Annotated in this window: 61 protein-coding genes, 2 riboswitches and 1 other annotated feature (1 of these 64 running past the window's edge); of the genes, 16 read left to right on the forward strand and 45 right to left on the reverse strand. The window is 44.0% G+C overall.

Features of this window, described 5'->3' with window-relative positions; translation table 11 throughout:
• Window positions 1-341: the 5' portion of a SprT family protein gene (locus ACSQ2E_RS21455; protein ID WP_435993980.1), read on the reverse strand. The gene continues 130 nt to the left of window position 1, outside the view; the window shows 341 of its 471 coding nt (coding positions 1-341); its start codon is at window positions 339-341; its stop codon lies beyond the left edge, outside the window.
• A gap of 142 nt (window positions 342-483) precedes the next feature.
• On the opposite strand from ACSQ2E_RS21455, the gene cmpA reads away from it, so the two are divergent.
• A complete protein-coding gene (cmpA, locus tag ACSQ2E_RS21460) occupies window positions 484-597 on the forward strand; it encodes a cortex morphogenetic protein CmpA (protein ID WP_094075192.1) in 114 nt (37 codons plus the stop codon).
• A 93-nt stretch (window positions 598-690) separates the two neighbouring features.
• Here cmpA and ACSQ2E_RS21465 read toward each other — a convergent pair whose 3' ends face one another.
• The 14 genes from ACSQ2E_RS21465 to acpS all read right to left on the reverse strand — a co-directional run bounded on the left by ACSQ2E_RS21465 (window position 691) and on the right by acpS (window position 12,006).
• A complete protein-coding gene (locus ACSQ2E_RS21465) occupies window positions 691-2,859 on the reverse strand; it encodes a Tex family protein (RefSeq protein ID WP_435993982.1) in 2,169 nt (722 codons plus the stop codon).
• Between the two features lie 99 nt (window positions 2,860-2,958).
• The gene (locus ACSQ2E_RS21470) at window positions 2,959-3,555 is read right to left on the reverse strand and encodes a PP2C family serine/threonine-protein phosphatase (RefSeq protein ID WP_435993984.1); all 597 of its coding nucleotides are present in this window, start codon (window positions 3,553-3,555) and stop codon (window positions 2,959-2,961) included.
• Window positions 3,555-4,352: an RNA polymerase sigma factor SigB gene (gene sigB, locus ACSQ2E_RS21475; protein WP_435993986.1), complete on the reverse strand. Its 798-nt coding sequence runs from the start codon at window positions 4,350-4,352 to the stop codon at window positions 3,555-3,557. Before sigB ends, ACSQ2E_RS21470 begins: the two co-directional genes overlap by 1 nt.
• The gene (gene rsbW / locus ACSQ2E_RS21480; RefSeq protein WP_435994683.1) at window positions 4,330-4,797 is read right to left on the reverse strand and encodes an anti-sigma B factor RsbW; all 468 of its coding nucleotides are present in this window, start codon (window positions 4,795-4,797) and stop codon (window positions 4,330-4,332) included. The genes sigB and rsbW overlap by 23 nt, the downstream gene beginning before the upstream one ends.
• Complete coding sequence (locus ACSQ2E_RS21485) at window positions 4,797-5,129, reverse strand: anti-sigma factor antagonist (protein WP_435993988.1); 333 nt, start codon at window positions 5,127-5,129, stop codon at window positions 4,797-4,799. Before ACSQ2E_RS21485 ends, rsbW begins: the two co-directional genes overlap by 1 nt.
• Window positions 5,130-5,203: 74 nt before the next feature.
• Window positions 5,204-6,214: a PP2C family protein-serine/threonine phosphatase gene (locus tag ACSQ2E_RS21490; RefSeq protein ID WP_435993990.1), complete on the reverse strand. Its 1,011-nt coding sequence runs from the start codon at window positions 6,212-6,214 to the stop codon at window positions 5,204-5,206.
• A gap of 10 nt (window positions 6,215-6,224) precedes the next feature.
• Window positions 6,225-6,626: an anti-sigma regulatory factor gene (locus ACSQ2E_RS21495; RefSeq protein ID WP_435993992.1), complete on the reverse strand. Its 402-nt coding sequence runs from the start codon at window positions 6,624-6,626 to the stop codon at window positions 6,225-6,227.
• Between the two features lie 2 nt (window positions 6,627-6,628).
• Window positions 6,629-6,985, reverse strand: coding sequence for an STAS domain-containing protein (locus ACSQ2E_RS21500; protein WP_034763058.1), 357 nt, complete (start codon window positions 6,983-6,985; stop codon window positions 6,629-6,631).
• Entirely contained in the window at window positions 6,982-7,812 is an 831-nt protein-coding gene (locus ACSQ2E_RS21505) for an RsbT co-antagonist protein RsbRA (RefSeq protein ID WP_435993995.1), read from the reverse strand. Before ACSQ2E_RS21505 ends, ACSQ2E_RS21500 begins: the two co-directional genes overlap by 4 nt.
• Window positions 7,813-8,218: 406 nt before the next feature.
• Window positions 8,219-8,569 carry a type II toxin-antitoxin system endoribonuclease NdoA gene (ndoA, locus tag ACSQ2E_RS21510; protein WP_034763063.1) on the reverse strand — a complete coding sequence of 117 codons (351 nt, stop codon included), beginning with the start codon at window positions 8,567-8,569 and terminating at the stop codon, window positions 8,219-8,221.
• 4 nt (window positions 8,570-8,573) lie between these two features.
• Window positions 8,574-8,855 carry a CopG family ribbon-helix-helix protein gene (locus ACSQ2E_RS21515; RefSeq protein ID WP_032085355.1) on the reverse strand — a complete coding sequence of 94 codons (282 nt, stop codon included), beginning with the start codon at window positions 8,853-8,855 and terminating at the stop codon, window positions 8,574-8,576.
• 126 nt (window positions 8,856-8,981) lie between these two features.
• Window positions 8,982-10,187, reverse strand: coding sequence for an alanine racemase (gene alr / locus ACSQ2E_RS21520; RefSeq protein WP_435993997.1), 1,206 nt, complete (start codon window positions 10,185-10,187; stop codon window positions 8,982-8,984).
• Between the two features lie 246 nt (window positions 10,188-10,433).
• Window positions 10,434-11,447 (reverse strand): LolA family protein, encoded by a 1,014-nt coding sequence (locus ACSQ2E_RS21525; RefSeq protein ID WP_435993999.1) that lies wholly within the window; start codon window positions 11,445-11,447, stop codon window positions 10,434-10,436.
• A gap of 208 nt (window positions 11,448-11,655) precedes the next feature.
• A complete protein-coding gene (gene acpS / locus ACSQ2E_RS21530) occupies window positions 11,656-12,006 on the reverse strand; it encodes a holo-ACP synthase (RefSeq protein WP_435994001.1) in 351 nt (116 codons plus the stop codon).
• Between the two features lie 134 nt (window positions 12,007-12,140).
• Between acpS and ACSQ2E_RS21535 the strand changes: the two genes are divergently transcribed.
• On the forward strand, window positions 12,141-12,725 hold the full coding sequence (locus ACSQ2E_RS21535; protein WP_435994003.1) for a rhomboid family intramembrane serine protease: 585 nt from the start codon (window positions 12,141-12,143) through the stop codon (window positions 12,723-12,725).
• A gap of 44 nt (window positions 12,726-12,769) precedes the next feature.
• Here ACSQ2E_RS21535 and ACSQ2E_RS21540 read toward each other — a convergent pair whose 3' ends face one another.
• The 8 genes from ACSQ2E_RS21540 to ACSQ2E_RS21575 form a co-directional block, all read right to left on the reverse strand.
• Window positions 12,770-14,227, reverse strand: a complete 1,458-nt coding sequence (locus ACSQ2E_RS21540; RefSeq protein ID WP_435994005.1) for a PH domain-containing protein — start codon at window positions 14,225-14,227, stop codon at window positions 12,770-12,772.
• Entirely contained in the window at window positions 14,217-14,696 is a 480-nt protein-coding gene (locus ACSQ2E_RS21545; protein WP_435994007.1) for a PH domain-containing protein, read from the reverse strand. The genes ACSQ2E_RS21540 and ACSQ2E_RS21545 overlap by 11 nt, the downstream gene beginning before the upstream one ends.
• Before the next feature lie 97 nt (window positions 14,697-14,793).
• The gene (gene uvsE, locus ACSQ2E_RS21550; RefSeq protein ID WP_435994009.1) at window positions 14,794-15,756 is read right to left on the reverse strand and encodes a UV DNA damage repair endonuclease UvsE; all 963 of its coding nucleotides are present in this window, start codon (window positions 15,754-15,756) and stop codon (window positions 14,794-14,796) included.
• A 47-nt stretch (window positions 15,757-15,803) separates the two neighbouring features.
• Window positions 15,804-16,223, reverse strand: coding sequence for a nuclease-related domain-containing protein (locus ACSQ2E_RS21555; RefSeq protein ID WP_435994011.1), 420 nt, complete (start codon window positions 16,221-16,223; stop codon window positions 15,804-15,806).
• Between the two features lie 302 nt (window positions 16,224-16,525).
• Window positions 16,526-18,040 (reverse strand): DEAD/DEAH box helicase, encoded by a 1,515-nt coding sequence (locus ACSQ2E_RS21560; RefSeq protein ID WP_435994013.1) that lies wholly within the window; start codon window positions 18,038-18,040, stop codon window positions 16,526-16,528.
• A 262-nt stretch (window positions 18,041-18,302) separates the two neighbouring features.
• Window positions 18,303-18,992: an alpha/beta hydrolase gene (locus ACSQ2E_RS21565; RefSeq protein WP_435994015.1), complete on the reverse strand. Its 690-nt coding sequence runs from the start codon at window positions 18,990-18,992 to the stop codon at window positions 18,303-18,305.
• A gap of 91 nt (window positions 18,993-19,083) precedes the next feature.
• Window positions 19,084-20,460, reverse strand: coding sequence for a UDP-N-acetylmuramoyl-tripeptide--D-alanyl-D-alanine ligase (locus ACSQ2E_RS21570; protein ID WP_435994017.1), 1,377 nt, complete (start codon window positions 20,458-20,460; stop codon window positions 19,084-19,086).
• A gap of 75 nt (window positions 20,461-20,535) precedes the next feature.
• Window positions 20,536-21,606, reverse strand: coding sequence for a D-alanine--D-alanine ligase (locus ACSQ2E_RS21575; RefSeq protein ID WP_435994019.1), 1,071 nt, complete (start codon window positions 21,604-21,606; stop codon window positions 20,536-20,538).
• A 300-nt stretch (window positions 21,607-21,906) separates the two neighbouring features.
• Here ACSQ2E_RS21575 and ACSQ2E_RS21580 point away from each other — a divergent pair, with 300 nt between their 5' ends.
• From ACSQ2E_RS21580 to ACSQ2E_RS21590, 3 genes are all read left to right on the forward strand, one after another.
• Window positions 21,907-23,094, forward strand: coding sequence for a dicarboxylate/amino acid:cation symporter (locus ACSQ2E_RS21580; protein ID WP_435994021.1), 1,188 nt, complete (start codon window positions 21,907-21,909; stop codon window positions 23,092-23,094).
• A 124-nt stretch (window positions 23,095-23,218) separates the two neighbouring features.
• A complete protein-coding gene (locus tag ACSQ2E_RS21585; protein WP_435994023.1) occupies window positions 23,219-23,770 on the forward strand; it encodes a GNAT family N-acetyltransferase in 552 nt (183 codons plus the stop codon).
• A gap of 14 nt (window positions 23,771-23,784) precedes the next feature.
• On the forward strand, window positions 23,785-24,870 hold the full coding sequence (locus tag ACSQ2E_RS21590; RefSeq protein WP_435994025.1) for an FAD-dependent oxidoreductase: 1,086 nt from the start codon (window positions 23,785-23,787) through the stop codon (window positions 24,868-24,870).
• 62 nt (window positions 24,871-24,932) lie between these two features.
• Here the strand turns inward: ACSQ2E_RS21590 and ACSQ2E_RS21595 are convergent, their stop codons facing one another.
• From ACSQ2E_RS21595 to ACSQ2E_RS21625, 7 genes are read right to left on the reverse strand one after another with little or no spacing between them, the layout of a single operon-like run.
• Window positions 24,933-26,357: a dihydrolipoyl dehydrogenase family protein gene (locus ACSQ2E_RS21595; protein ID WP_435994027.1), complete on the reverse strand. Its 1,425-nt coding sequence runs from the start codon at window positions 26,355-26,357 to the stop codon at window positions 24,933-24,935.
• A gap of 12 nt (window positions 26,358-26,369) precedes the next feature.
• Window positions 26,370-26,951, reverse strand: coding sequence for a CDP-alcohol phosphatidyltransferase family protein (locus ACSQ2E_RS21600; RefSeq protein WP_435994029.1), 582 nt, complete (start codon window positions 26,949-26,951; stop codon window positions 26,370-26,372).
• Window positions 26,952-26,965: 14 nt separating this feature from the next.
• Entirely contained in the window at window positions 26,966-27,625 is a 660-nt protein-coding gene (locus ACSQ2E_RS21605) for a TVP38/TMEM64 family protein (RefSeq protein WP_435994031.1), read from the reverse strand.
• Between the two features lie 12 nt (window positions 27,626-27,637).
• Entirely contained in the window at window positions 27,638-28,606 is a 969-nt protein-coding gene (locus tag ACSQ2E_RS21610) for an ABC transporter ATP-binding protein (RefSeq protein ID WP_435994033.1), read from the reverse strand.
• Entirely contained in the window at window positions 28,603-29,403 is an 801-nt protein-coding gene (locus ACSQ2E_RS21615) for an ABC transporter permease (protein ID WP_435994035.1), read from the reverse strand. Before ACSQ2E_RS21615 ends, ACSQ2E_RS21610 begins: the two co-directional genes overlap by 4 nt.
• Window positions 29,404-29,410: 7 nt before the next feature.
• Complete coding sequence (locus tag ACSQ2E_RS21620) at window positions 29,411-30,271, reverse strand: ABC transporter permease (protein WP_435994037.1); 861 nt, start codon at window positions 30,269-30,271, stop codon at window positions 29,411-29,413.
• Window positions 30,252-31,481, reverse strand: a complete 1,230-nt coding sequence (locus tag ACSQ2E_RS21625; protein ID WP_435994039.1) for an ABC transporter substrate-binding protein — start codon at window positions 31,479-31,481, stop codon at window positions 30,252-30,254. Before ACSQ2E_RS21625 ends, ACSQ2E_RS21620 begins: the two co-directional genes overlap by 20 nt.
• 212 nt (window positions 31,482-31,693) lie before the next feature.
• Here ACSQ2E_RS21625 and ACSQ2E_RS21630 point away from each other — a divergent pair, with 212 nt between their 5' ends.
• Window positions 31,694-32,179, forward strand: coding sequence for a BsuPI-related putative proteinase inhibitor (locus tag ACSQ2E_RS21630; protein ID WP_435994041.1), 486 nt, complete (start codon window positions 31,694-31,696; stop codon window positions 32,177-32,179).
• A gap of 42 nt (window positions 32,180-32,221) precedes the next feature.
• On the opposite strand, the gene sfsA is transcribed toward ACSQ2E_RS21630, so the two are convergent.
• Both sfsA and ACSQ2E_RS21640 read right to left on the reverse strand, forming a co-directional pair.
• Window positions 32,222-32,965: a DNA/RNA nuclease SfsA gene (sfsA, locus tag ACSQ2E_RS21635; protein ID WP_435994043.1), complete on the reverse strand. Its 744-nt coding sequence runs from the start codon at window positions 32,963-32,965 to the stop codon at window positions 32,222-32,224.
• Window positions 32,962-33,735 carry a hypothetical protein gene (locus ACSQ2E_RS21640; protein WP_435994045.1) on the reverse strand — a complete coding sequence of 258 codons (774 nt, stop codon included), beginning with the start codon at window positions 33,733-33,735 and terminating at the stop codon, window positions 32,962-32,964. The genes sfsA and ACSQ2E_RS21640 overlap by 4 nt, the downstream gene beginning before the upstream one ends.
• Before the next feature lie 439 nt (window positions 33,736-34,174).
• Between ACSQ2E_RS21640 and ACSQ2E_RS21645 the strand changes: the two genes are divergently transcribed.
• The 3 genes from ACSQ2E_RS21645 (at window position 34,175) to ACSQ2E_RS21655 (ending at window position 38,107) form a co-directional block, all read left to right on the forward strand.
• Window positions 34,175-35,350: an FtsW/RodA/SpoVE family cell cycle protein gene (locus ACSQ2E_RS21645; RefSeq protein ID WP_435994047.1), complete on the forward strand. Its 1,176-nt coding sequence runs from the start codon at window positions 34,175-34,177 to the stop codon at window positions 35,348-35,350.
• A gap of 52 nt (window positions 35,351-35,402) precedes the next feature.
• Window positions 35,403-35,608, forward strand: a binding site (T-box leader).
• 47 nt (window positions 35,609-35,655) lie between these two features.
• Window positions 35,656-37,344, forward strand: coding sequence for an arginine--tRNA ligase (gene argS, locus ACSQ2E_RS21650; RefSeq protein ID WP_435994049.1), 1,689 nt, complete (start codon window positions 35,656-35,658; stop codon window positions 37,342-37,344).
• A 181-nt stretch (window positions 37,345-37,525) separates the two neighbouring features.
• Window positions 37,526-38,107, forward strand: coding sequence for a YqaA family protein (locus tag ACSQ2E_RS21655; protein WP_435994051.1), 582 nt, complete (start codon window positions 37,526-37,528; stop codon window positions 38,105-38,107).
• A 46-nt stretch (window positions 38,108-38,153) separates the two neighbouring features.
• Here the strand turns inward: ACSQ2E_RS21655 and ACSQ2E_RS21660 are convergent, their stop codons facing one another.
• The 3 genes from ACSQ2E_RS21660 to ACSQ2E_RS21670 form a co-directional block, all read right to left on the reverse strand.
• Window positions 38,154-39,053, reverse strand: a complete 900-nt coding sequence (locus ACSQ2E_RS21660) for a diacylglycerol/lipid kinase family protein (RefSeq protein WP_435994053.1) — start codon at window positions 39,051-39,053, stop codon at window positions 38,154-38,156.
• Between the two features lie 171 nt (window positions 39,054-39,224).
• Entirely contained in the window at window positions 39,225-39,509 is a 285-nt protein-coding gene (locus tag ACSQ2E_RS21665) for a hypothetical protein (protein WP_435994055.1), read from the reverse strand.
• An 85-nt stretch (window positions 39,510-39,594) separates the two neighbouring features.
• Window positions 39,595-39,744, reverse strand: coding sequence for an Lmo0850 family protein (locus ACSQ2E_RS21670; protein ID WP_098351100.1), 150 nt, complete (start codon window positions 39,742-39,744; stop codon window positions 39,595-39,597).
• Between the two features lie 138 nt (window positions 39,745-39,882).
• Here ACSQ2E_RS21670 and safA point away from each other — a divergent pair, with 138 nt between their 5' ends.
• The 5 genes from safA (at window position 39,883) to ACSQ2E_RS21695 (ending at window position 43,680) form a co-directional block, all read left to right on the forward strand.
• Window positions 39,883-40,530, forward strand: coding sequence for a SafA/ExsA family spore coat assembly protein (safA, locus tag ACSQ2E_RS21675; RefSeq protein ID WP_435994057.1), 648 nt, complete (start codon window positions 39,883-39,885; stop codon window positions 40,528-40,530).
• Between the two features lie 130 nt (window positions 40,531-40,660).
• Entirely contained in the window at window positions 40,661-41,074 is a 414-nt protein-coding gene (locus ACSQ2E_RS21680; RefSeq protein ID WP_034763135.1) for a CBS domain-containing protein, read from the forward strand.
• 210 nt (window positions 41,075-41,284) lie between these two features.
• A complete protein-coding gene (locus ACSQ2E_RS21685) occupies window positions 41,285-41,452 on the forward strand; it encodes a hypothetical protein (RefSeq protein ID WP_435994060.1) in 168 nt (55 codons plus the stop codon).
• A 328-nt stretch (window positions 41,453-41,780) separates the two neighbouring features.
• Entirely contained in the window at window positions 41,781-43,214 is a 1,434-nt protein-coding gene (locus ACSQ2E_RS21690) for an alanine/glycine:cation symporter family protein (RefSeq protein ID WP_435994062.1), read from the forward strand.
• A 142-nt stretch (window positions 43,215-43,356) separates the two neighbouring features.
• The gene (locus ACSQ2E_RS21695; RefSeq protein ID WP_435994064.1) at window positions 43,357-43,680 is read left to right on the forward strand and encodes a YpbS family protein; all 324 of its coding nucleotides are present in this window, start codon (window positions 43,357-43,359) and stop codon (window positions 43,678-43,680) included.
• Between the two features lie 86 nt (window positions 43,681-43,766).
• Here the strand turns inward: ACSQ2E_RS21695 and ACSQ2E_RS21700 are convergent, their stop codons facing one another.
• Window positions 43,767-44,039, reverse strand: a complete 273-nt coding sequence (locus tag ACSQ2E_RS21700) for a DUF2187 family protein (protein WP_435994066.1) — start codon at window positions 44,037-44,039, stop codon at window positions 43,767-43,769.
• Window positions 44,040-44,330: 291 nt separating this feature from the next.
• Complete coding sequence (locus ACSQ2E_RS21705) at window positions 44,331-45,503, reverse strand: MFS transporter (protein ID WP_261749051.1); 1,173 nt, start codon at window positions 45,501-45,503, stop codon at window positions 44,331-44,333.
• A gap of 260 nt (window positions 45,504-45,763) precedes the next feature.
• Window positions 45,764-45,868, forward strand: a riboswitch (SAM riboswitch).
• Between the two features lie 82 nt (window positions 45,869-45,950).
• On the opposite strand from ACSQ2E_RS21705, the gene ACSQ2E_RS21710 reads away from it, so the two are divergent.
• Window positions 45,951-47,270: a Na+/H+ antiporter NhaC family protein gene (locus ACSQ2E_RS21710; protein WP_435994068.1), complete on the forward strand. Its 1,320-nt coding sequence runs from the start codon at window positions 45,951-45,953 to the stop codon at window positions 47,268-47,270.
• Between the two features lie 107 nt (window positions 47,271-47,377).
• Here ACSQ2E_RS21710 and ACSQ2E_RS21715 read toward each other — a convergent pair whose 3' ends face one another.
• The 6 genes from ACSQ2E_RS21715 to ACSQ2E_RS21740 form a co-directional block, all read right to left on the reverse strand.
• Window positions 47,378-48,133 (reverse strand): (S)-benzoin forming benzil reductase, encoded by a 756-nt coding sequence (locus tag ACSQ2E_RS21715; RefSeq protein ID WP_435994070.1) that lies wholly within the window; start codon window positions 48,131-48,133, stop codon window positions 47,378-47,380.
• A gap of 125 nt (window positions 48,134-48,258) precedes the next feature.
• Entirely contained in the window at window positions 48,259-49,044 is a 786-nt protein-coding gene (locus ACSQ2E_RS21720; RefSeq protein WP_435994072.1) for a divergent polysaccharide deacetylase family protein, read from the reverse strand.
• 138 nt (window positions 49,045-49,182) lie between these two features.
• A complete protein-coding gene (locus ACSQ2E_RS21725; protein WP_435994074.1) occupies window positions 49,183-49,644 on the reverse strand; it encodes a helix-hairpin-helix domain-containing protein in 462 nt (153 codons plus the stop codon).
• Between the two features lie 13 nt (window positions 49,645-49,657).
• Window positions 49,658-51,637, reverse strand: a complete 1,980-nt coding sequence (locus tag ACSQ2E_RS21730; protein WP_435994076.1) for an ABC transporter permease subunit — start codon at window positions 51,635-51,637, stop codon at window positions 49,658-49,660.
• A gap of 129 nt (window positions 51,638-51,766) precedes the next feature.
• Window positions 51,767-52,477 (reverse strand): EAL domain-containing protein, encoded by a 711-nt coding sequence (locus tag ACSQ2E_RS21735; RefSeq protein WP_435994078.1) that lies wholly within the window; start codon window positions 52,475-52,477, stop codon window positions 51,767-51,769.
• 71 nt (window positions 52,478-52,548) lie between these two features.
• Window positions 52,549-52,629, reverse strand: a riboswitch (cyclic di-GMP riboswitch).
• A gap of 105 nt (window positions 52,630-52,734) precedes the next feature.
• Window positions 52,735-53,319, reverse strand: a complete 585-nt coding sequence (locus ACSQ2E_RS21740; RefSeq protein WP_435994080.1) for a DNA-3-methyladenine glycosylase — start codon at window positions 53,317-53,319, stop codon at window positions 52,735-52,737.
• A 244-nt stretch (window positions 53,320-53,563) separates the two neighbouring features.
• Here ACSQ2E_RS21740 and ACSQ2E_RS21745 point away from each other — a divergent pair, with 244 nt between their 5' ends.
• Window positions 53,564-54,427, forward strand: a complete 864-nt coding sequence (locus ACSQ2E_RS21745) for a DUF4097 family beta strand repeat-containing protein (RefSeq protein ID WP_435994082.1) — start codon at window positions 53,564-53,566, stop codon at window positions 54,425-54,427.
• A gap of 34 nt (window positions 54,428-54,461) precedes the next feature.
• Here the strand turns inward: ACSQ2E_RS21745 and ACSQ2E_RS21750 are convergent, their stop codons facing one another.
• Window positions 54,462-55,157 carry a YqcI/YcgG family protein gene (locus ACSQ2E_RS21750; RefSeq protein WP_435994685.1) on the reverse strand — a complete coding sequence of 232 codons (696 nt, stop codon included), beginning with the start codon at window positions 55,155-55,157 and terminating at the stop codon, window positions 54,462-54,464.
• 156 nt (window positions 55,158-55,313) lie between these two features.
• Window positions 55,314-57,497, reverse strand: a complete 2,184-nt coding sequence (locus ACSQ2E_RS21755) for an FUSC family protein (RefSeq protein WP_435994084.1) — start codon at window positions 57,495-57,497, stop codon at window positions 55,314-55,316.
• Between the last annotated feature and the right edge of the window lie 174 nt (window positions 57,498-57,671).

The following is a 57,671-nucleotide window of genomic DNA, read 5'->3' on the forward strand; positions in this document are numbered from 1 at the left end:
AACACCCGGCTCCTCCTGTTCACACTTGGCAACGAAGAACAATGCCTTGGTCCCCCGACATGCTTGAGCAGGCTCTTGAAGTCCTGATCCCCATGTTTGTATCCTTTACCTTCAATATGCAAGTGGTAATGACATAGCTCATGCTTTATAATTCCGATCAATTCTTCCATTCCGTGCTCATCCAGATATCTTCGATTAATATCGATATCATGGCTGCCTAACATATATCTTCCGCCCGTGGTTCGTAATCTTGGGTTGAAATACGCCTTATGTTGGAATGGCTTGTTGAATGATTGAATTGAAATTCTTTCAACTAATTGCTGCAGCTCAGCGTTCGTCATACAAATCCTTCTTTCTTAATTAGAACATGACAACCCATTATAGCATACACTAGGTATCACCTTATTGTTTTAAACTGACAATCTACTCGGAGAAAGACCATATTCTAAATCGGCACTTTCAAAGGGATAAGGAGGTTCAACCATGCCAAATTGGCTTGTCAATCAATTGAGGAAAGCTTATCTTGAGAAAGATCGATACCAGATCAAACTCCTTAATCAATGTTGGAATTTTTACAGAAAGAAAAACTGCTCTTAATGATGACTTTCTATTTTAAAGTTATTTCATCGTATATAAAAAGGAGCTGACCTCCAGATAGTTCCCTATCATCAGTCAGCTCCTATCCATTTCTTAAGGAACCATCGTCAGTGCGACCCTGCCCTTTTGGACATCTACACTATCAACCCAAACGGTCACCACATCCCCGACTGACACCACATCTAATGGATGCTTTACGAAACCATTTTTCAGCTTCGAGATATGGACAAGTCCATCTTGTTTCACACCAATGTCAATAAAGGCACCAAAATCTACTACATTTCGCACGGTTCCTTGTAACTCCATTCCTTCAGATAGATCCTCAAGCTTCAGAACATCTTTCTTCAGTAACGGTTTAGGAAACTCATCTCTCGGATCTCGACCAGGTCTAATGAGTGAATCGATAATATCCTTCAGAGTCAATTTCCCTATTTCCAACTCTTCACAGACTTCATCTATATTCAATTGTTCCAAAGACTGCTTGAGTTTTTCTGAACCGACGTCATTTACACTCATCCCCACTTTAGAAAGGAGCTTCTTTACATCGTTATAGTTCTCCGGGTGAATAGACGTCCTATCAAGCACCTCTTTCCCATCCATTATCCTCAGGAAGCCGATACATTGTTCGAACGTTTTTGCGCCAAGTCTTGGGATTTTTTTCAATTGTGCCCTAGAATGAAACTTCCCTTCTTCCTCCCGCTTTTTCACGATATTGTTGGCCACTGTTTTAGAAAGTCCTGCTACATATTGCAATAAGGAGGATGATGCAGTATTTACATTCACACCCACTTGGTTTACAGCCGTTTCCACTACAAAAGTTAGCGACTCGTTCAGCTTCTTTTGGGAAACATCGTGTTGATATTGCCCGACCCCTACTGATTTAGGATCGATTTTCACTAATTCAGCTAATGGATCCTGCAATCTCCGGGCAATGGAGACAGCACTTCTTTCTTCAACTTGAAGGTCCGGGAACTCTTCTCTCGCCACATCTGATGCGGAATATACGCTTGCCCCCGCTTCGTTGACTATTAAATATGAAATATTCCCGACTGCTTCTTTTAATATATCTACAACAAATTGTTCGGTTTCTCTCGATGCGGTTCCATTTCCAATAGCAACAACCTCAATCGAATATTTTGTCAAAATCGTTTTAAAAGCGTCCTCTGCCTTATTTCGTTGAGATTGAGATGTATGTGGATAGATCACATTGATATCGAGGGTTTTCCCAGTTTCATCAATGACGGCAAGCTTACAGCCAGTCCGAAATGCAGGATCGACACCCAATACCATCTTCCCTTTCATCGGAGGCTGGAGCAATAATTTACGCAAGTTTTCAGAGAAGATATGAATGGCTTGATCTTCAGCTTTGTCAGTTAACTCATTGCGGATTTCTCTTTCTACTGATGGCTGTATGAGCCTTTTATAACTATCCTCCACTGCTTCTTTCACAAGGGGCACGGAAATAGAGTGGATATTCTTAATGACCTGTTTTTCCAAATAGTTTTGAATACCCTCTGTATCTGGCTGGATGTTCACTTTGAGAATGTCTTCCTTTTCCCCTCTATTCATTGCCAGGACACGATGGGGGACAACTTTGTGAATAGGTTCCTGATAGGAGTAATACATTTCAAACACTTTTTTCTCGTCTAACTCTTCTTTTTTTACCTTTGATTCAATTAACCCTTTACGGAATGTATATTTTCTTATGTAGTCCCGGTAAGAAGCTTCATCGGATATATATTCAGCAATGATGTCCCGGGCTCCACCCAGGGCTTCTTCAACTGTTGTCACTTCATTCTCTTCAGAGATATAGTTTGAAGCTTCTCTTGTAAGGTCTCCTTTTAATGGAAAGGTTAGAATCCATTCGGCCAAGGGCTCCAAGCCTTTTTCTTTTGCTACGGTTGCTTTGGTACGCCTTTTTTGTTTATATGGACGATATAAATCTTCCACCATTTGCAGCTTATCCGCTTTTTGAATGGACCGGGCTAATTCTTCCGTTAACTTCCCCTGTTCTTCTATCAAACGGATGACTTCTTCTTTTCGCTGCTCTAGATTCTGTAGATAATTCCATTTGTCCATGATATTACGAATCTGGACTTCATCAAGTGCGCCTGTCTGTTCTTTTCGATAACGTGCGATGAAAGGAACGGTATTCCCTTCCTCCAGAAGTGAAATGACGTTTTTTACATTCTTTATTGATAAATTCAATTCTTTTGATACTTGATGAAGTAATGGTTCTTGATTTGTTAATGTTGCTGCCAATTGTATTACCTCCATTGATAGGATTCTTATTTATTTTACCATATCTGTCTTTTGGGATTGAAATAGGGCCTATAAACAAAAAAACTTACCCTAAGCCTGTTAGAGTAAGTTTCCAATGATATATGTTGTATCATCTGCTGTGCCGTCTACTAATGATTGAATATCACCCAGCGCCCCATGAAGGGTCGGATATCTTTGAAGGATATTCTTTACGCCGGAAATGCTCAATCCATCTGAATGAATGAGAAATCTTGAGTTGGTATCATAATGAAAACGTTGAGTTTTATACGTTTGAGGCCGTCCGGAGAGATAGCCTGTGACCGGTAAAGGATAGGTCATCTTACCTTCTGGTGCATACATATAAAAACGGATATTACCTACACAGCTATACACAAATTCTTTGGAATGATAATATGCTTTAATAATCGCCACGGCAGCTCGACGTTTGTTCTGCAGGACATCATTACATAGACTCATGAGAGTCTCGACATCTTCATGGTGATTTCTTTCTACAATCTCCACGACAGCATGTGATGATTCATATGCATACTTACCACTGCCTAAACCATCGGCAAGGACACAGATAAAGTAATCGTTTGTGGAAGTATAGAAATAACTATCACCACAAAAGGGATTCCCATTTTTCGATACTTGTTCTGCATAAAGCTCTACTTCATTTTGTTGAAGATAAGCCATTAATAATGACTCTCCGAATCGTCCATCTCTTCTTGAATGGCTTCCCGAAGCTTTTTGATCGCTCTTCTTTGCAAACGGGAAACATGCATTTGTGAAATACCGAGCTTTTCCCCAGCTTCTTTTTGGCTTAGGTTTTCTAAATAAGTGTGTTGTATAATAGCTTTTTCCCTGTCGGAAAGGACATGAAGGACTTTCTCCAGAACAAGTCGCTGGTTCACCTTTTCATAACCTTCATCCTGATCTCCTACGATATCCAGTATCGTAACCGTACTTCCTTCTGAGTCAGCCTCAATTGAGTGATCCACAGATAAAGCCTGATAACTTCTACCCATTTCCATCGCTTCCAGTACCTCTTCTTCACTTACTTCCAGGTACTCAGCAATCTCATGAACCTGTGGAGAGCGTTCCAATTGATTTGTTAACTCTTCAACCGTCGATTTAATTTTAGGGCCCAGTTCCTTAATTCTCCGGGGAACATGTACACTCCACGTTTTATCCCTGAGGAACCTTTTGATCTCTCCGATAATAGTTGGAATCGCGAAGGCTTCAAATGATCTGCCAAACGATTCATCGTACCTTCTGATCGCACCAAGCAGGCCAATCATCCCTACCTGGATTATATCCTCATGGAAAGACCTGCCCTTTGAATATTTCCTCGCAATGGACTCAACGAGATTCTGATAATGTAAAATGAGCTGGCTCTGTGCATCATCATCCTGGGTTTCCTGATAATCCTTGATCCACTTGAGTACTTTTTCTTTTTGTGCCTGCTGGTTAGGTTGAGATAGTTTTTTCATCCCTCTCCACCTGCTCTCCTGATAGGAGTTTAGTCATAAAGACTGTCACTCCCTCCTTGTGATGCACTTTTACATCATCCATAAGACTCTCAATAAGGTAAAGACCTAACCCACCTTCTCTTAAGAACTCAACGGAATGATCGGCATGATAAGGACCAACAGCACTGCGGATTTCTTTGAAATCAAAACTTTCACCGTGATCAGCCACCATCACTTCAAGGCGATCCTCGTATAGCGCGAATCCGACCACGACTTCTCCATCATTGTCTTTATACGCATGCTGAACCGCATTAGTGATCGCTTCACTTGTGGCAATCTTCAAATCCTCAATTGCATCATAGTCAAATCCCATACGACTAGCAATTCCCGAAAGCGTCAATCGAATGACCCCGACATATTCCGGCTTTGCGGGGATCTTCATCTCGATGTAATCAAAAGTTCGCATCATTCCACTCCACCTTCTACTTTGGAATTGATATTCATAATATCCCCTAAACCTGTAATATCAAACAATCTTTGCAAACGGTCAGATAGTCCGATTAGATTAAGCTGTCCACCACGGGCCTTAACTGTTTTAAACAGACCGACGAACACGCCTAGTCCCGTACTATCCATGTATGATACTTCTGAAAGATCGACTGTTATATCTTTATTATCAGATTCAGCAGATGGCTGAAGAGCTTCTTTAAGCTTTGGAGCTGTATATGCATCAATTTCACCGGCTACTTTAACTAGCAGCTCGTTTTCTTTTTCTTTCATATCTATTGATAAGTTCATAAAAAGACCACCTTTTTGGCAACATTATAATACGTCTCTATTTATTTACCCTATATTTGAAAAAATAAACTACATTACGAATTTCTTTTTATGATGATTAAGGTGAAATCGTCCCTAAGCTCAAAGTGCTGCAGCTTCTCTAGTTGCTTATACACATTATTGATGATCTCCTGAGTGGGAAGATGTGTATACCGGCTGATCAACTTCACCAGATCCTCCCTCTCGAGGAAACCTTCTTCTGTGCGGCATTCTGTTACTCCATCGGAAAGGAGAATAATCATATCCCCCACTTCCACACGTCTTTCATATTGTCTGTACTTCGCTTTTTTATCGACCCCTAATAGAAGGCCCTTGGCATCAAGGTCCTCATATTCATTGGTTGACGCTCTATAAAAAAAGCCGGGTTCATGCCCAGCTGATGAGTATGAAAACAGATGTTTCTCAGAATTATACACTCCGTAGAACATGGTAATGAACATACTGGCGTCCACGTTTTGTTCGACTACCCTGTTCAAGCTTTCCAATACAGCATTCGGTTCATTGCGATACTCTGGTAAACTGTCCATTGCATACTTGATCATGGACATACAAAGTGCCGCTGGTATACCCTTCCCGATTACGTCCGCAATGGCCACACTTACGCTGTCATTTTCATCCTGTACAAAGTGATAGTAATCACCGTTCATCTTCTTTGCCGGGACACTCACCGCTCCAATATCCAATCCTTCGACTGAAGGAATAACTGTGCCAAGGAGAGTTTGCTGCATATTGGATGCTACATCTATTTCATTATTCAATTCCTGTTGTTTCGTTCTCAAGCTTTGATGTTCACGATAGGCAAAACCATAACCTATCATGACTTCCAAAAGAATATCGAAAGAATGCAGCACCTGGTGCGGTATGTCTGGTTCCATCTCCAGGATGACATTCTTATGGAGACTGATGATTTCTTCCGGTGATACGTGGTGCTCAATTGATTTGCGACTGAATTTCTGTCCCAAATAAAGAGCTTTCTCATCTTGGTCGTTTAAATAGTGCTCAATAATCTCTCTATATTTTGAATCCATCAATTCTCTGAAATTCATATAACTCCCCCTAGCGGAGCCACTTGGTCGCCCTTATATCTGTTCCTTCACCTGGTACAGATTCGACGTTAAATTCGTCCATTAAACGCTTAACTCCAGGCAAACCTGCTCCTAATCCGCCTGATGTGGAATATCCATCTTCCATTACTTTTCTGATATCGGCAATACCAGGGCCTTCATCCAAGGCGATGATGCCCACGCCCTTTTTTCCGGCGTCAAATAATTTTTCAATGCAAATTTGACCATAGCCGGCATATAAATAGATGTTCCTTGCTAATTCGCTGATAGCCGTAGTGATACGAGCTTGGTCAACTGTGCCGAATCCGAGCTCTTTCGCTACATTCCTCCCTAACTGGCGGGCAGCAACGATGTCCCATTCATTCGTGATCTTCACGCAGGATTGGCTATCCATACCTAGTCCCCCAGTTCCAATTGTAATTTCTCCAGACCTTTTTCCAGATCCAAAGCGGTTAGGACGTCTTCTAACCTGATTCCAAGCTCGATCAACGTGATTGCTACAGCAGGCTGAATGCCTGTGATGACAACTTTTGCTCCCATCAGCCTGGACATATTGATCACATCTCCAAGTACTTTAGCGATGAATGAGTCAATAAAATCGATAGAAGTAATATCGATTACTACTCCCCTCGCACTAGTTTCATGAATCTTCTGAAGAAGATCCTCTTGAAATTGAAGGGCTGTCTGATCATCAAGCTCCCACTGAATGGAAATCAACAAACAATCATGCAGCTTTAAAATTGGTATTCTCACTCTAATCCCTCCGCCGAAACTATTTTTCGATTTGTCATTTCAAGAGCTTTTTCTATTCCTTTTCGTAACGTACTGTTTGTGCTGAACTGATTAAGATCAATACCCAAATTAACGATCGTCTGGGCAATCTCCGGTCTGATTCCCACCAGCATGCACTTCGCCCCGACTAAACGTACGGCTTCAGCAGCCTGGATGATATGATGGGCGACCATCGTATCCACCACCGGAACACCGGTAATATCAATCAGAACGACTTCGGCCCTGTGCTTCACCACACCATTTAACAGGTTTTCCATAATCAAACGGGCACGTTCAGTATCAATGGTGCCGACAAGCGGCATAATGGAAATCTTTTCAAATACCGGAATAAGTGGTGCAGATAATTCCTGTAATGCTATTTTTTGAAGAGAAACCGTTCTTTCCCATGATTCTGTGTAAGCTTTTACGACTCTGTTATACATCGGTGTCAGCCATTTATCAAACTTCTCAACCTGCGAAGCGTGATTTTCATCTGTGATCAGCTGATCCTCCATCATGCCTTCGTATACCACTTTACCAAATGTCCCTAAAGCGGTAGTTACAAATGTTAATGGCCACCCTAATCTAACAACCTTTTCAGCGAAGTCTTCAAGGCGGCTGTTGAATTCTTTCATATCTCTCAAATTAGCGGCAATCATTTCAACAAATTCATGGCTTGTCTTGGTGAACACCTGATCTGAAACGACTTGGAGAAACTTCTCATCCGCTTCATTTCGCATACGATCCATCCAAGTACTAGTGATTTCTGATTTATTGTCCTGAATATAAGCCGTGACTTCACTAAACATTTTGTTCTCTCCATTCTATCATATGAAATTTAACCCCAGTATTTAGGCCGATTGATGTAACCCAATCTTAAAGTAGTTTACAACAAAGAACGAAAATGACTTAATTACTTTAATAGTAACAAATAAATATGGAAAAGAAAAAGCCTATGCCTTTTCGGGTATTTATATTACTTTCTTTTCCCATTATAAATGGTTTACCTGGTTTTGTCATAAAATTGTCTATATTTCCATTATCCTGATTCTACTTTCAAGGCAGAATCAGGCTTCAATGGGTATTAAAATAAAAAAAAACAAAACAAAAAGGCTTAATGATCAAACATTTGTTGATCAGCAAGCCTTCTGGTTTGCAGTTATAATGTCTCTATTGTATACGTGATAATGGATTCACACGAAGGACGGATATGAGTTAAAACTGGATCAAACCCACACTGATCTGCAGGGCGTCGTCCACTTTCTCCATCATCTCATCATCCAGATGTGTAATCTTATCGGTAAGACGTTGTTTATCAATCGTTCGAATCTGTTCAAGCAAGATAACGGAATCACGTTCAAAGCCATAACGTTTTGCATCAATTTCAACATGAGTAGGCAGTTTTGCTTTTTGAATTTGTGCGGTAATGGCAGCTACAATAATTGTGGGACTAAACCTGTTCCCTATATCGTTTTGAATAACAAGTACCGGCCGAACTCCGCCTTGTTCTGAACCTACAACAGGAGAAAGGTCTGCAAAATATACGTCACCACGCTTAACAATCAAAGGATTAACCTCCGCTTACTAAGCGTTCGACTGTATGTTCTGCCTCATATTCTGCTTGAATCGCTTCTGAAGCGATTGCGAGATTAATCTTCGCCATTTCCATATAGCCGCGTCTCATAGATTCACGTAATTGTCTCTTCTTACGCTCTCTTAAATACATTTTGGTTGCACGATAAATAAACTCATTGCGATTCACATTTTCTTGATCTGCAAAGCCGTCTAATTCTGTAACGAGCTGTTGCGGTAGACGAATTAAGATTTCTGTTGTTGCGCTGGATTCAGACACAAACTACACCTCCACCAATCACTACATACCGTTTCTGTTCATTAACATATTTATCATACCATCAAATACAGGGAATGAAAAGTTAATTTATCAATCTCTTCTATTATCCACCAGTTAAAATACTAATTATTCATCAAACGGGTGGTTATTTTCCGATTGACGGTCCATCCCTGTCGATAAGAGCTTATTCGACACTTCCGTCGCCTCTCCGTTCCGTATATATATGCGCGGTACTCTTGTCGAGATGATACAAGGAATCTCATAGTTGATGGTATCAAGCTTTCGGGCAATTTCATCCATTGTGATGGCAGCTTCATCCTGCTCGCCTATCAAGGTGACGCGGGTACCGATCGACCGGGGTCCGGGAAGCCGGATCATACATTGATCCATACAGATCCTTCCAACAATTGGAATCCTCTCCCCGGCCACTAAAACGTCCTGACCCTGTAATTTCCGCAGCCACCCATCTGCATATCCGATCGGAATCGTCCCGACCCATTCCGATTCGGAAGCTTCATACGTAGCTCCGTAACTGACCTTCTCACCAGCTGCAAGTTCTTTTGCATGAATGAGTCTGGAATGGAGTGAAAAGACTTCCTTCAACGGAAATGGCAGTTCAGGTTTCATCTCGATTGATGGTGTAAGACCATACATAGCGATCCCCACTCTTACAGCGTTAAAAAGGGTATCCGTTTTCCTTAGAGTAGCAGCACTATTGGAAGAATGGATATACGCAGGGAGTGATTCTAGTTGTTCAAGCATATACTCGAAGCGCCCCAATTGCTCCTCAAGATAGTCATCATTCAGTTCATCCGCCGTAGCAAAATGGGTAAAGATCCCTTCAAGCTCGAATGGTGGGCGAGAATGGATATACCCCTCGATACCCTTTAATTCTTCGGATGTCCGAACGCCTATCCTCCCCATACCGGTATCACACTTGATATGGAGGTTTAAATGATCTTCTTTCGACAACTGTCTTTCAGCTTCCATAAGCCAATCCTTGCAGAAGACCGTTAATGAAATATCCAATTGAGAAGCAATCTTCACATCTTTTGGCCGCGTAGCCCCCAAGACAAGAATCGGAGCGGTGATGCCTCCCCTTCTCAAAGAAATCGCTTCATCCAGGAAGGCAACGGCCAATCCATGTGCCCCTGCAGCGAGGGCAGTGAGAGATGTTTGAACATCCCCGTGTCCATAAGCATTCGCCTTTACAACAGCAAATACATTCACGTCATCGGGGATATGACCTTTAATATTTTTTACATTTTCATATAAATGATCCAAATTGATTTCAGCCCATGTATCTCGAAAAAATTGCGTCTGGGTTTCCACTCTGTTCACTTCCTCATATCGTTACACAAAACATTGTCATTCTATTCAAGAATACCATGAATTATTCATATTATCATTGATTGTGGTGAACAGATTTTAGGATCTTTAGCAGGAATAAAACATCGACACGGGGTTTAATGGGGAAGGTGGAAGGGTTTAAAGGGTTTATGGCTGGAGATTGGATTTTACTCTTTATCACTTGATAGAAAAGAGGCGGACCCTATAGGCCCGCCCCGATCATAAAGATTATTTCACCATTGAACCTTGCACGGATTGTGCCACCATGACCATTTCCGAAGGAGTCAGGTCATTTGAAGCAAGCATATAATCCACACCATTATTCGTCCATCGGATGGACTGATCCGTCATGGCCGCTACAGTGAAGCCAAGGTCCACCAATTCCCCTTTAAGGGAGGTAGACACGGTCATCGTAGGGACGACAGTCGTCTTCTCTTGAACGATCGTAAAGGATTTTTCACCATCATAGGTTAAAATGACTCGTTTCCCAGTATCGGTCGCCACTTCTTTTTCTTCTATCAATTCAGTACCGGTGATTTCAGACATCGGGTAAAGAACGGTAAACTCCGTATCTTCTACTGCAGCTGTTACTGGAACCTCAAGCTGGGCGCCGGTCATATTTTTCTTCATATCGAAATCTTTTTTGTCAAACGCAGCTTTCATGTCCATCTTAGAGAACTCCACTTTCACAAGCGGGTTTTGATCTGAATCCATCACATTCACAGATGCCGGCGTCAAATCTTTTTTGTTGAAAGCAATCTCCTGTGTAGGGAGCATCTGACTGTTCTGGTAACGTGTTTTCGTGGTGAAGACATAGTGGCTCTTCGTTTCTTTGAAGGTCGCATCCTTGTCTTCCAAGACATCTTTGACAAGTGATTCATACAAGTATGCCTGACTGCTGTTTTCTGGCCAGTTGCTTTGGAATCGGAAGCTTTTATTCAGAGCCGGTGTCAGGACGAACACTCCCTCATCATTACGCAGGATCATTTGGCTTTGATCTTTCGTAGCATTCTTTAGGGCTACACGATAATAATTAGGGTCATTATGCCATACTTCCACATCATAGGTTTGGGGTTCTTCTCCCACCTGCAGGGTCATCTTTGCATCTGCTTTGTACCCCTTCATATCTTCTACTTTTGCCTTAAGGTCCTTGGTTACATCGTCTTTCGATTTCTCTCCGCAAGCGGCGAGTGCAAGCACCGCCAACATGACCATCACTAGTATCACTAGCTTTTTCTTCATTTTTTCAACCCCTTTTGTCCCAGGATAAACGTAATTGAGAGAGGGGAAGGCCACCTGTCAAAGAATGGACGATCCTTGAAAGAATGCCCGGTTCCATTCGCCAACGAACCGCGATTGTTAAACAACTGGCCTTGTCTCTCCTATTGCACTACTGAATATATGAGACAACCCGAGGGATTATGCTAGTGATGATGACAAGCTTGAAATTTTATTCTTCTATGACGACCTGGGCTGCCGCAAACTCCCTGCTATGAGTGATGGATAGATGGGAGGGCGTTCCCTCAGGCTTTGAAAAATAAGGCTTGCCGTTCCCATCCTTACTGATTTCAATATCCCGAAACGAAAGTACCGTACCGATCCCGGTTCCATTCGCTTTCGCGTAGGCTTCTTTCGCAGCAAAACGCCCAGCCACATATTCAATCCTGCGCCTTTCACTCAACGAAATGAACACATCCTCTTCTCTGTCCGTCAGGATCCTCTTAACGAACTTCGGCTGCCTTTCCAGCAATTCCCGTATGCGTCCGATTTCTACAATATCCAACCCTATTCCTTTAATCATATGCGACTCCCCTTCTACTCTTGTCCTGACCTGCATATTTTAATAATGAACTCTACTCGTGATTTTCATCATTTTCTTATACTATAGTACTAGCTGTTATTTTCGCGCACCAGGCCCATTTAGGAGGATACACTATGTTTGTACGAACTGAAAGTTTTTCTCAATTTCTACGGTACTATCCTATTATTTCCTTGATTGTACTGATTCATATCGCCCTATTTGCAGTCAGTGCCCTTCCCATCTTCCCTCAATTGTGGGTGTACGAGCAACTCGCTGGTATAAATGTATTTATAAAAGAAGGGGAATGGTGGAGACTGATCACTCCGATCTTCGTCCATATGGGTTTTGCTCATCTATTATTCAACTCGTTTTCTCTTGTCCTATTCGGACCACCTCTGGAAAAACACCTTGGAAAGGCAAAGTTCCTTTCCCTTTACTTAGCAAGCGGTGTGTTTGCCAATATCATTACCTATTTAATCAAACCCCTTACCTACAGCCACGTCGGTGCATCAGGTGCCATTTTCGGGTTATTCGGCTTCTATATTGCCATGATCGTTCTGAAAAATCATTTTATTACCAGGGAAAGCCGGCAGATTATCCTTCCCATCGTGATCATCGGGGTCGTTATGACCTTTATGCAATCAGGCATTAACATTACCGCCCATATCTTCGGGTTGATCGCGGGCTTTGTCATCGGATGGATTTCGGGGAGGAAATAAGAAATAGGCAAGAAGCGGCCAGGATTAGCAGGCCGCTTCTTTGTTTATATACTGTGGGAAAACCAGGAGGCAATCCTTTTCAGATCTTCTTTCTTAAGATCTCTCACCTGACTCGCATAACCGGCTGCCCCTGATTTCACCGTAGTCGTGAGACTCCCCAATCCACTTCTCGCCTGAAACCAGCTCTCTTTCGTATCAAGGGACTGAATCCGATTTTTCTTCATATACATCGTATTCTTCAATACCCCTCTATACCGCAAAGATAACTGTCCCCCATCGATTCTGAATCCACCTGCGCGGTATTGATAATACCCAAGAGTCCCCATAGGCAACACAATGAGCGCTGCCCAAAGACCATATGGCCAGAAGAAATAGCAGGCAGCAGCGACAGGTACCAATACCCAGACGGATTGTCTGAATACATATCTTCTCATGGATCGTCCCGGCAGCCGATTAAATTCACTCCCGATGACATATTCGGGAAACACTCCCTTCAACAACTCCGGTACCCGTTCCTTCTTCACGATCGGGAATAATTTAATACTCATACTGTCTTTATCTAAAACAGACCCACCCGCATTTTCAATATGTACAGTGCAGTAACCTATCAGCTGTCTTACAGGGTTTTCCACTATTCGGATCCCCTGCACCCGGTTTAACGGGACCGTCACCTGCTTCTTTTCAAGCAGTCCTCTTGTTATCACGATATGATCATCCACAATTTTGATCTTAAAATCACCATAGACGATAAACGTCCAGACGATTGATAGGAACCAGGCAAGAATCAGCCCTAAAAATGCCGTCAATGCGACCATGAACATTCCACTTTTTATAAACACAGCCACTTCTTCATATACAGCCTTATATGGAATGAGTTCATTAAATTGCGATAAGAATAACGCAACCCCTGAAATAATGACCCCCACTCCTCCAGAGGTTGCCGCAAGAACCCAGATGTCTTTTTGACCAAGGGTGAAAAAAGGTTCATCTTCCTGAATTGCTGCCTGCTTTATAGAAGAATCCTCCGTCACGCTCTGACCCTTCTTCTCCCGATAAATCATCCGTTCTAAATCCAGGGCTTCCTCCTTTGAAATCGCGGTCAGTTCCGCTTCCGACTCCCTGGAATTTGAAGATCCCGCTGTTTCGACCTTCACCTTTACAAGCCCAAAGGGACGGTGTAAAACACCTTCCGAGAAGTTCAGACTCTGGATTCGTTCAATCGGGATGTACCGTTTCTTTTTCACAAATAGCCCGTACTCTATCCTCAGTTCGCCACTTTCAAGCCTGTAGGTAAAACGAAGCCACTTAATAATTCCAAAAATAAGAACGATGACAAGGACAAGAGCCATGGATAGAAGCGGCAGATAATCCCAAAATCCATTCTTCTCCCCCCGATTGTTTATAACAAACAAAAATACGAATGGAACAATCAAGTCTTTCAGTTGTTTAACAAAACTTGCCACAGCGGATATAGGGTGAAGTCTTTTATGTTCAGACATCATCTTCGGCCACCCTCGCCAGCTGCGATATCGAATTCCTCAGTTCATCCGCTTCATCCATGTCCAAAGCAGGGATCTCATGGACGTTTGCTGCAGTGGAAATGGTAATCGTCGATAGCCCGTATCTTTTTAAGATCGGTCCCTGTACTGTATCAACATGCTGGACTCTCACCATCGGAACCAGCGTACGTTTCACAATCAGAATTCCCCTCTGCAGTTCAATTTCCTGTTCCCTCACTTCATACCGCCACCTCTTCCACTTGATGGTCGGAAGTAAAAACACGAACAAATATGTAAAAAGGATAAATACACCTATTGATATTGCAGTCACCCAATGGGACCAATCAAATATAAAAGTCAAAACAATCGCTCCTACTGCCAAGGCAGCCACAATCAACGATTCAAGTACTCCATATATCTTCCATACTTTCAAAGCCATTGGCGATATTCTCTTTTGCGGTTCCCCTATCATTCAAATCCCCCTTCTCTCTTTACTAAATCTTACAGTGAATATACGTTTTGGAACAGAGATGGTTTCAGATTGGGAGGAGAATAAAATTTCATGACATTCACTTCACTATAAAGGAGCTTTTATCAACCCATTCAATTCCCTCCATTCCTTGCAGGTCCTCTACCAGTTTGAACAACGCATCGTCCTTTCTCTTCGCTTCGATCATACAGTCGATTTCATCGACCGAGCCTTTCATTCCGTGTAAAAAGTCGAGGAACATCACGGGATCGATGAAATCAGCATGAGCCTTGTACTCTTCCCGGGACCGGGGACTGGATATATGCATCTTCACCGGCAAAGGCGACTGACTCCACGTCCCAACCACCCTTTCCCAATCAAGCAACCAGTCTCTTTCGTTATAGGCAAGATGGTGATGATAATCAAACACAAGAGGGATACCAAGTTTCTCACACAAATAAAGGGCATCCGCTGCGCTGAACACCGTATCATCATTTTCAAGAATGATCATCCGCTGAAGAGAGACAGGTGTCAGGCCCCAATTATGGATAAATTGTTCAAGTGCCTTTTCCTTATCCTCATATGCTCCCCCCACATGAAGAACACAGCGGTGGGTCGGATCGATCCCCATCCCCTTTAACAAAGCTTTGTGCATCTTCAACGTCTTCAACGTGTTTTTCAACACATCCACATCACTGGAATTCAGCAGAACAAAGTGATCAGGATGAAAGCCCACCCTCATTGGATGAAGCTTCAGGTACTCTTCAACCGCCCGGAGCTCCTCCTGTAACGGAGAGATGAAATCCCAACCCTTTAATTCAGGATGATTCGCAAGAGGAATCAGTTTTGAACTGAATCGGAAGAAATGGATTTCATTCATTACATTATGCTTTAAAAGCCTGAGGCAGTTTTGTAAATTGGACCGGGCAATCCGTTCTAATTTATGAATGGCTGCCTCTCGATCCTTTATGCCTGCGAATTGCTTATAGGTCATCGTTTGGGAGGGTGAAGCATTTTGAAGGTTCATGCTCATGGCCACATAGCCGAGTTTTACGAGTGTCATGTGTGGAGGACTCCTTTTTGGGGTTAGTATGTGCTTTAGATGTGGAATTATCTAGGGGGTTTTGAATAGATGACAGATTTTGTGCCTCCTTCGGTTTTGAGCTGAAAGGATTTCAATATTTTGTAGGCTGTATTTCTTGATTGCAGATGGAGGAACTTTCTTAGTTCGCTATTGGTTAGGTGGTTGTATACTTCGATGATCAGGATATAGAACCGGGTGAGGAGGAGAAAGTCCATTTGGAAATGATTTGAGAGGATGGGAAGTCTTACATTGTAATAAATTTTATATTTTTTGTCTTTCAAGAAGTTAAGGTGGTAGTAAACCGTGGATTCTCCGTTGTAGCCTGCCCTTCTTTTTCGTAAATCCTTTTCTATCAGGGGAATTTTTAAATGATGTTGGACAATCCGACCAGATAATGCCTCTGTTTTCTCAAGAATTAGCGGGATTGTTAGCTCTTTACAGATCAATTGATCACTCTCCTTTAGCGGGTATGGATATTCAGTTCGCCACAGGCAGGGAAAAACCTTCTTCTTATTGAAAATATTAACATATTAATATGAATTGCGTCATTTTGGGGTCTGATTGCGTCATTTTCCGGATAATTGCGTCGTTTTTTTATTTATTGCGTCATTTCAGATGGTAATTGCGTCTTTTAACATAAATTGGAATTACACACTTCCCGTCCAACACCTCATCCACTTCCCAACCCCACCCCAACAAAAAAAACACGACAACCCCTAAAGGTCATCGTGTCCTATTATCTGTCTAATCAAGAATTGTTATAAGATTTACGTTTGCTTGAAGATTGTGGTCTGCCGCCGCCAGTACGGTTGCGATCTCCGCCACGGCTTCCGCCTCCGCGATTTCCACCGCCGCTGCGTGAAGATCCACCGCGACTTCCACTGCGAGCTCCACCTTTGTATCCACCGCCGCGATTTCCGCCGCCACGATTTCCACCTCTTGATGGTAATGGTCGCTCTTCAGTAATGTCTACTGGAGTTGTATCCGGTTCTTTTGTCAATACACGGATCGCTGCCGCTACTGCTTGAACGGAATCATGGCCACCAAGGAATTCTTCTGCTAATGGATAGTAATCCTTAAGATCACTTTCCTTCGCCGCTTCAGCTAATTTTTCAAGAGCTAAGCGTTGTTGACCTTCAAGGGCTTCGTTTAAGCTAGGTGGCTTAAGAGCCGTCATTTTCTTCTTCGTTGTTTGTTCAACGATCTTCAGGTAACCCATTTCTCTTGGTGTAACAAAAGTGATGGACATCCCTTTCTTACCTGCACGACCTGTACGTCCGATACGGTGAACGTAGCTTTCCGGGTCTTGAGGAATATCAAAGTTGTAAACGTGTGTTACGCCAGAGATATCTAATCCACGAGCAGCAACGTCTGTTGCGATCAGGATATCGATGCGGCCTTCTTTGAACTTCTTAAGAACCGTCATACGACGAGCCTGAGAAAGATCTCCGTGAATCCCTTCTGCCAGGTAGCCGCGGATGCTAAGAGCACGCGCTAATTCGTCCACTCTACGTTTTGTACGACCGAATACAATCGCAAGTTCCGGTGATTGTACGTCGATTAAACGGGAAAGTGTATCGAATTTTTCTTTTTCACTTACTTTTGTATAGAATTGTTCGATATTCGAAACCGTTACTTCTTTTGATTTCACTTTGATGACTTCCGGCTCTGTCATAAAGCGGTTTGCAATGCGGCGGATCGGATCCGGCATTGTTGCAGAGAATAGAAGTGTTTGTCTTGTGCTTGGAACAGTTTCAAGAATGCTTTCGATGTCTTCGATGAAGCCCATGTTAAGCATTTCGTCTGCTTCGTCAAGTACTAATGTTTCAACATTTTCAAGGTTGAGCGTTTTACGTTTGATATGGTCAAGCAGACGACCTGGTGTACCAACGATGATATGAGGGTTCTTTTTCATCGCGCGGATTTGTCGTTGGATGTCCTGTCCTCCGTAGACAGATAACACGCGTGCACGCTTGTCAGCTCCGATACGATATAACTCTTCAGAAACCTGGATGGCAAGTTCACGAGTTGGTGCAATGATAAGAGCTTGAACGTTTGGATTTTTCACATCGATCTTCTCGATCATCGGGATTCCAAATGCTGTTGTTTTACCTGTTCCAGTTTGTGCCTGACCGATAATATCCTTACCTTCTAAACCGACTGGAATTGTACTCGCCTGAATTGGTGTAGCTTCTTCAAAGCCCATACGTTTAATTGATTTTAACGTAGATGCGCTTAAGTTTAAATCTGCAAACTTTGTCAATGTTACATTCTCCTTTAATTTACATCTTTTATAACTAATCATTATCTGATTATATTTTTAGGTCGGAACGAAATCTTACCCACCGAAAGACTTCGGTATCTAATCTAAAACCGTCTATATGAGATGTTTAGTTTTTATGTTTGATACAAAAAAATACACTCTTCAAAATAGAAGAGCTAGCACGTCCAACAAGTTAAGAACTATGTTGTAGTTATGTTACCACTTCTAGAAACGAATTTCAATCTAATGTCAAATAGTCAATCTATTCACTTTGCAGGAATTGGTAGATCTTATCAAAAAGCTCGTGCTTATCTTGGCAATGGCATATCAAATGTTTTGCTTCAGGGGAATAAAATAGGTTTTTCTCCTTTGAGGAAATAGTCTCATATATATATTTCGCAGCTTTAGGGGGGACTATTCCATCATTCTCTCCTTGGGCGATAAAGGTCGGGATGCTGACCTTTTGAAGGAGGGGACGAGCGATACGGACGACTTTCCTGAATTCGTATGTGGACAGGATCGGGGTTTGGGTCACCTTGAATTTGTATCGTTTGTACAACTCGTTTTCAAGTATATTTCCTTGCATTCCTTCCTTGATCAAATTTCCAATATCTTTCAGTAACTGTTTAACATTTATATAGTAAGCTGCAGCACTTAACAGCACGAGCTTATCTATATCATACTTCACCGAAAGATACGAGGCAATCAATCCACCCATTGAAAAACCAATTACGTACACTTTATCACATGTGTCCAACAGTAATTTCAGCTCGGACTCAGCATGTTCGATCCACTCGATATGCTTTATTCCCTTCAGTTCGAGTAATTCCCCATGACCCGGAAGAGTCGGCACGACAATTTTCCAATCGGTTCTGTCTTGGAGGAATTCAGCCAGGGGTTCTACTTCATAAGGGCTCCCTGTGAAACCATGGATTAGCAAACAACCGATCATTTTATCCCCTCTTACTTATTAAAAGGTAGGTAGGGAGCGAGCCACCCTCCCAGCTTAAGCTCATTTTGCTCATTTCTATGAAGGTTTAAACTTAGGCCATTAATCCTTCAATGATTTCTTCCAGTTTCATTCCTCTTGAAGCCTTAAATAGAATCAATTCATCCCCTTTGATCAAGGAAGACAGTTCATTTGTCAGACTCTCTTTATCCGTAAAAGAGTGAATGCGCTCTTCAGGGAAATTCTCGAGGGCCCCTTTTGCGATGAACGTTCCAAGCCGTCCAAACGTAAACACTTGCTGGACCTTTTCCTGATCGATCAAGCGTCCGATCTCTTGGTGGAATTCTTCTTCGTCATCTCCAAGTTCGAGCATATCACCTAGGACGAGAATTTTTGTACGGAATCCTTCGAGCTCTGACACAAGTCCGATGGCCGCTTTCATGGAAGTCGGGCTCGCATTATAGGCATCGTTGATGATGCTTTCGCCTTTCTTCCCTTCCACCATTTCCATCCTCATCTGAGTCAGCTTCAATGATTGCATGCCTTCTTTCATTTCATCCACGCTGAGTCCGAAATGACGGGCAATGAGGATCCCGGCAAGGGCATTATGGATGTTATGCTGCCCCAATACAGGCAGGAAGAACGTCTCGCCTTCAGCGACAGAAGTCTCAAAATAACTTCCTTGATTGTTCATTTCAATCTTTGTCGGGTAGATGCTATTGGCTTCGCTTCTACCGAATGTCTCCATATGCTTCAGGTCGAGTCCCTTCACACCATCCTGCAGGAGAGGCTCATCTCCGTAGTAGGCAAATAACCCATCAGGCTTCAGACCCTTTACAATTTCAAGCTTGGCTTTGGCGATGCCTTCCCGCGAACCGAGGTCCTGAAGATGGGATTCTCCGATGTTCGTGATAATGGCAGCATCAGGTTGTGAGATGGTTGACAGAAGTTCAATTTCCCCGAATCCGCTCATCCCCATTTCAAGTACCGCCACTTCCGAGTCCTGTGGAAGAGAAAGGATCGTTAAAGGCAGACCGATATGGTTATTGTAGTTCCCTTGGGTTTTATGAACCCGGTATTTCACGGAAAGAAGATTGGCCACAATGTCCTTGGTGGTCGTTTTGCCATTGCTTCCAGTAATCCCGACTACCTTTAAATCAAGCTCGTGACGGTAATGGTTTGCCAAAGACTGAAGGGCAAGCAGTGGATCCTCCACCACGATGACCGGAATATCCTCCGGGGGATTAGGGACATTGATATCCCATAAGGCAGCGGACGCCCCATTGTCGATCGCCTGACGGACGAACTGGTGACCGTCGACATTTTCTCCTTTAAAAGGAACAAATAAGTTGCCACTCCCGATTTTTCTCGTATCGATGGAAACACCTTTTACGACCACTGAATCAAATACAGAAAGGTCATTTTTCACATCAAGTATGGTACATATGTCTCTAATCGTTTTCTCGAACATTCGTTTTCTCCTTTTACTCATTTTTCATCCAAATAGACCAGGGACTGCCTCTGGATGTGGTCAGTCCCAAGTTGTTTACATCGTATGTTTAATCGTTTGTTTGTCTTGATAGCGTTCCATTCCAAGCTCCACGAGTTTCCCGATCAGGGTAGGATAATCAACTCCAGTGTGTTTCCAGAGAAGCGGGAACATGCTGTACGGTGTGAAACCTGGCATCGTGTTCACTTCGTTCATATAAATCTGCCCATCTTCGGTTAAAAAGAAGTCTGCACGTACAAGTCCTGAACAATCCAGGGCTTTGTATGACTGAATTGCAATTTCCTTCAGTTCATTGTAGATGCCGCCTTCTACTTCTGCAGGGATGATGAGGGCTGTATCCCCATCTTCATATTTGGCTTTATAATCATAGAAATCTTTCTTAGGCACGATCTCTCCTGCCACAGAGCATTCCGGCTGATCGTTGCCAAGTACGCCAAGCTCGATTTCCCGGGCCTTCACGCCTTCTTCGATGATGATCTTACGGTCGAATTGGAACGCTTCTGAAAAGGCAGCCGCTAATTCCTCACGGGACGTACACTTGCTGATCCCGACAGATGAACCTAAGTTGGCAGGTTTCACGAAGCATGGGTAACCAATCTCTTCTTCTACCTGTTTGTAAGCAGATTCCGGGTTCCCCTTCCACGTACTGCGGATAAACCACGTGTAGTTGACTTGAGGAATGCCTGCCTGAGCAAATAGATTCTTCATGATGACTTTATCCATTCCGGCAGATGAAGCAAGGACTCCGTTTCCGACGTATGGAAGATTCAACAGCTCAAGCATCCCTTGAACCGTTCCATCTTCACCATTTGGTCCGTGAAGCAATGGGAAGATCATGTCGTAGCCTTCCGATTCAGAAGGAGCGATTGCAGTACTCAAGGCATTGGGAGCGATCTCTTCGCCGTGATTAAACTGCAATGCTTTCACATCTTCAACGGGAGCATTCAATTGTGGTCCTTTTATCCAATTACCCTCCGTCGAAATAAAAATAGGGTGGATTTCATATTTATTTAAGTCCAGGGCACCGATTACGGCCTTGGCTGTTTGCAGGGAAACATTATGTTCAGCAGATTTACCGCCGTACAATAAGCATAACTTCGTTTTCATGTATTTCGTTACCTCCAATATTCACAATAGATGTTTCTATTTTATCACTTTCACCGGAAAGGGAAAGAATGATTCCTCTGGAAAATAAAAATCACCACATTTGTCTTGATTCAATTGACATTCCGGAAGTTTGCCCATTATATATGTATGCAAACGAAAACCAGTCCGGCGACAATTCTTTCAATTATTGTTCAGAATAAACTTAAGATTTCGCCTATTTGAAAAGCTATTAAGTTATCACACTATTAGGTGTATAATCCTCGTATTAAAAACATTTGTACTTTCAAGGAGGACACCCAGATGAGAAAGTTCGGTTTACTGCCTAAGATCCTTTTAGGTATTGCGTTAGGTATTGTCATTGGAGCATATGCACCTGAATGGTTTGTAAAAATCTTTGCTACATTCAATGGACTATTCGGTAATTTCCTCGGATTTGCGATTCCATTGATCATCATCGGCTTTATCGCACCAGGGATAGGCTCCATGGGTAAAGGCGCAGGAAAACTTCTCGGATTGACCACTGCCCTAGCATATGGTTCCACTGTGTTAGCCGGTTTACTCGCCTTTACGGTTGCGAAGTCTATTTACCCAACTTTACTCGCTAATCAAACGTCTCAATCATTTGAAAATCCCGAAGAAGCTCTTCTTAAAGGGTTCTTCACAGTGGACATGCCCCCGATCATGGGCGTGATGTCAGCACTTCTCATCGCGTTCACCATTGGACTGGGAATGGCCGCCATTAAAGGGGATACCCTTCAAAAAGGTATGGATGAATTCAGAAACATCGTGGAACTCGTCATTGAAAAGATCATCATCCCGCTTTTACCGATTCATATCCTTGGCATCTTTGCGAATATGACCCAAGGTGGACAAGTCAGTGCCATTATGTCTGTATTCGCGAAAGTGTTTATCATGATCATTCTTTTACATCTTGTCTTTTTAGTCGTTCAATATACAGCGGCAGGTACACTGAGAAAGCAAAATCCGCTTTCCATGATGAAAGGGATGCTCCCTGCTTATTTCACGGCACTCGGAACACAGTCTTCTGCTTCAACAATCCCGGTGACCCTTGAGCGTTCGAAGAAAATCGGTGCCAGAGAACGGATCGCCGACTTCTCTGTTCCGCTTCTCGCCACGATTCATTTATCAGGAAGCACCATCACCCTCGTCAGCTGCGCCATGGCCGTCATGTTCATCCAGGGGGAAGCACTGCAATTCGCTCAGCTGTTCCCATTCATTTTGATGCTCGGCATCACGATGATTGCAGCACCCGGTGTTCCCGGGGGAGCCGTCATGGCAGCCCTTGGATTACTTGAAACGATGCTTGGATTCGGACCGACTATGACGTCCCTCATGATTGCCCTTTACCTAGCACAGGACAGCTTCGGAACTGCCTGCAACGTAACAGGCGACGGTGCCATCACATCCATCGTCGACAAACTGACCCAAAAGAAAAAAGCACGGGTGTCCTCCATCAAAGCAAGTTAATGAAACAGAGGTCCGTCCCTCATCTCAGAGGGACGGACCTCTGTTTTTTTCATCATCTATTCTGATTATTCCGGATATTTTCTGTATAATGGAAATAGTAACACAATAAAGGAGTGCTCATGAATTGAAATTAACCGGTCAGCGTGTAACACTTAGAAAAATAGAAGAGAGAGACCTTCCTTGTCTTTGGGACTATATTTACGGGGATCCTTCTCCTGAATGGAAAAAATGGGACGCACCTTATTTTAAACATACGTATGTCCCCCTTGAGGAGTATATGGAATCATCCATCAGAAATAAAAGTCGCAGCGATGAATTCCAACGGGTCATCGAGGTCGATGGCACCATCATCGGAACCGTCGGATACTATTGGGATTACGAGCCCACCAGATGGCTTGAAGCAGGGATCGTCATCTACGATCCTGCTTACTGGAACGGTGGGTATGGAACCGAAGCCTTATCCCTATGGGTCGATCACCTCTTTACTACGAAGGAAATCGGTCGGGTCGGCATCACGACGTGGTCAGGGAATGAACGGATGATGAAGGCCGCAGAGAAAATCGGGATGCAGCTTGAAGGACGCATGAGAAAATGCCGGTACTATAATGGTGTTTATTATGACTCCATCCGCATGGGCATGATCAGGGAAGAATGGGAAGAGAAACGCTCTCTTTAAGAAGGAGTCCCACTATGAAAACAATCATCTTAGTCGGTGGCGGACACAGCCACCTCCACTGTATAAAAAAGAGTCAACACCAGGAGGAAAAAGTGAAATGGGTCCTCATTTCCCCATCCCGTTACCAATATTATTCCGGGATGTTCTCCGGGTACACGGAAGGAATCTATTCATTGGAGGAAACCCGGATTGATTTAGAGAATTTGTGTAAGGTCTCCGGCTGTGACTTTATCGAAAGTACGGTCCTCTCCATCGATCCGGATCAGCAGCATCTGTTAACAGACAAAGGTGAGATTTTTACCTACGACTTTGTTTCATTCGACATCGGCTCCCGAAACGACTCAATGGAGATCAGGGGCTTACACAAGCACAACCTGCCTATCAAACCAAATTACCGATTCCCCGAGCAAATCCGGAAACTGCATAACAGCAGGAAAACCGTCTTTATCGGGGGCGGTGCCGCAAGTATCGAAATGGCATTATCACTGAAAGCATGGAAGAAGGGCAAAGGTTACCCAGATCACTCCATCGCGGTCGTCCACTCATCTCCACTATTAGAAAAAGCCGGTACCATTTCGTCGAAAAAACTGACGTATATGGCACTTTCAAAAGGCATCGACCTGCATCAAGGGCGTGTGACGGAAGCAGAGCTTTCACAACTGCATACAGATACAGGTGAAATCCTCGATTATGAAGAAGTGATTTTCTTAGGCGGACCTAAAGCACCTCCCCTATTCGGGAGCAGTGTTTTACCAACAGATGAACAAGGATATCTGCTCGTGAACAGCTACCTTCAATCAGTAGAATACCCAAATGTGTTTGGAACCGGTGATTGCGCTACCCTACAAGACTTTCCCGACACCCCTAAAAACGGCGTAACAGCCGTCAGACAAGGGCCCGTCCTATGGGAAAACCTGAACGGCGCCGCAGCCGATGGAAAAATCATTCCCTTTGAGCCCCAGAAACGATATCTCGCCATCATGTCTGTCGGGGATAAGCGCGGCTTCTTAACCTACGGATCCTTTTCATTGGTCAGCGGTTGGGCCTGGCGGTTGAAGAACTGGATCGATCGGCGGTTTATAGGGAAATATGGGGAGTGAGCGTTAAGCAGCTTACCCGCAAAAAAACACAACCGCCTCCCAGCAGTCGCGCTCTAAACATCTTATCTGAACAATTCCACATACTTCTTACTAATCACAGGCAATACCCCGTCGAACAGCTTCTCTCTCCAGTACAGGTCCGCTGTCTGCTGGACGGCCGCTGCGTGATTCGGGTAAGGATAGACCATGTTGGAAAGGGCACCGATCTTGCTTCCCTTTTCCATTGCGAACACGACCGGCTGCATCCAGTCGCCTGCACCAGTGCCGACTGCGTGGGCACCGAGGATCTTGCCTTTCGGGTCTGTGATGATTTTGACGAGTCCTTCTGTCCGCTGATCTGCCACGAACCGGTCGACCTCGTCTAAAGTCTTCTTATAGACCTTGTATTCCATTCCTTTTTCAACCGCTTCTTCCTCGGTCAAGCCGATATGAAAGATTTCCGGTGTCGTATAGATTGTCCAGGGCAGCTTGTTATAGGAGACATTTCGTTTCAATCCGAAGACGGCGTTTTGGACCACGAGTTTCCCTTCCATTCCGGCACCATGGGTAAATGGATAGCGGCCGTTCACATCTCCTATGGCGAAAATATGGGATTGATTCGTTCTTAGTTCATCATTCACTTTGATGAATCCCCGGTCGTCGGTCTCCACTCCGGCAGCAGAAAGATTCAAGGATTCTGTACCCGGCTTGCGACCTGTCGCAAGGAATAAAAGGTCCCCCTCCACCGAATGCTCCGCTCCATCTTTCATGTAATGAACCACTTTCTGTCCATCCTGCTTTGACACTCGTTTGATTTCCGCTCCATATATAAACTGAATATCCTTTTCCAATAAACCGGTGGCCACTTCCCGGATTTCCTTATCTTCTTTCACCAGAATTTCATCGTGCTGTTCAAGGACAATGGCTTCAGAACCTAAATGGGAGAAAGCCTGTGCCAGTTCAAGACCGATGGGGCCCCCACCTATGAACACAACCCGACTCGGCAATTCATCGACTTCAAATACGGTTTCATTCGTATGGTATTCAACATCGCCAAGGCCATCGATTTCCGGGATAAGGGGACTTGATCCTGTCGCCACAACCACCTTCTTCCCGGAGACCCGGTCCTCATTCTCCACCAAAATGGTATGGGGATCCAGGAACTCGGCTGCTCCGAAATAAATATCGACCCCCAGCTCCAGGAAGCGCCCGGGATCATCGTGCTGTTGGATGTGAGAGATGGCTCCCTTGACTCTTTCTCTTACCTTCTTCATATCGACAGAACCTATTGTTTCAAATCCATAATCCCCACCTGCACGTATGGTCGCCACTTCTCTTGCCGATTGGATGAAAGCCTTTGACGGGACACAGCCAAAGTGAAGGCAGTCCCCGCCCAGAAGGCCGCTTTTCTCAACAAGTGCGACTTTAGCTCCCAATGAAGCGGCCCCCGAGGCAACGGTCAATCCGCCTGCCCCTCCTCCTATGACAATTAAATCGTATTGTTCCATCTGAATCTCTCCTTATGAAAGTAGTCGTTTCGCTTCTAGAAATCGTTGGGTACCCGTGAATAACTCCACTACAACAAACAGGAGGGTGGTCCATAAGACAATGGATGGAAAGATCATCATGAGGCTGAACAGGATGAATCCTTCCGTTCTCTCAGCCAGTCCCGCTTGATAATAGAAGGACTTCATGCCCTGCTTTTCTGATACAGCTCCCACGGTCAGGAAGATGGTCATGGAAATGATGATGGAGACACTGAGTAAAAGGAGGGCCCACATGATGTCAGGGTGCAGGAAGGCAACTCCGAGGATGACGCTGATCTCAACAATCCGATCAAACGTCACATCCATGACGGTTCCAAAGGGAGATGGTTTGGTCAGTCGGGCCATTGTTCCATCCACGGCGTCAAGGAATCCTGACAGCCATAATAAAAGGACGGCCATGACCGGGAAACCCAGGTAATAGACCAGACCTGTCACAGATCCTATGATGAAGGCGGTGACCGTCACTTGATTGGCCGTTAATCCTTTGTTCAGGAACAGCCGCGCCGTCCCCTCTATACTTGGCTGCACCCACTTACGGGCATGCGTGTCTAACATGTACTTCCCATCCTTTACTTATCTTCTTTGCCCGATAATCCTAGCCATGCTTTCATCTTCTTTTTAAAAATGAGTGGCACGATGATCATGGCTAAGAAAAACGCAATGGCAATATATAAATTCGTCCGATCTTCTCCTATCAAGCTTGATCCCAGAAAGACATAGCCAAACGTGCCGGGTAAAATCCCGATGGCTGTGGCGAGGATGAATGGAAGGTATCTCACTTTCCCCATCCCGGCCAGGTAACTGATCAAATCAAAGTTCAAGAATGGCACCAACCGCAATACAAGGACATAGATGAAGCCGCTCTCCTCCATCTTTTCCCGTATTTTCACGATGCGGGGGGATGGTCTTTTTAACAGTTTCCTCCCCAGGATGCTTGCTGCATAATAGGCAACCGTCGCACCACCCAATGCTCCCAGTACAATGTAAAAGAAGCCTTCCACCGCACCGAAAGCAAGGCCCGCCGAGAACGATAGGATGGATGCCGGGAAAAGGATCAATGGGCGGACCGTATAGACGACAATGAAAACGATTGGGGCCCAGATGCCGAATGATACAATCCAATCCCTGATATCATGGGGCTTTATATGAAAGAAATTCCGGCTGAGCCACATGAGGAACAGTAATATCGCGATGAATAGAAAGACCTTGCCGATTTCCTTCTTCTTCAATGTTCTTCCCTCCTATTCCTCGTTCTGAAACGTTTGAATGTTCTCTTCCTTGGCATATAGCCAAACCGTCCCGTGAGAGGATTCCCAATCAAGGGGTAGATGGAGTTTCTGTTTCAATTCTTCTACCCATATTTCATGGATGTTCGTTCCTGCTACAAACAGCTGTTGCTGGACCGTACCCTTCCACTTAGGGTGAGGCAGATCTTGTCCTGAAGAGCTTATGGACATATGGGAGGCATGAATGAATTGTCCAGGAGGCAGTATGAGTCCGTCACTCATGAAAGAAGCGACGAAGGTGGAGCCCGGTCGGAAATAGATTTCCTCCGGTGTGCCCACCTGCAGGAATCGTCCGTCGTGTAACACTGCCACCCGGTCTCCTACTTCATATGCTTCATCTCGGTCATGGGTAACGAACAAGACTGTGGTTCCTTCTTCTTTAAATACGTTCAACACCCATTGCCTCAACTCTTTCCTCAGTTGCAGATCGAGACTGCTGAAAGGTTCGTCTAAGAGTAACAGCTTCGGTTTCAGAATAAGGGAGCGGATAAGGGAAACCCGCTGCTGCTGGCCACCCGAAAGCTCAGAGGGGTAATGATGCATAACTTCACCTAAACCGACTCTTTGAATATATTCTTTCGCATTCCTTTTATTTTCACGTTTCCTATTCCCCTTCATTCCCAGCCCGTACATGACGTTTTCAAGAACATTCATATGAGGGAATAACAAAGGCTGCTGAAAGACCATACCAATCGGTCGATTTTGAGGTTTGGTCGAAGAAATATCGTTACCTTCTATTAATACCTTTCCCTTTGTAACAGATTCTAAGCCTGAGAGAATCCGTAAAAAGGTTGATTTTCCTGAACCCGATGCTCCTACCAATGAGAGGATCTCCCCTTTTTTCAAGGAGAAGGTTATATCATTCAATATCTCTTTCTCTTTAAAGGTTTTGGACACTCCCAGGATATCTATAAATGAACTCACTGTTTCTTCCCCCCTCTTAGATGCTGGTAAGGGAGTGTGAATTTCAAGCACCCCTCGAGTATGATGTATAAGATGATGGGAATAAGGGCGAACACGATGGAGAATGCCGCCATGACCGCTTCATCTGCCGTATCGGTAAATGGGTAGTAGACCATTGCAAGGGTTACGACGTTCCCACCGCCTATAATCGCCGTCAGGACATATTGACTTAAAGAGATGACAATCGTCAGGAACAATACACTGCGGATGCTTGGAAGGAGCAAAGGCAACTCGATATGGTATAAGCGCTTGATGGCACTCCCTCCCAGGATGGTTGATTGTTCGAGTAATTTCGAGCCGATTCGCTCATAGCCTGTTTTAAACATTTTAATGCTGTAAGGAATCGTCGGTACTAGATGAACAAGCGCAACCCCGAGCCAGTGATCAGAGAGGCCATAACGGATGAAGGTAATATGAAGTCCGATGGCAACGACCAAAACGGGAATAAACAGCGGCAGCATCATGAGCGCTTCCACTACTGATTTCCCCCTGAAAGAAGAGAAGGAAAACACTTTTCCCGCTGTGATGCCGATCAGAAGATTAAGGCTCAACACAACTATTGCAATCCACACCGACACCCCTACTGAATTCAGAAACTCTCCTTCGTTCATCAAGAGTTCCCACGCCCTTACACTTGGTGTACCTCGAGTAGAACTCCCCCATGCCGCTACACCGTAAAAGCTTTTATACACTAAAAATAAAAGGGGGAAGACAAAAAGGATAAAGGATATGCTGTAAAATAACGTTTTTTTCATCATGACACCCCTAGTTCCCAATTCCTTTAGTGATATGCATCCGTTTTTTGTTCGTGATGTAAAGAACGAGCCACATGAAGACCCCGATGCCGAGCCCGGTCATGACAAGTGAGGCAAACGCTAAAGGACGGTCACTCCAGTCACCGCTATAAAACCAGTCGTACGCTAGGATCGCGAGCATTTGTGGAGACGTCACCCCCAACAAACGCGGAACTTCAAATGCGGTAAAAATAAAGGCAAAAAGAATGGCCCCGGTTTCGATGAGGACAGGATAGATAAAGGGCCATTCAGCCACTCTGAACGTTTGATAGGAGCCCGCGCCCAATAACGATGCGACCTCTTTATACCCTTTGCGCATAGTAGCATACACGGGTAACAGCATCAGGGTCACAAAGGGAACTTCTTTCCACACATATGTCAATATGATCCCAATCCCATTCCGGTCCTGCACCAATATAGGAAATTGACTGCGATCGTCAATCCAACCTAGCACCCCGGCAATATTTGAGAAAAAGCCGCTTTGATTAAAGAGTAAGTAGACGAGATACGCCCATACAAAATGGGGAACGAGCATCGGGATCCACACCAGCAGTTTATGCCCGGTTTCCTTTAACAATGGATAGAAGGCTTTGACGATACCCAACCCGATGAAAAGGGACAGGGTCGTTGAGGCCACGGTCACTGTCAGGCTGAACAGGACGGACGCGATAAAACGATCTTGTTCAAACAATTCCCGGTAATGTTCGAATGTAAAGACTCCCCCGTCCCTTACACTTTCCAAAATCGCAAGGACGATCGCAAGGCCCGGAATCAGGAGGAAAAAGAGGAGGCCCGGCAGGAGAAGTAGTGCGTTATTGGCTGGCCACTTCACGGATCCAGTTCTCCTTTAACCATTCAACATAGGCAGCATCAAGCTCACCCTTGAAGTTTTCTTCAAGCTTTGAGGCTTCCAATACGCTTTCACCGCGATCGATCTCCATGAATTTCTTCCTCCATCCCTCATCAAGCTTGGCATAGGAAATAGCTGAACTCTCCCCCCAATAATCCGGTTTCAGCTTCTCATACTGCGCTTCCGGGGACAGGAACTCATTAATGGCCACCATGGCACCTTCTTTATTTGGACTATTGAAAGGAATGGCCAGGAAATGAGTATTCCCGATGGATCCGATATCACTCAATATGAACGACTTCGTGCTTTCCGGAAACACGCCATCCTTGATCAGATGTTCCGCCCTTGCTTCGTTATATCCCATCGTCATCCACACCTCTTCCTGACTATAAAGCTTATCAAGATCCGTCAAGGTGGATGGATACGTATCCCCTTTTCGCCACAAATACGGCTTCATGGTGTTTAATTCCTCCCACACTCCCGCTCCAATCTCTTCCGACTTGTCTTCATCAAACCCGTCCCGGGCCAGATTCGAATCCGTTTTGGCATAGAGGAGATGTCTTAGAAACGCATTCCCAGTGAAATCACTTGGGTTCGGATAGGTGAATTTCCCGGGATTCTCTTTCATGAATGTTTTCAAATCATCAAAGGTAGCCGGCGGATTTTTCACTTTTTCACTATTATAGAAAAATACGAATTGAACTTTTCCCCACGGGGCTTCGAATCCTTCTGTTTCCGTTCCGAAGTCGTATTGGAAGGCGTCGCTGTCCGTATCATAGTATTCGTTGTAGTTCGGCAGTTTGTTTGTGAAGGAACCTGCCAACAGATCTTGTTCTTTCGCATTCTTAAAATTTTCACCGTTGATCCAGACGATGTCGATCGTCCCCTCTTTTTTTCCGGCCTTTTTCTCGGTTTGCAGCTTCTGGAGGATTTCAGGCGTGTCTAAAGGTACCCGGTTCAGTTCGATGTTGTTCTTTTCTTTTAACATGGGCGCCATGACCTCATCGATATACCGGTTGATCCCGTCATCTCCTCCCCACATAAACATATTCACTTTGGTCCCTTTTGCTTTCGACGTGATCGTTCCCCACTCTTCATCAGGAATTTTCACGGTATCGTTTGCATTTGACGAACCGCAAGCCGATACTAATAGTAAGGATAATACGCTTACAATAGCTAACCACATTCTCATCCATCATGCTCCTCTGCGCTTTTCTATAATTCTATTGTACTGAACCGTATAATATAAAAAAGGAATCTGCCTTACATATATGCAAATCAGTGCATAAAGGGAGAAAGAAACTAGATGAACACATCCCCCATGCCTTCCGAGCTCATATTCTCCGAAGGCTTGTAACCTTTTGGATCAAACTCTGTCTAATACAGTAAGGAGGTGACTCTAGCGTGAAGCGATTCATGATGATTATAATCATTCTTATAGCGGGAATGGCCGGCTGTGGAACGGCTGAAAACGACAGCCAGCCGGTAAAAAAAGAGACAGAACAGGGAGCGGGTGAAGATATTTCTGTACAGAAAGGAATTATCGCAGGCGAAATGGAACCTTCATTAACCAAGAAAGATGCAGATGGTCAAATTGTGTATGTATATAGTGTGAAAAATCAAACAGAGCAGGAGAAAACATTTTCTTTCTCATCTGGACAGACAATCGACTATGAACTTCGAAGTGAAAAAGGCGAGATCGTTTATAAAGATTCAAAGAATAAAATGTATACTCAAGCCTTACAGGAAATCACTGTGAAACAAGGGGAAGAGTTCTCTCGTGAAATTGTCCTCCCAAAGGTTGAAAGCGGCAATTATACATTGACCGTCTGGATGACCGCCAAGGGGGAGCAGGACTATAAAGCGACGGCTAAGGTAGTGGTGGAATAGGGACACACAAAAAGGATTAATCTCGGGCGGGGCACGGCGAGATTAATCCTTTTCTATGAAGACCGGGATAGATCCACTGAGGGAGATGCGTTCAGGCGTCACGATGCAATATCTTCCGTAAAACCTGACACCGTGCCTTGCGGCTTCTTCCATGACCCGGGCAAAATGGGGATCGATTTCAGGTGCGGAAGTGATTCCCCGCAGATCTGTACGCTGGGCAATGAATAGGACCGCTGTTTGATAGCTTCCCTTCATCTGCAAGTGGGTCAGTTCCTCTACATGCCTCGCTCCCCTTGCTGTGACGGCATCGGGAAATTTACCTATTCCGTCCTCGACCATCGTGACACTCTTGACTTCGAGTAGTAATTTTTCATCATTTTGTTTATGTTTGAGGAGAAAGTCAAAGCGTGAACCTCCCACCTTATATTCGGCTTTTTCCAGGCGCCAACCCTTCAGCTCCTCTAGTACATCCAACTGCAGGGCTTCCAGTACCAATCGGTTTGGATATTGAGTATTCAAGGAAACATACATATCGTTTACGGAATCATGGGTCATGACCGCCGACCACCTTGTTTTCCTTTTTGGATCCTTGGATTCCTGGAGCCAGATCGGCCCTCCGGGTACCAGTAAGTCCTTCAGCCTGCCTGGATCGGGTAAGTGGACTTTTTCTTTTGAGCCTGAAGGAAGCTCGCACTCTAGCACAAACCGATTGAGCCGTTCAAGAAAGACGGCTTGAACCAGGGTGTCATGGAATGAAATATCTGCGAAAACTTCACGTTCCCTCATTTAAGCAAGGCGCTCCAGCTCTTCGTTTTACGGTCATATGATAATAATCCGTTCGCAGGTAATTTACGAATCTGCTTATAATCCTCAGTCATTTCATCCATGTCATAATAATCGCCCATTACCCAAATGGGAATCTCGATTTTCCCTCTCGTTAATACGGCTTTTTCAAGGGAGATGACCATTCCTTCTTTTAACTTATCCTGGAAGGAATGAATGACTTCCTTCCCGATTACAGGGTAGGGTTTCTCCTTCTTCATACCGAAGAGGCCTTTCCCACTCTTGACCGTACTGAGTTTGGATGAAAGGGTCGCTCCCAGCATATGATAGAAGTCCTCGAAGTCCCGGTAATAAACTTTATTGAACCAGCCGTCATCATGGGAAAGATAGGCATAGCGGTTATTCAGCTTAGAATAAAATGGAGGGTTTAATGGCTGTTTGATATGCCCCATATAAAGGAGTTCTGCAATTTCCTGCCCGTTCAATTCATCGACTCCGACCTCTTCTTCAAAATCGATCCAGCAGAAATCTCCGTAGCTCTGAACACCGTCATCGATGATCTTCTTCATTTCGTCCTGTTCTACATATTCCATATGGGTATGTATATTGAAAGCACCATGCTCGTACTGATGCTTGATAAGAAGTAAGTTCTTTAAGGGTTTACGGGCATTCATTGCAAACTCGTTGAAATGGATTCCGTAAGAAACGACATATTGGCGATCCGGATTCTTGTGAACATAGATGATATCTTTAACTTGGTTATTTGCCTTCAAGAACATTCCCTCCATCTGATTAACACGGTGCACAGTTCATAGTTTCTATTTTATCAAATATAGAACATACTTGTTCTTTTCTATTTCATTTCAAAATGATGACAAAAGTCGCAGGTAATTGTCGAAAATAGTCATATTTCAGTACAATGTATTGAAGATTAGCGTCGATATTAGCTTCTAAACCACATATTTATAAATAGAATCTATTTCAATATCAAATACCCGCTATAAACATGTAATAAATGGAATATCCCCTCTCTGTTTTCCTTCTAAGCCCTTCTGCCATGGACATTCCCGATGAATTCAATTCTTCATCTGTTTCAAATACGTGTCGTATCCCGACAGAAGTTCTCGAATTTCTCGGGTCATGAGTAGAAATTTCCTTTCATTTCTATTAGACTAGGAATGTGAAATCTTTAGAAATTCAGGTGAATAGATTATGGAAACTCGCCAGCGATTTGCTGATAAGATCGATTGGGGTCTTCTCTTTTTATTAATGCTGTTCTTTATTGTAAGTGCAATGGGAATCAGCAGCGCCCAGACCTCAGGGCAATATGAGACAAACTTTGTGATTAGACAGGCTTTTTGGTACGTAGTGGGCGGTATCATTATCGGCGCTGCGTTATTTCTCGACTCAGATCAGTATAAACGGCTTGCCTGGTACATATACGGCGCAGGAATCTTCTTGCTCGTTTTATTATTGATTTCTCCGGAAAGCATTGCACCACACCGGAATGGAGCCAAAAGCTGGTTCATGCTGGGACCGCTTGGATCGATACAGCCTTCAGAGTTCATGAAGACATTCTTAATCCTTGCTTTGGCACGTGTCATTACCAATCATCATGAACTTAACCCAAGGAAAACGGTGCAGACAGACTTTCAATTATTAATTAAAATCGGCTTGACCACCCTTCTCCCCCTTGCTTTCATCATGCAGCAGCCGGATTTAGGGACATCACTGGTGATACTTGCCATCATGACGGGTATCATCCTCGTTTCAGGTATTACGTGGAAGCTGATTGTGCCTATCTATGCTTCTATCGGAGTCTTAGGTGCGGGCATCCTTTCACTGGTAATATGGGCACCACAATTATTGGAGAAATACTTAAACGTGAAACCTTACCAATTCGGACGGATCTATGCCTGGCTCGATCCGTACAATTATGCGAAATTAGAAGGATTTCACTTGATCAACTCCCTTAACGCCATTGGTTCGGGACAGATTTTCGGGAAAGGCTACGGTGACCGGGAAGTGTATATCCCGGAAAATCATACAGACTTTATCTTCAGTGTCATCGGTGAAGAGTACGGATTTATCGGCGCAAGTGTCGTCATCAGTTTATACTTTCTGCTGATCTACCATCTAACCAAGACTGCCCTTGATACCAAAGAGCCTTTCAACGCTTATGTCTGTGCAGGGATCATCAGTATGATCACGTTCCATGTGTTCCAGAACATCGGAATGACGATCCAGTTACTGCCGATCACAGGTATCCCCCTTCCGTTCATCAGTTATGGGGGAAGCTCCCTCATGGGGAATATGCTGGCCCTCGGCCTTGTGTTCAGTATGAGGTTTCATCATAAAACGTATATGTTTTCTTCAGAAGATTCTTAATTACAGGTTGCATTCATCACTGATATGTGTAAAATAATAGTAATTAGATATGGAATATTCTGTGAAGAAGAGAGTAATCCCGACGTGGATCATAAGCGAGCCGGGGGCGGTGGGAGCCCGGTATGAAGCCCTGGATGAAACGCACTTCTGAGAAGTTCTTCTTGAAAATCAGTAGGGAAGAACCGGGATCTCCCGTTATACAATGAGTGTCCTTAATCGGGAATAAGAGTGGTACCGCGAGCTAAACTCGTCTCTGTGTAGAGACGGGTTTTTTTGTGTTTCATACTAATGGGAGGTGTAACAAGATGGATTTTAAATCAATACTGGCTCAAGAGTTAAAAACTCAGCTCTTGTCGGATTGGAGCGAGAAAGATCTATACGATTTGATTGAAATTCCGAAGCATAGTCATTTAGGGGACTTGGCCTTCCCTTGCTTCCAGTTGGCAAAAACCATGAAAAGGGCCCCTGCACAAATCGCCAATGAAATGGCCGCTACGATTACCTCTCCCCTTTTCACCAAGGTTGTGGCCGTTGGACCTTATATCAATATCCACTTTGACGGGGGAAAAATGGGAAGAGAAATCGTGTCGGGAATTTTGGCGAAGGGAAAGGAATATGGAACCCACACCTTTGGAGAAAACAGAACCGTCGTATTAGATATGTCCTCACCTAACATTGCCAAACCTTTTTCCATGGGGCATCTCCGTTCAACGGTCATCGGGAATGCCATTGCCTCTGTTGCCGAAAAATGCGGCTATCGTACAGAGAAAATCAATTACATCGGCGATTGGGGGACACAATTCGGTAAACTGATCGTCGCTTTCAAAAAATGGGGCGACCCGGAAAAGGTCAAAGAAAACCCCATTGCCGAATTGTTTATTCTTTATAAAAAGTTCCATGAACAGGCAGAACTCGATGTTTCCCTTGATGAAGAAGGAAGAAGAGCCTTTAAGCTCCTCGAAGAAGGGGATGAAGAGATTACCGGGCTTTGGAGATGGTTTAAAGATGAATCACTCCAAGCATTTAAAACAATCTACTCTCTCCTTGGAGTCGAGTTCGATTCCTATAACGGTGAAGCGTTCTTCAATGACAAGATGGAAGAAGTCGTGACCTTGCTTCAGAAACATCATCTTCTTGAGGAATCCCAAGGGGCTCAAGTCGTTCGGATGGATGATGGGAATCTGCCTCCCTGCCTGATCAAGAAATCTGATGGAGCAACCCTTTATGCCACACGGGACCTGGCTGCTGCCCTTTATCGTCAGCGACAATATACCTTTGACGAAGCCCTGTACATTGTAGGTCAGGAACAGACCATCCATTTCAAGCAAGTGATGAACGTATTGAATAAGCTCGGGTACAATTGGGCGAATGACATGAAGCATATTCCATTCGGTCTGTATTTAAAGGATGGAAAGAAGATGTCTACAAGAAAAGGAAGGGTCATCCTCCTTGAAGAAGTGCTTCACGAAGCAATCAAAATGGCGGAGGACAACATTAAGCAGAAAAACCCTGACTTAAAAGATGCTTACAGAGTTGCAAGAGATGTCGGGGTCGGGGCAATCATCTTTCATGACCTGAAAAATGACCGTCTCAATGACATTGAATTCTCCCTGGAGCATATGCTCACGTTCGAAGGTGAAACCGGTCCTTATATTCAATACACGTATGCGAGAGCCCAGTCCCTTCTCAGAAAAGCAGGTGAGTCAGGTCCACTGACATTTGAAGGTCTTGAAGATGCCGAAAGCTGGGAAGTGATAAAGCAGCTGAGATTATTTCCGGAAATCATCGAAAAATCATGGCAGTATTATGCGCCATCTGTGATTGCCAAATATTTAATCGTCACATCACAAAGCTTCAACCGTTATTATGCTAAAACCAAAATCATTTCGGATGACAACCATCAAAATACCCGTCTGGCCTTGGTTCATGCCGTGGGGATTGTCCTTGCCGAAGGATTGCGATTATTGGGGATGAAATCTCCTGCCGAAATGTAGAATCCCAAAGAATACTGTCACTATTTCCCGAGAAATAGATATATTTCGAGAATGTGTCTGGTTCAGTTTTTTAAGTCAGGGGAGAATAGGATATTTCATGACTCCCTTTATGAAAAGTGATATACTTTCTTATGTTCTATTAAATTCGAAACTAACGCTTTATTCATAAAGGAGATTACTTATGTCTGAACTACTTCACACGTTCGAAGCATGGTTATTGGATTACGGTGTATGGGGACTGATCATCGTCTCTTTCGCAGATTCATCATTCTTCCCTATTCCTCCTGATGTATTACTGATTCCATTGGCAATTACCAACCCTGGGAGTGCCCTGCTTTACGCACTTTATACGACAATCGCTTCCGTCATAGGGGCCCTTTTTGGATGGTTGATCGGAAAAAAGCTGGGTCGCCCGATTCTTGTTCGTCTATTCTCTGAAGCAAGAATTCAAAAAGTAGAAGAGTACTTTACAAAGTTCGGCCCAGTGGCGTTACTGATTGCAGGTCTGACACCTGTCCCTTATAAGATTTTCACGATATTCGCAGGGGTTTCCGGTGTGAAGATCCGGGTATTAGTGATTTGGTCGATCATCGGAAGAGGGATCCGCTTTTTCCTGGAAGGCGTGATCATTCTGACACTGGGAGCAAAAGCAAAACCTTTTATCGAAGAGAACTTCACTTTACTGACACTTGCAGCAGGCGGTGTACTGATTCTTGTCTATCTCGTCTACTTGGTCATCAGAAAGAAAAAGCAAACTCCTTGATCAGGCTCATCCAAAAAGGAGCATGGGATAATCCCATGCTCCTTTTTCATTCGGAAGCTCCCACCACAAAGCGCAGATGCTTATGTAACACGCGTAGGGACTGCCTGCTGCCTTCATAGAGTTCCCCATCCATATCAAGCTTCTCATCCTGACCGAGTTCAATATGGGCTTCTTTTGCTTGAATGTGCATGATATCGTCATATTCTTCGCTGATATTGCCTGTACTTTTAATGACAAGAAATTCCTTCAGCAATGGAAATCCACTTTTCTTCACTACATATATGTCCATTAATCCATCGTCCATATTGATACATGTAGGCAGTGGATTAGATCCGATCGAACGGCCGTTTGCGACCAACAGCATGACGACCTCCTCTTCCACTGTCTCATTTTCCGTTGTAACTTTCACACTTAAGATAGGGGAATCCTTAATCGATTGGAATGCACTGATATAATAGCTCAATTTACCGAGGACACTCTTAGATCCGACATCTATATTATCACTCGTCTGGGAAACCAAGCCCGTGCCCCAGAAATTACTGAAATATCTCTCCCCCGCTTTCACAATGTCGATTTCCTGTTCATAAGGCTGTTCGGTTATAAGACTGACGGCTTGTCCAATATCCATCGGAATACGCAGGGAGCGGGCAAAATCGTTACATGTACCACCAGGAAGAATGGCAACAAGGGGGCGCTCCTCGAGGACAGACAGCCCATTGATCGCTTCATGGATCGTCCCATCCCCGCCCATGATGACCACCAGCTCATAGCGACTTCCTGATTCCCTGCAGACCCTTTCCGCATCACCCTTTTCCTTTGTTTTGTGAATGATCAGTTCGTTGCAAATATCTAATAAAGGGGGCACCGCATCCTTCAACAGGATCTCGAGTGTCCCTTGACCTGCCTTGCCATTGCATATAAGCAATACTTCCGAAAATCTCGCCATGAATATCGTCACCTAACTTTTAGATTTAGTATGGTAAAAAAAAAGAGGCTGACCCAAAACGATGAGTGGTTATCATCCTTATCGGACCAGGCCATATGATTAGAGAGTGTTTCATTATAACAAGTGTACTATTGGCTTATCAGCCAATGACTCTTGGGTCAACCTCTTTTACTATGCCGTATTCGAATCATCCTGAGGGACTTGGAGTACAGATCGATAGGCAATTCCGAGACGCCCTTTGATATAGCTTTGGGGGTCATAGGGAATATGCTGATTCTGCATGCGATGAAGCTCCATTTCTGCAAACATAGCCAGGGCACGACATACCTGATCTAATGCCATGCTTACACGATGAGGATCTGAAGGCTGCTCCCGGCTCATACAGTAGTATGAAATCTCATCTGCCTTCTTTCTGATTTCCTTTAATGCTTGTAGATCAAACATCATTCTCTCCATGCCTAACCCTCCCCTTTACCTTTAGCTATAGTATATCGGGAAGAATCGGGAAATATGTCTGTCCAACATTTCGGATAAGCATGGATTATGAATCTTGTGTTAACGTCTTAGGTAATGGTTGATACTGCTTTAGTGAATGAAGAATTTCCCGTCTTGATTTCGTTTTAGAAATATTCACACCGACGTTCGACAATTTCGTTATCACTTTTTTAAAGCGATCGTTCTCCTTTACCACGTTATTCACCTCTTTTTAAAATATCGTTACCTATTTGTACGTTCTACTCCGTAAAAGGTTTCACTAAATGTTATATGGTTTCCCTTTTCCCTAAAAATGAAACGATAATCCTACTTTTACACATTTCAGAAGAATAATTTGTTTCGAATTACACAATTTATACTTATGAAGACTAAACTATTCCTTGTTATCATCACATCGTCCCTTTTCTTTAGTCTATTTGATCCACATAAAACAACCGCCGAAAGCACGTATATTGTAAAAAAGGGAGATACTCTTTGGACCATTTCCAGAACATTTCAGATCGGATTGTCTGAAATGATCAGCGCAAATCCCCAGGTAACAGATCCAAATATCATTTATCCGGGGCAGAACATCAAGATCCCAAGCATCGCATCTGAAACTTCATTCGAAAGCCGGGTCACTGAATTAACCAATAAGGAACGACAAAAAAACGGTCTCCCCCCTCTTCGGGCTGACAGAAATCTCTCTCAGGTCGCATTGTATAAGTCCCGGGATATGAGGGATGCCGGATACTTCTCTCATCGAAGCCCGGCCTACGGAACTCCTGATGAGATGCTGAAACGTTTTCACATCTCAAATCGCTCAGCTTCAGAAAATATTGCTGCCGGACAATTGAATCCTGAAGAAGTTGTGCGGGAATGGATGAACAATCCGGTTCACCGCAAAAATATTCTTAACAAGTCTTATACTCATGTGGGCGTGGGATATGTCGAGGGCGGTACTTACGGGACGTACTGGACCCAGCTGTTTATAGCAAGATAAGCAGGGGGATGATGGAGGTCCGTCCCTCGAATTAAGACCAATTAAATTGGAAATTCATGTTCAGAATAAGGCGGAGAAATATGTAGGATAATAAGTGTGTACTGTCATTATGATCAAGGGGGAATTTTTTATGCAAGTACGTGATATTATGTCGACAAATGTGGAAGCAGCTTCTAACCAGGATTCACTTGAGAGCGTCGCTTCCAAGATGAGTTCCAGAAACGTTGGATCCGTTCCTGTCGTTGAAAACGGACAGGTTGTCGGTATGATTACGGACCGTGATATTGCGACTCGTGGACTGTCTCAAGGTGCACAAGGAAATGTCTCTCAGGTTATGTCACAGCAGGTTGTGACAATTTCTCCTGATGCATCCGTTGAAGAAGCATCGGCTTTGATGTCCCAGCATCAGGTACGCCGTTTACCAGTTGTGGAAAACGGTCAGCTGGTCGGGATGCTGGCTTTAGGAGATTTGGCAGTACAGCAGAAATCCGATCAAAGTGCCGGAAGCGCCTTAAGCGGAATCTCTCAGAATCACCTTCGTTAATAAAGGCTTACAGGCAGAAACTTCAAAGCTTTCTTTCACTGAATAAGGGGCTCTTGCAGCCCCTTATTTGGCATGTAAAAAGATCAAATCGACTTATTGTGACGAAGAGATGGGTATATCGTCATTTTTTTCATGTTAAGGGAGGATTTTCTTTATTTGTGACGAATATGTGATTAATGCAAAAGGGGTTAATGGAGGAGGAGGTTTTGTATGAGTCGTGCTGCACGATCGTACCGTAAGGAAGTTCGTCATTTTAAACGTGAGAACCGCAAAAGAGTCTTCGCCGACAGCATTCTTGATTTCTTATTTATGTTATTTGGTATTTCCATGATAACCGGGGTTTTACTATTTGTTTTAGGATTTTGGGACTTTTATTAATCAAATGATTACAGCAATTATTTTTCCTATTTTAATACCGAACACAAAACATCTGCCATGGATTTCTATGGCTTTTTTGTGTTCGGAGTTACCCTTCACATAAAAAAATATTATACAAATAAATACAAATAAGTTATACCAAAATAATAATCCACCCTATTACTTTTGTCTTATCCGTTTCCAGAAAACCTTTATTACTATGATAAAATAGTTCGGTTCACTAAATAAAACCTGGTAATATTTTAATATTCAGATAATAACTTGACTTTCATTTTTAATTTTCAGATAATAATATATGTAACCGACACAAATTTCCGAGGGGGTTATCATGGATATTTTAAACAATTTAGTCACGGAAGCAAACTCCATATTATGGGGGTATATTTTAATCGGTGTACTTCTTATTTTAGGATTATACTTCACAATCGGATCTAAATTTGTTCAAATTCGCCACTTAGGTGAGATGTTTCGATTATTAGGGGATAAAGATGTTGTCGAAGCAGACGGGGAAAAGCAGATTTCTTCCTTACAGGCATTCTTTATCGGAGCAGGTACTCGAATTGGTACAGGTAATTTAGCGGGAGTCGCCATTGCCTTAGCAATTGGGGGACCTGGAGCGGTCTTCTGGATGTGGCTTGTCGCCATTCTGGGAGGAGCCAGTGCCTTTGTGGAGAGCACATTGGCACAGATTTATAAAGAAAAGGATAAGGTTGGATTTAAAGGCGGCCCCGGCTACTATATGAAGAAACAACTGGGCAAGCCCTGGATGAGTTCGATCTTTGCGGTGACCATCATCCTCTCATTTGGGACAACTTTTAATGCTGTCCAAAGTAATACCATCGCAACGGCCTTCAGTAATTCATTTGGCATCAATACGTTTGTCATTGGAATTGTACTGGCCGGATTGACTGCACTCATCATCTTTGGCGGTGTTAAACGCATAGCCAACTTCTCATCTTTCATTGTACCGATCATGGCAGGCTTTTATATTGTACTCGCCTTATTTGTAGTCATTACGAATATCACTGAAATGCCAGGCGTCATCGCCATGATTTTCAAAAGTGCCTTTGGCTTTGAACAAGTTGTCGGTGGTGGTATTGGAGCCGCGATCATGAACGGCGTAAAGCGTGGGCTATTCTCCAATGAAGCCGGAATGGGTAGTGCACCGAATGCGGCGGCTACGGCATCGGTTTCCCATCCTGTCAAGCAGGGATTCATTCAGGCACTGGGGGTATTCTTCGATACAATTCTCGTCTGTTCCGCGACGGCCTTTATCATTTTAACGTCAGACGCATACGGTTCCGGTTTGACGGGAATCGAACTATCTCAAGCAGCCATGTCTGAACACTTTAACTCATGGGCCGGAATCTTTCTGGCGATTGCCATCTTCACCTTTGCCTTCAGTTCCATCATTGGGAGTTATTATTATGGTGAAGCCAATCTCCCATTCATTAATAAAAGCAAGGCCGCCCTTATGATCTACCGCTTTATTGCACTGGGAATGGTGGTCTTTGGGTCTGTCGCAAGCCTTGATATCGTCTGGAGCCTGGCTGACTTCTCAATGGCCTTGATGGCCCTTACGAACTTGGCTGCCATCGGCATTCTGGCACCGATTGCCTTTAAAGCTTTGGACAACTATATGACGCAGCGTCGTCAAGGATTGGATCCTGTATTCTATGCAGATGACATTCCTGGTTTAAAAAATGTCGAATGCTGGCCAAAGCGCCAAAGTGACATGCCTAAAAAAGCAGTAAATGAATAATAAACCTTATACCAAAGAGCAGGAGCATGTCCCTGCTCTTTTTTCTTGTCATTTTTTCTATTCTATTCTCAGGTATACTATTGATAGAAAGTTAGTCAAAGGAGCCTGCTGTCCCCCATCTTATAAAAGGGATGATTGAACATTGCCATCTGGAGATAGAAACAGGCATAATAGACTTATTGTGAAAGAAAAAGAGAGGAATGAAATCATGAGTGTGCACAAAGAAATTTCCAAGCATTCCAACATGCAAAATCAACTTGTTCAGCAATTTATGAAACTTGATGAGCGCAGAGAAAAAGCGATTGACGAAGCTGTTCAGCTTTGTTCTGCTGGAAAACCTTTTACAACGGATCATGTTAATCAAGTGACAAATGAAATCAATGCCTTAGCAAGACGTGGGGTAGTTCCGCAAAGAAAGCTAGTGACAACGGAAATGGTTGAGGAATATGTCGCGAGACTAAAATAAGCTGCACAACACAAATAACCCTGATTCGTCTACATCCATTCTCATGGTGAGGCCGTTTCAGGGTTACTTTATTTGTAGGCTGAAACTTAGGCTTTTAATGCGCTATTCCACCCATCATAAACAAATACAGGCTGTGTATCGTTTTCTGCTCGCTCTGTCACCACATAGTTTTTATGTGCTACGACCGTTTGATCATCCGGTAAGTCAAGATTCTTCGCAATTTCCCTATCCATTTTGACGATGACGGTATTTTCTCTTAAAGTCGTGACGACACCATTGATGACATGTTTCTTTCTTTTAAACTGAATCGTATCCCCAAGATTTGCATTCTCTTTTGAGTAAACGAATGTATTTTCCATTTTTAAAGTCCCCTTTTAGTTAAAGTGATGGTTCTTTTTTAATTGAAAGAATTTTCTAATAATATTATTTTAACTTGTATTTATATAAATTTCAATGAATGACTTATCCTTTTTGTACCACAAATAGATAAAATCAAAACCTTTTAAAGTTTTCTTTTTTTGAGCTGCACATTTAACCGGGGGTAAAGCCACTTATATATACTTATACACCCTATAAGGAAAATCCTTCCTTTTGTTAATTTTATATTAAAAATAGGCATCCGTGGGTAGCGGATGCCTGAAGATGTTTTATTAGTAGGCTAATGCATTCTTCTTTTCTTCTTTCATTAGGACGAAGCAGAGGAAGATGCCAAGGAGTGACAGGACTGCGAAGAAGAGGTATACCGTGTAAATGGAGTATGTTTCATAGATGAAACCTCCCACGAAGGTACTGAACCAATTCCCGAGGCCATTTCCGATTGCCGAATAGACGGTCACGGCAGTAGCTGTAATATGTGCCGGCGTGATTTCTTTAATGTAGCGAAGCCCTGCAGGAATGAATAATCCGATGGCAAGACCCTGCATCACTGCTGAAGAATATACCAGCCATAGACTTGGTTCCGTGAAGTAAAATAGCCAGCGGATCATGGATGCAGCGCCTGCCAGCGCCGCTACGGTCAAGAGACCGAACTTATCAATCCAACCTCCCGCGATTCTCATAAACGGTACTTCTGATAGGACGGCGATCAGAAATGCGAGGCCGATTCCGGCGTACGTACCACCTGAATCTTCCACGAATAATCCGAAATACACGTTGTTGGCTAAATTCGGGCCAAATACCAGGAACGTGACGGCCAGGAAGATCAGAAATTTTTTCATCGTGAATAATTCCTTCATCCCGGCTTTTAAATCAAGCTTAGCCGCCGCTCTCTCTTTAGGAAAACGGAAGGATAGGAACCCTGAAAGGACCAGGCAGATAAAGAAGGAGTAGAAAATGATCGTCGGTCCAATAAATCCCTCTGAAAGCCTCCCCATGATGAACACGGCAATCCCGAATCCCAATGAGCCGAACAATCGGATATTTCCGTAGTTATAACCGACTTTACTCGTATACTTCAAACTGATACTGTCGGAGACGGGGATGATGGCGCTTTGGAAGATCGCAACTAAAATTGCTACCACCAACAATCCATAGTAAACATCCATGAATAAATAACCAAGAGCAAAGATCCCTGCAACTAAGGAAGTCAACCCTAACACGACGGTCGGCTTATTGGTTGTGTCACTGACCATCCCCCATATCGGCTGGAAGAAAATCATCATGATCGGGCCGACAGACATAATGGTTCCGATCTGATACCCATTTAACCCCACACTTTCGCTCAAATACACACTAAGTAAAGGATATAAACTACCAACCCCGAAGAACGTCAATAAATAAAACCCTTGTAATGTAAAAATTTGATTTCGTACATTTCTTTCCACTACCGTATCCCCCAAGATGTTTTTGTCTATCTTATAGTAGACCCTGACCGTTCACTTGTCTATGAATTTATGCCTTTTTATGGATAAAGCCTCGCGTTTTACGATGTATCCCGTGCTACGGCGAACAGCCTACGCTTTGGTTTGAGCCAGCTACGGCAGCCACGCACTACGTTTTCATTTCCAATAAATTACCGTTTGACTTTTTCAATTAAACCCTTTAAAGTATGGAAGTATATTTTAAATTAACTAAATAACATATCTTCTTATCCAGAGAGACGGAGGGACTGGCCCTGTGATGTCTCGGCAGCGGACTCATGATGAGTGCTGTGCCACATCCAGCAAGCGTAATGCTTGAAAGATAAGAGGAGTGTTTCGTTTGAATGAAACCTCTTCTTATGTTGGAAGAGGTTTTTTTATTTGATTTCACACGACAAAGGAGTGTTTGACATGAACCAAGAAAAAGGTAATTTACTGGCTTTATTGCCCTTGATCATATTTGTTTCACTGTTCCTTGGAGCGGGAATCCTTTCAGGAGATTTTTATGCATTCCCTGTTCTCGTATCCATTATCATTGCCGCAGTTGTAGCCCTGGCGATGAATCGAAAAGAATCGTTAACCTCTAAGGTTGAACGGTTCGCAAAAGGCGCCGGGCATCCGGATATTATGATCATGGTCTTTATCTTCCTATTAGCCGGCGCGTTTTCCGGTGTAGCAGAAAAGATGGGGGCTGTTGATTCAACCGTCAACTTTGCCCTATCCGTACTTCCTGGTAATTTAATCATTGTTGGATTATTCATCATCGCCGCTTTCATTTCCTTATCAATGGGTACATCCATGGGGACGATTGCAGCACTTGCCCCTATCGGAGTGGGCATCAGCTCAGGAGCAGATATTTCCATGCCCCTTGCTATGGCCACCGTCATCGGAGGAGCGATGTTCGGGGATAATTTATCGTTCATCTCGGATACAACGATTGCAGCCGTACGCACACAGAAAACGGAAATGAAGGACAAGTTCAAAGTGAACTTCTTCATTGTATTACCGGCAGCCATCATCACTATGGTCATCCTTTTTGTCCTTACGATGGGGACTCCATCCTCTGTCGACGCAGGAAGCTTCGATTGGGTTAAAATCATCCCTTACCTTGGAGTCATCATCGGGGCCCTTGCAGGATTGAACGTATTTGTCGTTTTAATAGGCGGGATTGTGTTGGCAGGGATTATCGGATTTACTGATGGAAGCTTTACCCCATCGAGTTACTTTGGTAGTGTAGCTGATGGTATGATGGGCATGGCGGAGATTGTGATCCTGTCCATCCTGATCGGCGGAGTCGTCGAACTGATTCGTCATAATGGTGGGATTCAAGCGATCCTTTATCATGCCACCCGTAAAATCAAATCTCCTCAAGGAGCACAGCTTGCTACAGCAGGATTGGTGAGTTCAACGAATCTTTGCACAGCAAATAATACGATTTCCATTATCATCGCAGGACCACTGGCGAAAACGCTTAGCGATAAGTATGGCGTTGATGCCCGTAAGTCGGCCAGCATCCTGGATATTTTCTCCTGTGCCGTTCAAGGATTGATCCCATACGGTGCACAGGCACTGTTAGTGGCAGAAGTAGCCGGCATATCACCGGTCAGCATCATCCCATATGCCTTCTATCCTGTCCTGATTGCAGTTTGTGGGTTGATTGCGATTCAATTCGCCCTTCCGAAATTCACTAGGAGATCCGTTGCTGATGGAGATCCGGTCCGTTCTTCTTAATCTTGTTGGAAAAGAGACAAACCGGTCTGGGTTTGTCTCTTTTTGTGTCCGGATTTATCAAAGACCATTTAAAAAGCAGACCCCGCTTTCAGGAATCTGCTCTCTTCTTATAACAAATCATTCACATGATACAGTTTGCCACTTTCAATATCGGTTTTGGTTATGAGGGTCACAAGTGCATCAGCAACCGTGTCCGTGCTGCGCAGCATACCCTCTTCTTTGTAGCGCTGGAACGACTCAACCTCGGCAAAGGCTTCTTTGGATGACGATCGGATTTCCCCCTGCATATCCGTATCCATCACTCCCGGACTGAAAGCGATGATCTGATGACGGCTATGGGTATTAGAGAGCTCAAGGCTCACCGTTTCAGTCAGCATATTGACTCCCGCCTTAGTCGCGCAATACGTACTCCAGCCATAAACAGGACGGCTTCCTGCTCCTGAACTGATGTTGACCATGATCATCTTCGATTCAGAGCCTTTGGCTGCTTTGAGCAATTCATTGGTGGCGATCATAGGTGATAACAGATTAACGTGTACACTCGTTTCCAATGCTTCGTTTTCCACTTCACCCGACGTATTGATCGGTGTCACCACTCCGGCATTTTGGACGACAAATATCGTCTCAGCTTCAGATCCAAATACCTTTGTCCCCACTTCGCGAAAAACCGCTTCTGTTTGTCCTGATTGAGATAGATCACAGGGAAAGAATTCATACGACACTTCTTTTTCCCTTGCAAGCTTTTGTAAGCTGTCATTATCCGAACGGGAAATATTGAGAATGCCGATGCCTTTTTCAATAAAGAGCCTGGCGACGGACTCTCCTAATCCCCTTGTTGCTCCTGTCACGATTGCGTAATCCATTTCGAATCATCTCCTTCTTACCTACTGATTATAAAGGAGAGTTTCCTTTCCTCAAAAAATTAAGCATCGATTAACAGATTATTTACACATTTTCATTATTAAATGTCCATAAAAAAAGCACACCATCAAGGCATGCTCTCATCAATCAGATGATATTCCGGTATGAGATCGGACAAGGGCACGATTGACGCCTTTTTCTCATAAAGAGGAAGAAATTCTTTTAACATGGTGGCCACCTTCATCCCTGTAACCCCTACATGTCCGATCGCGATGGTTGCATCATCACGATCCAATGCCTTTGAAAGGAGTATCGCCTGCTTCCCGATGTGCTGAATGGTGTAGATGTCATCAAAGAATAATTCGTTTTCAAGGTATGGGACGCCCAGTTCCTTTGCAAGCCTCGGAATGACACTCTTTCCTGTTGTTTTACTATCCAGATAAAATAAACCCCTTTCCTTGCATATGCCGAGAACAATCCTCATGACCCGCTCATCGGCGGTAGCCTTCGAACCCATATGATGATTGACTCCCACTGCATAAGGAACCTCCTCCAGGGCCTGCTCCACTCTCTTTCTGATTTCTTCATCGGATAGTGAGGTCGTGATTGCCCCCGGCCCGAGCCAGCTCGCTTTCCCAGACATCGGTTCCATAGGAAGGTGGACAATGACCTCATGTCCATTTTTATGGGCTTTTTCCGCATCTGCCTTGGTCGTTGGGAGAAATGGCATGACCGCAATTGTCAAAGTGACGGGAAGACTCATAATTTCCTCTGTCCCTTCCATGTCATTTCCTAAATCATCAATCACAATCGCGAGTTCGTTCTGGTGGGCCGAAAGGGGAAGGATGTTTCTTGCTGAAACGGGCATTTGTATAGAAAAAGTCATAAGTAAACAGATAACAAGGGTTCTCATATAGCATCACTCCTTTTTCTTTATGATTTCCATTTTAAGGAGGATATACGAATGAGGTCCGTCCCTCAAAAATCAGCAAAAAAAGAAAGCCGGGAAGCGTAAATACGCTTCCCGGCTTGGAATTCAGGAGGGACGGACCTATTGATCCCAGGCTTTGGTGGGGCGGTCTCCCGGGTAGCCGTGAGTTTGGCGATATGTTTTTCTTTGTGTTGTGAAGTCCCACCAGTTCTTGGTGCTTTCAGGGTGATTAGCGTGGTGGACGACACATCTGAGTGAGTCTTCTACGCACGGGTCCATCCAAACACCGTACTTCTTTTCTAAGTCGATGATAAGGTCTTCTCCCTTCTCTCCCTTTATTTCTTCAAGGGAATAAAATCCAAGATCCTCTACAACATTGTGAGCCATATTAGGTCCAATAGAAGGGATCTGTTGGAAAATGGACATGCCGACTAAGTAACGGGATCTTTCCATCGTAATTTTAAGTGTCTCCCGGAGAATTCCAGGAGATAATTCATGTAGATCCCCAAGTCGTATCTTGGCTCTGCGGAGGGCAGCCCTCTCCTGATCAGTCAATGGAAGTTTCGGACTTTTTCTGTTCACCTTTTTCTCCTCCTTATCCTTTAAAGGTTTGCTGGCGGACAAGTTGGAAGTCTTCCACCGCTGGACGGTTGGTTTTCTTTTTAACTGTTTTTTGTTTCGTCTTGATCGGTTTGTTGTTCACCAGCACTCCGACTTTCGTTTGCTGGATTTCCTTCACTCCCTGAACAATCAGCTGCATGGCGATGATTGCGATCATAAAGGCAACGAGTGGAGCAATGACAATCCAGTACTTTCCAGTCATAAGTGAATTCTTCGTGGAACTGATCAGGCCCGACCATTCAAATGTTCCTGATTTCGGAGGATCCGGGACCAGACCGCCTGTTATGATCGTCCCTCCCAGGAAAAGATGAAATAATCCAAGATGGACGAGGATGAGAAGCGTCTGGATGAATTGCTGCCCCCATATGATGAACATCCGCGGTGCCAGGTGAGGGAATAGATGCGTCCAGAGCAAATGCTTGTTGCTCCCCCCGAGGAGCTTTGCTGACAGGACAAAATCCTGCTTCCCTATTAGTTTCAGTTCATTTCCAATTAACACAGTGGTCAACGGCAGTACAAGGATTGTTAAGACAACGGCTTCGAACACCAGCCTCTCAAAAATCGAGTGATCCCACCCTAACACAGGCAGCCCCCAAAGGACCGGTCTTAATAAGAGATAAGCGATAAGACTTAAAGGGAGAAAATGAATGGAATCCACCACCCGGTCAAGCCAGTTCTTCCTGCTTTCTTTTAAGTGAAAATGATAGGCAATACCAAGATAGAAGCCACCGATCACCCGCAGTGAAGCGACAATCAAAGCAAACAACAGGGTATACTTTGCCCCTACAATAAGCTGATCGAGAATACTGTAACCGAAGAAATCGGATCCGAGGATCATGTCCCCAAATGGTTTATGAGGAGGGGCACTGATGATCCGCCCCTCTTCATTTTTCATAAATTGAATTTGTTTGATTGGCTCTTCTTTCAACGCCGAATATAGGAAACTGACGGCAATCAAGCCAAATATCACACTGAATCCGGCAGCGAACTTGCCATTATGCATATGCTGCCACCACAGCCTGCGGATGGTTGAAAGAAAGCCCCATATCTTCCATTCAGTCCACTTTGTTTTATCCCGTTTATATTTCGTATGATCTTGGCTGCTCTCGTGATTGATCCACAGATAGACACCTTGATACACGACGAAAAAAGGTGTGTAGATCATAATCAATGAGATGGCAATTACCATCGGCCTGAAATCTTGAATGATATAATAAGTGATTCCCTTCATATTGAAAATGGTTTCAATGATGAATAAACTGGACAGCATCCCCCATATGATCAGCTTTCCATGATAGAAAAGACTTGGTGAAATATTTTTCAAAACATGTGAAAAGAGGATCCGTCCCCTCGACATCCCCTTACTCTGGGCAAATTCGATGTGAGGCTTCAGCAACTCTTCTTCCATAATGAAGATGAGGATACGGAAGAAGGAGATCATCGGAATGATGGACAGCGTAATCATCGGGGCAAGAAAGATCTTCTCCTCCCCGAACTCCGTGAAATTCATCAGTTCCACTCCGAAATATTTAAATACATAAACAATCATAAGTTGAAGCATGAATGCAAACATTAAATCAGGCACCGTCTCCAAGAGATTTAGTGCTTTCTTAAGAGCCCGCGTGATCGGTCTCGGTAAAAACACAGTCAAGACGGTAAGAATAAAGGCAGTAGCAAGCCCTATGCCCAAGGCTCCCCCGATAATTTGCAGAGAATACAGGTATGGTCCCCAAAGCATATCGAGGAAATCGACGGTAATCCCCTTATAGGAATAACTCCAATTGGCCCCATCCATAAAAACAAAGATGAACTTGATAAACTCCTCCAAGTAGCCTACAACATTATATAACCCTCTCTCCCTGAATACTTCGGGAGCAATACTCACGGCTAAAATCCCCATTAGACCGAGAATATAGTAAAAGATGAACCTGGTCGGAAACTTGAGATATTTCATGAATAGAATCCCCTTTATTCTCTTTTTCCTCAGTTTAATAGAAATGTTAAATTTTTTCAATTTTATTTCAAGTCTGACAATTTGGTAACAAAAAGAGTGACTCCTCTAAGTCAGAGTCACTCTCCCGGTCTAAGCCAATAACCGGCTCGGCTTTCCTAAATAAAAGCCCTGTCCAATCGTTATCCCGATTTCCCTTGCCACCTGCATATCCTGTTTTGTTTCGATTCCCTCTAAGACAATCAATGTATCATTTCCGTAGAATTGGCTGAAAAAAGAGAGGAACCGCTGTTTCTTTTCATCCTGTGCCAGGTTCATGGCGAAATAGCGGTCAAGCTTGATGATTTCCGGTTCATATTCAATGGATTTCTTAATGGAGGATGTCCCCTGCCCGAAATCATCTATCGCATACCAGACGCCATATTGCTTCAGTTCCTTTAAAGACTCTTTTAACAACGGATTCTGCCAAAGCTCTTCTGCACTGGATTCATTAATTTCAAGCACGAGCCGTCCTTTAATATCAGGGTGGCGATCCATAAGATCGGAAAAATAGGTGTGAAAGCTCGGGTGCAAGATCGTGGTGATATAAATATTGAGAAATAACTTACAGTCCTCAATCCCGTTTCCCGAAAAATGTTCAAGGGCTTTTGAAATGGACAGAGTATCCAGTTTGTACAAGATATTGGCCTTCATGGCCGATTGAAATACACTTTCGGGATTTTCATTATACTTATTTCGCAAAAGACCCTCATAAGCATAGAGGGTTCGATGTTCACCCATATCATATAATGGTTGAAAATCATGGTAGATAAAGTCGTCTTGGAAAATAGTAAAGATGTTCATAGGACCCCTATACTCTCTCTTTAGTTTTGGTCTTGCCTACAAAAAAACCACACAAAAACGCATTATCCGCGTTCGCATGTGGTCGGTTGCGCTACTGGCTCCCCTAAATGTAAGCGCCCATCTATCATTTAGGTTCAAAGCCCCCAGTCGAATGGTCAGCTTATAAAGATATTTGTCTTATAAGAAAAATATACCACATAACTAGTACTTATGGGGTGTATTTTCTAGAAATTATTAGAAAATTCATAAAGAAAGACCTATCTTGATACAAATGGATTACCACTAATCCAGAACCGCCATGGATAATCCCTGGCTTCCCCCGTGTTATCAATCCCTATTCTTTTCCCTGCCGAGATGTTTTCAGGTTGATACCCCTCTGTAATCATGAGCGGCGGTTGTAAATAACTCCCCCCATAATCCTCCATGGTAATGCCTAGTGCCTTCGTCAACTTTCCCGGCCCATTGGTCCAATTCTTCTTCACATGACCGGGTCGTCTCGCTTCCATAAGCTCTTGTCCATGGAGAGGCTCGACGGCTCTGATGAGGATCGCTTCAGGCTTTTCCCGTTCTCCGCTCACTACGTTGACCAGGCAGTGAGTATGCATGACGTATGTATAAATTCGGCCAGCTTCATGGAACATCACTTCCGTCCGCTTTGTACGCCTGTTTCCGTAACTGTGGGCGGCTCTGTCTATCGGCCCCATGTATGCTTCTGTTTCCACAATATAACCTGAAGCGATTCCTTCCTCCGTTTCTTTCACTAACACACACCCCAACAGTGATTTGGCAAGCTCCAGTGTCGGCTGCTCGTAAAAGGTTGGGGGCATAGGTGTATCTTTCATGATTTCACTTCCTTATCTACATTGTCTAATCTATTTGTACCCTACCACTGCCTATTTAAATCAAGAATCCACGATCGATGTCTAATGTGATGGTCATGGATTCCCCGCTTCGGTATTCTTGATTCCGATTACCCTACGCCTCTGGTCCCATTCAAAAATAATCCTATGGCTCATTGTGGTAGTCTCTCCACTGCTTTAAAATAAATGTATCAATTGGAAAAACAAACCAAAGTGAGGGATTGGAATGAAAAACGCATTTGCTGTCATGATTGCATTGCTTGCATTGGGGACGCTCTATGTCATCCTAAATGACAATACATCATTGTTTGCAAAAGAAAGTCAGTCAGGGGATCGGATTGAAGTGACGAATGAAATCAAACATATCGACCTGGACCTGGAAAACAGCGACACAAAAGTCATACCGACTGACAAGAATGAAGTACAGGTCGATATAGAGGGAAAAGGGACGATGACCTTAACCGGGAATGGAGATACGATTGACGTTGTGGTCAAGCATAAATGGTATGAATGGATCGGATTCAATCGCAAATCAAACGTAACGGTTTATATTCCGAAAGGGTATAGGAACAGCGTGGAAATCGATATCGGCTCCGGCAATTTCGTGATGGCTGGAGAATCTGATTCAAAGAAATGGAAACTTGATGAATTGTCGATTGACATGGGATCGGGGAATATGGAGCTTGAAAACGTCGAGACAAAACTGTTCGAACATGATGGATCTTCAGGGGATTTGGTCGTAAACGGCCTCACAACAGAGGATGGAAAAGTGGGAATCAGTTCGGGGGATGTGGAGTTATCGAACTTTGAAGGTCCCCTTGTAGGCGACTTATCCTCAGGTGAATTAACGGTCACCATGGACTCCTTAAAGGGAGACATGACATTCGATGTCAGCTCAGGTGGAGTGAAGCTTGATCTGCCGGAGAAAGCAAGCTTTAAACTGAAGGGGCAGGCAAGCAGCGGGGATATTTCCTGCAATCTTCCATTAAAGAATCAAAAAATAGAAAATGGGGATATTACCGGGGTCGCAGGCTCAGGGCAATATACCATTGATGTTTCAGTATCCAGTGGAAATGTAGATATATATTAATGAAGAGTGCCGGGAACCCCCGGCACTCTTTTAATTATTTATGATGGAATGGGCATTTTCCTTCAATCGGTTCTACATCGTCCCCAATAAAGTACTGCTTCCACTCACGGTGTTCCGGGTCCCCGTAATGACTGATATTCGGATGCGTTGGTAAGCCGTCCCATTTTTCGACCCGCTCTCTTACTTTTTCACGGGACATGATACCACCCTTGGAGGTACCCTCCAATCCTTCAAAAATCCTTCTTGGCTGAAATCCGAGTACTAAGCTATTCCCAAGGTCCCTCGTCTTTCGCTGCTTGTAGGCAGGGGCATTCCCAAACACGAAGAAAGGTTCCCCTGCAAAGGAAAAGGCCCACAAATGATGATCCGGATCCTCTGGATAATCCTCTGGCCAATCCTCCTTATCCTCACGATGAAGAAACTGCAGGATTCTCCAGAAATAATCCCTGTAATGAGGGACGGACCTCTCCTCCCTTTCAGGTTCCACAAATAAAAAGAATCCGTGACGGATCAGGCGCTCTCCTTCGGGTACATCAAACAAGTCGATGAACTCTTGAATCGTTTGGGGGAGATGCTCCCAGTTGTCATGACTGATATAGGAATACCGAAGCTCACCCTTCTTCTCTCCGGTCATACCGAAGTAACAAGGGAAAGTGCGGTCAGTAACAACCTCATGAAAATTCTTATATTCTTCTAAAACCCATTGAGGAACAATCTCCGGGTTTGTCATATCTTCTTTTGTCAGCAATAAACTGTTCGTTGTCAATTCTTCCACCTCAAATTTATGTCGATGGTATGCTCTTCCCGAATTGTGACAAGTTAAAACAATTACTGACAAAATAAGCACCGCATTGCCATCATTAAAAAAGGTAAAGCGGAATCCGCTTTACCTTTTCTTTAACTCCGCCCCTAATTCCACTCCAAGTGCCACGATCGATTGATTGATCCTCCACACATAGTAGAAATGGTGAATAAGATCCACCTGGGACTTATGCCAGCTTGGAGCCTGGGTTTCAATTCTTTCCCGCTCGTGGTTTAAATCCCACATAACGGGAGCACTTCCCTTTTCTTTTAACAATTGCCGGAGCGTCTCGATGTTTTGAGAGATTTTTTCTTCCGTATCTGAAAACGCACTATTGAGTTCCTCTGAAACCGTTGCCGGCACCTTTCGATGGGAGGAAGCAAGCAGGTGCTTTGCGTAATAATTAATGGCCGTTACCACCGTGATCCAGCGCCCGACTCCCGACCTCGTCAAAGATCCGGGTCTTTGCAGAAGGGATTGTGCCTCATCCTTGATCGTTTGGAGCTTCTGATCGAGATCAAATGCCTGATCTGTCAACGCTTTATCTTCCGGGACCGTAAAGGTTTTAATATAGGAAGAAACATATCCTTGAAGATCTCCGAAGAAATCATCAAAGCTATCGGCGACTTTGTCTTTTGTTTTTTTTGGAAATACAAACGCTGAGACAATCAGGGCAATCACAGCTCCTGCAATCGTATCGATGACACGTGCCCCCATGAGCTGAATGCTGATTCCACCGAGGAGGAGGTCATACATAAAGGCGATGAGCATCGTAATGAACAGGCTCATCAATGTATATGAAACAGGGAAAAGATAAAAGGCGAGGAACAAGACCGCAAACAGGAGAACAACCTCAAGCTGTGAATTTCCGGATACAAGGTTTGCGGCTCCGAATCCGATGATGGCCCCGATCACCGTTCCGATCGACCGTTGGAAAGCCTTCATATACGTTCTGCCTACCGTTTCAGTACCAATTTGAACTATAAAGGTCGTGAGCAGAACCCAGTATGGCTGTGCAGGTGCGATCAGCACCCCCACGATAATCGCAAGGGTTCCCGCTACCAGGGCTTGTATCGCTTTACGCGTAGACGGTTTTAAACTCTTGTCCTCTTCAGATTCATCTTCTTTGTCTTCTTCCTCCGGTTCAGCATCGCTCTCTACTGTCGTCTCCTTATACTCTGGCACATTCAGTGATTCCTGAATCGTAATGGCCGCTTCTAAGACATGGTTCGCAATGGACTCGATCCGTCTCAGGAGATATACCCAGCCTTCAGGTTTTTCTTCTTGATTCAGAACCTCTGACAGTACAAGACGCAAGGCCTGGATAGCTTTTTCCGCCTCTTCAAGGGAACGGGGATCATAATCCTGGGCCAGCACCTCGGCGTCACGGAGAGAACGAAGAACCCATACGAGCAGGCGCCTGAGTTCCATGACCTCCAAAGCTTCCAGATCCTTCAGCTTTTTCAAGGAATCAGTGAGAGTCTGAATGAGCATTTCAGTATCAAAGACATATAAGCGAAGTTGTGACGCTTCGATACCGGGCCACAGCTTCTTTAAATCATTCTCATTAATATCACCCGCTACGCTTCTCGCATACTCATTCAGCCTTCTCACATTCCGGTCCAATTGCTTTCTCCGCTTACTGCTCGTATTCGGGTCCTCTATCATCTTCATTAAGATGGTAAACGTCAAGTTGGACTGAATATGAAACGAACGCATACTCCTTCTTAACATATGGGCAGAATCTTTAAAAATGATGAAGTTATAAAGAAACGCGTATACCACCCCGATGACAATCCCGAGATAAAACCATTCCAGATGGGCCACATCCAGCTGCAAGATCGATGATATATAGATCGACATAAATCCTGTCATCCCCATAGAAAAATAGCGGATGGCAAAGCGGGAAAAGTAAAATGCACTATAAATGACACCTACTAATAAAGCATTCACAACGAGACTATATTGGGCAAAGGCAGATCCTAAACTAATTCCGGCTGCCACAGCAACACCAATTAACAGAGTCGTCACCTTTTTCTTCCCCGTCGTGTCATCCATGACCACTAAAATGCCCATCATCCCCACCATACCTGACACAATGGCCGGGGTGATGGAAGGATGGTCGAACTGCTTCAATAAGAAAAGCATCGTAAATACAGCCGAAATCAAGCTGATTGTAGCTTTACCCGCCTGCTGAAATCTTTTTCTGCCGGGATCGGACGCAAGGATCCTCCCCAGCCATATATGTTGTCTATGTAAATGTTTCATCTCTCATCAAACCCTTATCTACGCACCGTTTTTCATTCTCTTTTATCGTACCCTTTCCAATAAAAAAGTAACCTGTACTGCAGAAAGCAGCCAGGTTACTCACATTCGCTGGTGCACGAAGAGAACGGAATCTATTTGTATGATTATAAGGGTTTTGGACGGGTTGGTAAAGGG

It is taken from the genome of Rossellomorea sp. LjRoot5, assembly GCF_964253455.1.
Taxonomy (GTDB): Bacteria; Bacillota; Bacilli; order Bacillales; family Bacillaceae_B; genus Rossellomorea.

Bases quoted from the DNA above. Each gene is read 5' to 3' on its own strand.
- ACSQ2E_RS21540 (WP_435994005.1), bottom strand. From the start codon at position 14,227: ATGATGTCTGAACATAAAAGACTTCACCCTATATCCGCTGTGGCAAGT.
- ACSQ2E_RS21590 (WP_435994025.1), top strand. From the start codon at position 23,785: ATGAAAACAATCATCTTAGTCGGTGGCGGACACAGCCACCTCCACTGT.
- ACSQ2E_RS21485 (WP_435993988.1), bottom strand. From the start codon at position 5,129: ATGAACTTATCAATAGATATGAAAGAAAAAGAAAACGAGCTGCTAGTT.
- ACSQ2E_RS21745 (WP_435994082.1), top strand. From the start codon at position 53,564: ATGAAAAACGCATTTGCTGTCATGATTGCATTGCTTGCATTGGGGACG.
- ACSQ2E_RS21595 (WP_435994027.1), bottom strand. From the start codon at position 26,357: ATGGAACAATACGATTTAATTGTCATAGGAGGAGGGGCAGGCGGATTG.
- ACSQ2E_RS21565 (WP_435994015.1), bottom strand. From the start codon at position 18,992: ATGATCGGTTGTTTGCTAATCCATGGTTTCACAGGGAGCCCTTATGAA.
- ACSQ2E_RS21755 (WP_435994084.1), bottom strand. From the start codon at position 57,497: ATGAAACATTTACATAGACAACATATATGGCTGGGGAGGATCCTTGCG.
- cmpA (WP_094075192.1), top strand. From the start codon at position 484: ATGCCAAATTGGCTTGTCAATCAATTGAGGAAAGCTTATCTTGAGAAA.
- ACSQ2E_RS21735 (WP_435994078.1), bottom strand. From the start codon at position 52,477: ATGAACATCTTTACTATTTTCCAAGACGACTTTATCTACCATGATTTT.
- ACSQ2E_RS21490 (WP_435993990.1), bottom strand. From the start codon at position 6,214: ATGAATTTCAGAGAATTGATGGATTCAAAATATAGAGAGATTATTGAG.
- uvsE (WP_435994009.1), bottom strand. From the start codon at position 15,756: ATGACACTCGTAAAACTCGGCTATGTGGCCATGAGCATGAACCTTCAA.
- ACSQ2E_RS21720 (WP_435994072.1), bottom strand. From the start codon at position 49,044: ATGAGAACCCTTGTTATCTGTTTACTTATGACTTTTTCTATACAAATG.
- ACSQ2E_RS21655 (WP_435994051.1), top strand. From the start codon at position 37,526: ATGTCTGAACTACTTCACACGTTCGAAGCATGGTTATTGGATTACGGT.
- ACSQ2E_RS21680 (WP_034763135.1), top strand. From the start codon at position 40,661: ATGCAAGTACGTGATATTATGTCGACAAATGTGGAAGCAGCTTCTAAC.
- ACSQ2E_RS21715 (WP_435994070.1), bottom strand. From the start codon at position 48,133: ATGGATTACGCAATCGTGACAGGAGCAACAAGGGGATTAGGAGAGTCC.
- ACSQ2E_RS21710 (WP_435994068.1), top strand. From the start codon at position 45,951: ATGAACCAAGAAAAAGGTAATTTACTGGCTTTATTGCCCTTGATCATA.
- ACSQ2E_RS21740 (WP_435994080.1), bottom strand. From the start codon at position 53,319: ATGAAAGATACACCTATGCCCCCAACCTTTTACGAGCAGCCGACACTG.
- ACSQ2E_RS21685 (WP_435994060.1), top strand. From the start codon at position 41,285: ATGAGTCGTGCTGCACGATCGTACCGTAAGGAAGTTCGTCATTTTAAA.
- ACSQ2E_RS21495 (WP_435993992.1), bottom strand. From the start codon at position 6,626: ATGGATAGCCAATCCTGCGTGAAGATCACGAATGAATGGGACATCGTT.
- ACSQ2E_RS21505 (WP_435993995.1), bottom strand. From the start codon at position 7,812: ATGTTTAGTGAAGTCACGGCTTATATTCAGGACAATAAATCAGAAATC.
- ACSQ2E_RS21660 (WP_435994053.1), bottom strand. From the start codon at position 39,053: ATGGCGAGATTTTCGGAAGTATTGCTTATATGCAATGGCAAGGCAGGT.
- ACSQ2E_RS21580 (WP_435994021.1), top strand. From the start codon at position 21,907: ATGAGAAAGTTCGGTTTACTGCCTAAGATCCTTTTAGGTATTGCGTTA.
- ACSQ2E_RS21535 (WP_435994003.1), top strand. From the start codon at position 12,141: ATGTTTGTACGAACTGAAAGTTTTTCTCAATTTCTACGGTACTATCCT.
- ACSQ2E_RS21570 (WP_435994017.1), bottom strand. From the start codon at position 20,460: ATGTTCGAGAAAACGATTAGAGACATATGTACCATACTTGATGTGAAA.
- ACSQ2E_RS21700 (WP_435994066.1), bottom strand. From the start codon at position 44,039: ATGGAAAATACATTCGTTTACTCAAAAGAGAATGCAAATCTTGGGGAT.
- sigB (WP_435993986.1), bottom strand. From the start codon at position 4,352: ATGAAAAAACTATCTCAACCTAACCAGCAGGCACAAAAAGAAAAAGTA.
- ACSQ2E_RS21470 (WP_435993984.1), bottom strand. From the start codon at position 3,555: ATGGCTTATCTTCAACAAAATGAAGTAGAGCTTTATGCAGAACAAGTA.
- ACSQ2E_RS21625 (WP_435994039.1), bottom strand. From the start codon at position 31,481: ATGAGAATGTGGTTAGCTATTGTAAGCGTATTATCCTTACTATTAGTA.
- acpS (WP_435994001.1), bottom strand. From the start codon at position 12,006: ATGATTAAAGGAATAGGGTTGGATATTGTAGAAATCGGACGCATACGG.
- ACSQ2E_RS21750 (WP_435994685.1), bottom strand. From the start codon at position 55,157: ATGACAAACCCGGAGATTGTTCCTCAATGGGTTTTAGAAGAATATAAG.
- sfsA (WP_435994043.1), bottom strand. From the start codon at position 32,965: ATGAGGGAACGTGAAGTTTTCGCAGATATTTCATTCCATGACACCCTG.
- ACSQ2E_RS21665 (WP_435994055.1), bottom strand. From the start codon at position 39,509: ATGGAGAGAATGATGTTTGATCTACAAGCATTAAAGGAAATCAGAAAG.
- argS (WP_435994049.1), top strand. From the start codon at position 35,656: ATGGATTTTAAATCAATACTGGCTCAAGAGTTAAAAACTCAGCTCTTG.
- ACSQ2E_RS21615 (WP_435994035.1), bottom strand. From the start codon at position 29,403: ATGATGAAAAAAACGTTATTTTACAGCATATCCTTTATCCTTTTTGTC.
- ACSQ2E_RS21690 (WP_435994062.1), top strand. From the start codon at position 41,781: ATGGATATTTTAAACAATTTAGTCACGGAAGCAAACTCCATATTATGG.
- ACSQ2E_RS21645 (WP_435994047.1), top strand. From the start codon at position 34,175: ATGGAAACTCGCCAGCGATTTGCTGATAAGATCGATTGGGGTCTTCTC.
- ACSQ2E_RS21575 (WP_435994019.1), bottom strand. From the start codon at position 21,606: ATGAAAACGAAGTTATGCTTATTGTACGGCGGTAAATCTGCTGAACAT.
- rsbW (WP_435994683.1), bottom strand. From the start codon at position 4,797: ATGCGAACTTTTGATTACATCGAGATGAAGATCCCCGCAAAGCCGGAA.
- ACSQ2E_RS21525 (WP_435993999.1), bottom strand. From the start codon at position 11,447: ATGAAGAAAAAGCTAGTGATACTAGTGATGGTCATGTTGGCGGTGCTT.
- ACSQ2E_RS21545 (WP_435994007.1), bottom strand. From the start codon at position 14,696: ATGATAGGGGAACCGCAAAAGAGAATATCGCCAATGGCTTTGAAAGTA.
- ACSQ2E_RS21600 (WP_435994029.1), bottom strand. From the start codon at position 26,951: ATGTTAGACACGCATGCCCGTAAGTGGGTGCAGCCAAGTATAGAGGGG.
- ACSQ2E_RS21730 (WP_435994076.1), bottom strand. From the start codon at position 51,637: ATGAAATATCTCAAGTTTCCGACCAGGTTCATCTTTTACTATATTCTC.